This window comes from Mailhella massiliensis (assembly GCF_900155525.1).
In the GTDB taxonomy this organism is placed as follows: Bacteria; Desulfobacterota; Desulfovibrionia; order Desulfovibrionales; family Desulfovibrionaceae; genus Mailhella; species Mailhella massiliensis.
Genome location: NZ_LT706952.1, coordinates 852,048 through 908,603, shown reverse-complemented (window position 1 = coordinate 908,603; position 56,556 = coordinate 852,048). Strand labels below are relative to the sequence as shown.

Genomic DNA, 56,556 nt, shown 5'->3' with positions numbered 1-56,556 from the left:
TTGGAGAATATCCGCATTTCGGAAAGATGGTGACGACGTGCCTGCGCGATTGGGCCTGAGTTGACAGCATACGCGCATATCCGTATCTCCATGAATGCGCCCGCAGCACGATCTGGACGTTCGTTGCCGGGCGCTTTTTTCATGGAGGGAGGCAGAAGATGGAGGAAGAGAAGGGCATTCTTGCAGGCGGAACCCTGAAGGCCATATTCAACCGTAATTTCAATGTGGTGGCCGTCATCAATCTGCTTGTCATGACGGCCTATTACATGATTTTCGTCACCGGTACGCTCTATGTGCGCGAATCCTACGGCGCAAGCCTGAGCGTAGCGGGCTTTTCCAGCGGAATCATGGTCATAGGCTGCCTTTCCGGGCGCTTCGTCGCAGGGAGTCTGCTTTCCCTGTTCGGCTGCCGCAGCATTCTTCTTGCCGGTCTCCTGCTCTATGTCGGAAGCGTGGCCTCCTTTTTCCTTGCAGGTTCGCTCCCGCTTCTTTTTCTTCAGCGTCTTTTCACCGGTATTGCCGTAGGAGTGACGGGTACGGCCACGGGTACCATTGTGGCCTATGTCGTGCCGCGGCAGTACCACGGACTCGGCATTAGCCTTTTCACCATGAGTGCGGCGCTCGCGCTTGCGGCGGGACCTTTTCTCGGCATCACGCTCATCCGCAGCGCGGATTATGCCGCCGTGGTGTGGACGGCGCTTGTTGCCGGTGCAGGTTCCGTAGCGGCCTTCTGCGCGCTTCAGGCCATGCCCTCCATGCTGAAGAAGCACCGTTCCATGACGGATCTGTACAGCTATATCGACCCTCGCGTTGTCCGCTTTTCTCTGGTGGCTCTGGTTGCCTGCCTGGGCTATGGGTGCGTGCAGGCCTTCCTTACCGCCTTTGCGGAAGAAAAGGGGCTCACCTGGGCCGCGGGTGTGTTCTTTCTTGTGTATGCCGCCGCAGCGCTGGGTACGCGTCCCTTCAGCGGGCATATTCTCGATCATTACGGGGAAAACGTGGTCTTTTACCCCGCGCTGCTTCTCATGGCCATGGCCATGACGCTGCTTGCCACGGCGGAGACGAGTGCTGAGTTTCTTTTTGTCGCGCTTCTTCTCGGTGCGGGCTTCGGCAATTTTCAGTCCGCCGGGCAGGCTGTTTCGCTGACGCTGGTCACACGTTCGCGTTTTGCCCAGGCAACCACCACATTCTTTCTTTTTTTCGATCTCGGCATAGGGCTGGGACCGTATCTCTTCGGTTTTCTCGTGCCGATGGCAGGGTATGAAGGCATGTTCCTTGCGCTTGCCGCAACGGCCCTTGCCTCCGCATGTCTGTACTGGTTCGAGCACGGCAGGTTCCACGGACGCCGCGGAAACGGCCGCAGGCGCTGATGTGCCGCGAGTTTTTTGTTTCCGCCATTCCTTCCCCTGTTTTTTGTGAAATCACTTATGGCAGGGCTTCAGAAGCGTTTTTGAGCATGCTCCGGGAGGATGATGCGTGAGTCTCCGCGGTGTCTGGTATCGTCTGCTCCGGTGAAGGAGAAGGGGATGCGCGGGAAGCGGCGGAGCCGCAGTGCTTCCGTTTTCGTGCCCGGGGCGCTGCCGCGGCGGTTATGCCGATTTTTCAAGATCCGGTCGGAATTTTCTACGCAAAATGCCCGCGCCTTTTACAACGACGCGGGCATTTTCATGAATCGGCGGGGAGTCGGAACTCCCGTGCTGATTAATAGGAGTGTTCGTCCTTCAGGGTTTCCTTCGTCACCTTGTGGGCGAAGGTCCAGTAAACCCAGGCCTGATAGGCAAGAACCACGGGCACGGCGCAGAGGGTGACCGTGAGCATGATCTTCAGGGTAAGGGGACTGGAGGCGCCGTTGAAGATGGTGATGCTGTAGGCCGGATCAATGCTGGAAAGAATGATGCCGGGATACATGCCGAACACGCCGAAGAAGGTGAGACCCAGGATGAACAGGGCGCTGCATATCCAGGCGATGAGGGTGCTGGAGTGCAGGCAGAGGCGGCTGGCCACGAGACCGATGACGGCAAGGGCAAGGGCCGCGTAGGCGGCGGGATGCTGAGCCAGACGGTCGAAGCTTTCGGTATAGTGCCCGGTGAGCGCGAGGAACACGAGCACCATGGAAAGCAGCAGGGGCCAGAGCACTCTGGCGGCCTTGAAGGCCTTGACCTGAAGGTTGCCTTCGGACTTGAGTTCCAGCCAGAGCGCGCCGTGATAGCAGAACATGATGACGAAGAGCACGCCGCCGGCAAGGCCGTAGGGGTTCAGGAGCTTGAGGATGTTGCCGTGGTACACGCCGTTTCCGTCGATGGGAATGCCCATGAAGAGGTTGGCGAAGGCCACGCCGAGCAGCAGAGCGGGCAGGAAGCTCCCCAGAGTCATGCACACGTCCCAGCTGAAGATCCAGGTGCAGGAATCGCCCTTGCCGCGGAATTCGAAGGCCACGGCCCGGAAGATGAGGCAGAACAGCAGGATGAGCAGGGGCGCATACAGCGCGCTGAACATGACGGCGTAGGCGTTGGGGAAGGCCGCGAAGGTCACGCCGCCCGCAGTGATGAGCCACACTTCGTTGCCGTCCCAGTAGGGACCCTGAGCATTGTAGATGACGCGGCGTTCATGGTCGTTGGAGGCCAGGAAGGGCATGAGGCTGCCCATGCCGAGGTCGAAGCCGTCGAGAATGAAGTACACGGCCCAGAGGAGCGTCCAGAGGAAGAACCAGATTGTTTCCATGTTACGCCTCCTGAGCGGGCTTGGCGGGTTCGGGGCCCTTGCGGGAGTTGGTGTACAGAAGCCAGATGTCTATCAGACCGAGCAGCGTGTAGATGGCCAGGAAGGCGATGACGGAAAGCAGCACCGAGCTGGTGGGCACGGGAGACACCGCATCCGAGGTACGCATGAGGTTGTAGACGATCCAGGGCTGACGGCCCACTTCCGCCACAGTCCAGCCGAACATGATGGTGATGTAGGGCAGGGGAATCATCCAGGGCAGGATTCTGGCAAGGCGCGTGTCGGAAGCGATGTCCTTGCGGCGCCACCAGGCCCAGGCAGCCACGAAGATGAACAGACAGCCCATGGCCACCATGATGCGGAAGGAAAGGAAGGTGGGCAGAACGGGAGGAATGTCTTCCTTGGCGAAGTCGCTCAGGCCCTTGACCTCGGCGTTCACGTCGTTGAAGGCGATGAAGCTCATGAGGCCGGGAATGGGCAGGGCTTCGACAAGATTGCGGCCGTTTTCCTGATCGGGCCAGGCCAGAAGATACATGGGAGCTCTGGTCTGCGTGGTCCAGTGCGATTCCATGGCGGCCATCTTCGCGGGCTGATACCGGGCCACGTTCATACCCTGCTGATGACCGGCCACGCCCACGAGAAGGGCCATGATGAGGGTGAAGGGCGCCGCGATGCGCACGGCCTTGGTGAAGAGAGCCACTTCGTTCCTGCGGGCGAGATGCCATGCGGCGACACCGAGCACGAAGAAGCCGCCGAGCATCCAGGCAGAGGAAACGGTGTGGAAATATTCACCCCAGGCGTAGGGGTTGGAAACGACGGCGAAGAAGTCGTCGAGTTCCGCGCGGCCGTTGCGGATGACATAGCCCACGGGGTGCTGCATGAAGCCGTTGGCAAGGATGATCCACAGCGCGGAGATGTTGCCCGCAATGGCCACCATCCAGATGGCGAAGCAGTGCACCTTCTTGTTCACCTTTTCCCAGCCGAAGGTCCACACGGCCACGAAGGTGGATTCGAGGAAGAAGGCCACCGTGGCTTCAATGGCCAGAAGCGAACCGAAAATGTCGCCCACATAGGCGGAGTAGCGCGACCAGTTGGTGCCGAACTGGAATTCGAGCGTGATGCCGGTCACCACGCCGAGAACGAAGTTGATGAGGAAGAGTTTGCCCAGGAATTTGACCATTCTCTTGTAGTCCTCGTCTCCCGTGCGCACATAGAGCGTTTCCATGATGGCGAGCAGGATGGAAAGCCCCAGAGTGAGGGGAACGAAGATGAAGTGGAAGAAAACGGTCATGGCAAACTGGAGGCGGGAAAGGAGGATGAGATCCATGCTGAACTCCTTGGTGCTTTCTGGCGCATCCAGATGTGCGGCCTGTGCGTCGGCCGAAGCGGTGTTGTTTCGTGGTGCCGGGCGGAGGCGGGAAGGCTCGCCTTCCGAAGCGTTCCGCCCGAAGCGCGTACCCGCCGGCCGGGAGCCGGCGGGCGCGCGTCAGGCTTCAGGCGATCAGGCGCCGCACTTTTCCTTCAGGGCGCGGGCCACGGCGGCGCCGAGTTCACGGCACCTGGCGAGGTCTTCTTCCTGGGGATTGAAGTAGCACTTGAGCGGTTCGCCTACGAGTTCGACCTTCATTTCGGCAAGGGCGTCGGCCATCATCTTGGGGGCTTCGCCGGACCAGCCGTAGGTGCCGAAGGTGGCGCCCACGAGGTTCTGGGGACGCAGGCCCTTCACATGGGCAAGGCACGCCATCATGTTGACCATGGGCATGTTGTTGCGCGTGGCGGAACCGAGGATGAGGGCGCCGCTGTCGGCCAGTTCGGTCATCACGTCGCTGCAGTGGCTGTTCTGGAGGTTCACGAGCACATAGGGCACGTTTTCCGCTTCCAGGCCGTCGGCCACGGCTTCGGCCATCTTGGTGGTGCCGTTCCACATGCTTTCATAGGCGATGACGGCGCGAAGCTGAGGCTTCTGTTCGGCAAAGGCCCTGTAGGAGTCGATGACGAACTTCACGTCTTCGGGGGTGCGGAAAATGAGGCCGTGGTCGGGAGCGATGATGTCGAAGGCAAGGCCGAGATCGCCCACGCGCTTCAGGGTCTTGAGCACCTGGGGCGAGTAGGGCAGCACGATGTTGTAGTAGTAGCGCTTCATGGAATCATAAAGCACGGTGCGGTCGCATTCATCCGCGAAACGGAAGGAGCTTGCGATGTTCTGGCCGAAGGCGTCGTTGCTGAAGAGCACCTTGTCTTCTTCAAGATAGGATACCATGCTGTCGGGCCAGTGCAGCATACGGGTTTCCAGGAAGGTGATGTTGCGCTTGCCGATGTTCAGGCGGTCGCCGTCCTTGACGATCTCGATGGGCCACCCTTCGGTATTATAGATGTTGGTCATGGACTTGTAGCCCATGGGGGAACAGAAGATCTTTTCCGGCTTGCACAGCTTCACGATACGGGGAAGCGCGCCGGAATGGTCCTGTTCCAGGTGATTGCACACGATGTAGTCGATGCTTTCCGGATCGGTGATTTCGGAAATGTGTTTCACCAGCGTTTCGAATTCGTGGGCGTTCACGGTATCGAAGAGCACCTTCTTTTCGTCGCACACAAGGTAGGCGTTGTAGGTGCTGCCCTCGGGAGAGCGGCTGTAGTGGTGGAAGTTGCGGATGTCGAAGTCGACGGCGCCGACCCAGTAAATGTCCTTCTTCAGTTCGACAGGTCTCATCTTTTCCTCGGTTTGGCTAAAACAAAAAAGCGGGAAGCCTTCTTTCGAAGGCTGCCCGCACACGGATGTGTCGGAAATTATTCGGCCTCAAAATCGGCCTTGGAAGCGCCGCAGACGGGGCAGACCCAGTCTTCGGGGATGTCTTCAAAGGCGGTGCCGGGAGCGATGCCGGAATCGGGATCGCCGACGGCGGGGTCGTATTCATAACCGCAGACATTGCAGGTGTACTTTTTCATGGGATGTTCTCCTTGGTTGCGGCTCAGCGCCAGGTTTCCATGTTGCAGTGTTTTACTCTGTCGTGCTCTTCCGCGCGCTTGCCGTTGTTGAAGCGGTCGGTCGTGCCTACAAGGTAGCCGGTGATGCGGCGGATGCGTTCGAACTTCACGCCGGTTCCGGCAAGTTCCTCCAGCCGGGAGGTGGAGGAGGACTTGCAGTGTATCATGAACGTGTGCCCCCGCTACGCGAGCTTCTTGAACATTTTCTTGCTCGCGCCGCACACGGGGCAGTGCCAGTCGTCGGGAAGATCCTCAAAGGAGGTTCCCGCGGGAATCCTGCCCTTGCGGTCGCCCTTGTCGGGGCGGTAGATATAGCCGCAGTTGCCCACCTGGCACTGCCACATGGCCATATCGCTTTCCGCCTTTTCCGCTTCGCCTTCCTCGGCTTCGAAATCGACCTTGGAAGCGCCGCAGACGGGGCAGACCCAGTCTTCGGGGATATCTTCGAAGGCGGTGCCGGGAGCGATGCCGGAATCGGGGTCGCCCACGGCGGGATCATATTCCCAGCGGCAGAGGCTGCAGACGTACTTCTTCATGACTATCCCTCGAAGGAGGCCTTCCACAGGCCGTGCTTGTTGCAGAATTCGCGGGCGGTGACCTTGTCGGCCTTCACGCAGAATTCGGCTTCGGGAGCGTCGCCGGGGTTAAGGAAGGCGAAGTAGGAAACGCCGTCGGCGAGAAGTTCGATCCATTCGATGTAGTGGTCTTCCGCCATGGGATGGGCGGCGGAACCGACCTTCACCTTATAGCCGTTTTCCGTCTTTTCAATGACGGGGACATGCTTTTCGCTCGCGCCGTCGGTGGAACCTTCGCGCATGAGCTTCATGGGTTCGCCGCAGCAGACGAGGGGAGCGGCGCCGCCGTGAAGAACTTCAACAATGTTTCCGCAGTGTTTGCACTGATATACTTCAAATCTTGCAGGCATGGTGCGTCTCCTGGTAGAATGATGTTTGATGCAGGTGTCGGGGCTTGCCCCGTTACGGAAATAAATAATAATTATTCTTGATAAGAAGTCAAGCAAATTTTCCGAAGGGGAGAAGAGGTCCGGGAAAAGTTCCTTCAGAAAATCGGTGCGGCTTCCGGCGGAAAGGCAGGTGAGGCCGGAGCACAATACCTTAATATCCTTTGCCTATTCAGGTATGGGAAGGCAGGGGAGGAGCAGCTCCCTCCGGCGGGAGCCGGGCGGGCTTTTCGGGAAATACCCTGATTACGGGCTGGAAAAACAAAAAGATATGTGTTAAAAGATTTCCCGCCAAAAATTTCCCGCTCCTGTTCTCTTGGCTATTGCCAGGAAATACGATACACAGTCCCGGACTGCCATGAAAGTATATCGCGATTATTATTTTCTTAAGGCCAAAGAGGAACATTACCCTGCCCGTTCCGTGTACAAGCTCAAGGAAATGGACAGGGCTTTCCGCCTTTTCAGGCCCGGCATGAAGGTGCTGGATCTGGGCGCGGCTCCCGGTTCGTGGTCGCTCTATGCCGCGGAACGGGTGGGCGAAAAGGGGCTTGTGCTTTCCTGCGATCTTCAGAGCACGGATACGGCCTTCCCCCCGAACGTGACCTTCCTTCAGGAAAACGTGTTCGAGCGTACGCCGGAGTTCGAGGCTCTGCTCGAGCAGAAGGGGCCGTTCGACATGGTCATCAGCGATATGGCTCCCCGTACCACGGGGACGAAGTTCACCGATCAGGCGCGTTCTCTGGAACTGTGCCTGGAGGCCGTGGAAGTGGCCGACCGCTATTTGAAGCCCGGCGGCGGCTTCATCGCCAAGATTTTCATGGGGCCGGATTTTCAGGAGCTGGCAAAGGCGCTCCGCGCGCGCTTTACCACGGTAAAAACATTCAAACCCAAGAGTTCCCGGGCCGAAAGCAAGGAAATTTTTGAAGTCGGCATGGGGTTCAAGGGGCCTGTTCAAGGGTAAACACTTTTTTGTTCGGAGGCATACATGTCGGGACATAACAAATGGGCAAACATCAGACTTCGCAAGGGCGCTCAGGACGCCAAGCGAGGCAAGGCTTTCACCAAGGCCGCCAAGGAAATCATCATCGCCGCCAAGAGCGGTGGGGACCCTGCCGGCAATGCCCGTCTGCGTTCCGCCATCGCGGCCGCCAAGGCTGTGAACCTGCCCAAGGATAAGATTGAAGCCGCCATCCGCAAGGGTACCGGCCAGGACGCCGGCGGCGATCTCAGCGAAATCATGTACGAAGGCTACGGCTCCGGCGGCGTGGCCATCATTGTGGAAACCGCCACCGACAACAAGAACCGTACCGTGGCCGAAGTGCGTCACGTCTTCACCAAGTACGGCGGAGCCATGGGCGAAAGCGGCTCCGTGGCCTTCCAGTTCGACCGCATGGGCGTCATCACCCTGGACAAGGAAAAGTATGCCGATGAAGAGACCGTGATGAACATGGTGCTCGAAGCCGGCGCCGACGACGTGCAGGACAACGACGATACCTGGGAAGTGCGTACCTCCATGACCGACTTCAATACCGTGCGTGAAACGCTGGAAGGTCAGGGCGTGGAAATGATGGAAGCGCAGCTTGCCATGGTGCCCCGTATGCTGGTGCCCGTGGACGCGGAAGCCGCCAAGAAGCTGGTGCGCCTCACCGACGCGCTGGAAGAACTCGACGACGTGCAGAACGTGTACACCAACGCCGACTTCCCCGAAGATTTCGATCCCGAAGCGTAAGTTTCCGGGAACGGTTTTCCAGGGCCTCCTTTCCTCTGGGGAAAGGGGGCCTTTTTTCATGCCTGAATTGCGGGAAGCGGGAAAACGTGCCGTCCGTGGAGCGGAAGACGGGCATGACGGAAAACGTCTTCCGGCAGCCGCTCCGGCCGTGCGCGGGAAAAGGCGCATTCCATGGGGAAGGTGCTTCTTTCCCGGAATGCGGGGGGGGCTGGTGCTCTCCTGCGGTTGCCGTGCCCCTCACGGCTTCTTCATGGAAGGGGACTTTTCAGGGATGCCGTTTTTTGGGGGGCATTCCGGGAGAGAAGAAGTCCTGGAACGGGGACAGGTTCCGGCATGGGGCTGCTGCGTACGGTTCGGCCTCGAAGCGGTTCCGCCCCGTACGGCCAAATGCCGCGATATCCAGTCATGACGCGTTGAAATCAAGCGCGTCCGCATAGATCATTTTCTTGGTCATGCCGCCGTCGACCAGAAGGTTTGCCCCGTTGATGAAGTCGCTGGACGGTTCGCACAGAAACAGGCAGGCATACAGGATGTCTTCCGGCTTTCCGACGCGGCCGGACGGGTGCTGCTCATGGTCGATTCTGGTCAGCTGTTCGTAATCCTCCACCTGAATCCATCCGGGGCTGACGGCGTTGACCGTAATGCCGGTGTTGGACAGGGAAACGCAGAGACTGTTGGTGAGCGAGACCAGCCCGCCTTTGGAAGCGCCGTAGGCTTCCCAGCCCGCTTCGTTCTGATGGAATCGCGTGGACGCGATGTTGATGATCCGGCCGTACGCGCCGGGGCTGTGCTGTGCGATGAATTCCCTGCAGCAGAGGAAGGCCCCCCTCAGGTTCGTTCGTATCACCCAGTCGAATTCCTGCGGGGTCAGTTCGAAAACGGGCTTGTGGAATTTGCTGACGGCTCCGTTGTTGATGAGCACATGGATTTCTCCGTGCTGCTTTATGATGGACTGAAAGCACTGGTGAATCTGGGATTCGTCCTCGAGGTCCATCGGAAGAAAGCGGATATGTTCCTCCGTAAAGGTCGTGTTCTTTTTGTCCAGTGCGAAAACTTCATAGCCTGCGGCGGCAAAACCCGTTGCCAGACGGCGACCGATGCCGGAGGCTCCCCCGGTGATGACGACTCGTTTCATGGATGTTCCTCATGGATGTCCGGGCTGCGCATCGTCGCCCGTGATGATGGTTGTCGTTCCGCTTTTTGGGGGATGGCCGCTGCATGGCGGGAAGAAGCGGCGAACCTGGCGGCGCCGGAACAATTACCTGCGGAAAGGGGAACTGCCGTGTTCCCTCATGCGGCGTCGTTTGCGGAGAAAACAGCATGGAGCATGGCGGAGATGCCTGACTGCACACATCCTGTGCCGGCACTATATACGCCTTTGCTCGCTGCAACAAGCGCGCACGGCTATGCGGAAGGACAAGGACTTTTTCCGGGAAGGAGATGTGGAAATCAGGCGCGTGGGCGTGGGAAAGGCGCGCCTGAACGGACCGGAGAGAAGGGGAAACGTTTGTTCTGAACAGCCCCATCCGCCATGGAACACGGCGTTTTCGTTCCTTCATGCGGCGGATGTTGCAGATAGCGCTCCCCCTCGTCCGTCATCTCGGGGCTGGAGACCGACGGGATGCTCCTGCGTGCCGGCTGTGCGGAAGCTTCCCCTGCGTGTGGAATACGACATGACGGAGAAAGGACGTACCGGAACAGATTCTGGTGCGGATGGGCGGGGAAGAAGGGAAGGGGGCGTTTTGAGCGCCCGGTCCCCGGGGGACGGAACGGCATGTTCCGCGTCTGTTAAACAGGAAGGGCCGCGCCTTGCGGCACGGCCCCGGAATTCAGGCTTTCACCTTTTCTGTCATCTTACATGAAGAAGAGGAAGGTGACGAGGGCGAAGAGCGGGCAGAGGATACCTACGGACCAGGCCATGTAGCCGAAGAAGCTGGGCATCTTGACGCCCTGTTCTTCGGAGATGGCCTTCACCATGAAGTTCGGCGCGTTGCCGATGTAGGTGTTGGCGCCCATGAACACCGCGCCCGCGGAGATGGCGGCGAGCACTTCGCCGTCGGCCATGAGCTGGGCGGCGTCGCCGCCGGCGGTGTTGAAGAACACGAGATAGGTGGGAGCGTTGTCGAGGAAGGAGGAGAGCAGACCGGTCATCCAGAAGAACATGGAGGTCACATGATGGCCTTCGGAATCGGTGGTCAGGTTCACCACGGAGGCGAGAGCGCCGTCGGAACCGGCCTTGAGGATGGCGATGGCGGGAATCATGCTGAGGAAGATGCCGATGAACAGCTTGGCCACTTCTTCAATGGGAGCCCAGGTGAAGTTGTTGCGGGTACGGCAGCCCATGTCGGTGGTCTTCCAGGAAGCCACGGCGATCACGATGTAGAGGATGTCGCGCACCACGTTCTGCAGTTCCATGGGAACGCCGAAGATGTGGAAGGTGGGACCGGTCCACTGGCCGGAAAGCAGGGTGTTGGCCACGATGCAGGCCAGGAACACGAAGTTGATGCAGCCTTCGAAGCCGAGCTTTTCCTTGGAGTTCGCGGCGTCGGCGGGGATGGGGCTGCCTTCCTTCTTGAAGAGCACGGTATCGATTGCGAAGTAGAGGGCGAGCAGGATGACGGAGAGCAGCAGGGTCTTCGTGAACAGATGCACGGTGGTCCAGAAGAAGCTCACGCCCTTGAGGAAGCCGAGGAACAGGGGCGGATCGCCCAGAGGAGTCAGAGAGCCGCCGATGTTGGCCACGAGGAAGATGAAGAACACCACCTGATGCACACGGTACTTGCGGTGGGCGTTGGCGCGCAGCAGCGGACGGATGAGGAGCATGGCGGCTCCGGTGGTGCCCATCCAGCTGGCCAGAATGGTACCCACGGCCAGAATGGCGGTGTTCACGATGGGAGTGCCCACGAGGGTGCCCTTGAGGCGGATGCCGCCGGCCACGGTGAACAGGGCGAGCAGCAGCAGGATGAAGGGCACATATTCCAGCAGCACGCTTTCGGCGGCCAGGAAGAAGGCGTTGCCGAAGCCGAAGGTGAAGGCGCAGGGCAGCAGGAAGGCCAGGCCCCAGAACGCGGCCACCTTGCCGAAGTTATGTTCCCAGAAGTGGGGTACGGCCAGAGGGCAGATGGCTATGGAAAGCAGCATGCAGACAAAGGGCACGACCCACATGATGGAAAGATCGTTGGGAAGCTGGAAATGTCCTTCGGCGAAGCACAGGCTGGGCACGAGCAGCATCGCCAGAAGGAGAGCGGAAATGAATTTGAAACGGTGCATCCACGGACTCCTTTCGGGAAAAGATAGAATTAGGTTTTCTTCTATCCAAAAAAAGGCGTTCCATCAAGAACTTTAGGCGCGGCATGGCGCTGAAAGCTTGACGCGGCGCGGTTTTTGAGGGCATTTCAGAAGAAAAAACGCAACAAGGAGCGCCTCATGCAGCAGATGCCCAATGTCCTTACCATAGCCGGTTCCGATTCCGGCGGAGGCGCCGGCATACAGGCCGACCTGAAAACCATGACCATGATGCGCACGTTCGGCATGAGCGTGATCACGGCCCTTACCGCGCAGAACGGACTCGGCGTGACGGGGATTCATGCACCGGAGCCGGAATTCGTGGCGCTTCAGCTTACCACCGTTCTTGACGGATTTTCGGTGGATGCGGCCAAAACGGGCATGATGTTCAATGCGGGCATCATTCATGCCGTGGCCGATATTCTGGATACGCAGAGCTTTCCGCTGGTGGTGGACCCGGTGTGCGTGAGCACGAGCGGCCACAGACTCATGGAGGAAAACGGCATAGACGCCCTGAAGCAGAGGCTCATGCCCCGCGCGGCGCTCTTTACGCCCAACAGGCCGGAAGCGGAGCTGTTTTCGGGAATGAGGATAGAAAGCGATAAGGATATCATCGAGGCCGGAACGCGCCTTCTCGACATGGGGGCGCAGGCCGTGCTCATGAAGGGCGGGCATTGCGAAGGCTCTCCCGTGTTCGTTACCGACTGGCTTCTGGAAAAGGGGCGTGAACCCGTGGCGCTGCGTCAGCCGCATGTGGATACTCAGAACAGCCACGGTACGGGCTGCACCCTTTCGGCGGGCATCGCCGCGCAGCTTGCCCTCGGGATGCCGCTGCGCGTGGCCGTGACGCGGGCGCAGGAATTTCTGAATCTCGCCCTCAGGCACAGCTTTGCTCCGGGCAGGGGGCACGGCCCCTGCAACCATATGGCGGGGCTGAAATAACCGGGCAACGACGCCCCGTGAGGCGGGCTTTTTCCCGCAGGCTTTTCCGACGCCGCGCTCCGCATTTTCGGGGGCGGCGTTTTTTCATGCCTTTCTGACGCAGGCGCACGATGAAAAAGCGTTTTTTCATCCCCGGGCCGGGCTTTTTTGCGGGGAGCGCAGGATGAGCACGGACGGCCGTGTCAGGGAAAGGGCGTCGCCGGCAATTCCCGCATACGGCAGACGGGCGTGCCGCTGCCGGGGAGAAGCCCCGGGGGCTGCGCGCGGCCGCGGGAAGGTCTCCCGGGGCGGGACTCCAGTTCGCGGGCGGAGTTCCGGCAGAGGGAAAGGCCCTCAGCTCAGCCTGTTGCGGAAGAGCCAGCCCGCGAGCGGAAGCGTAACGGCGGCCACGCCGAGCATGGGCACGAAGTTTCCGGCAATGTCGGCAAGGGTTGCGCCTTCAAGATACACGCCCCGCACGCAGACGAGGGCGAAACGCAGGGGGTTGGCGTAAGTGGCGATCTGCAGCGCCTCCGGCATGGCGCTTACCGGCGTGGCGAGGCCGGAAAGCAGCACCATGGGCAGCAGCGTGACGAAGCAGTACACGAGAGCCTGCTGCATGTTCAGGGATATTGCAGAGATGCACAGGCCTATTCCGGCACAGCTCAGGGTGAACACACAGAGGGAGATGTAAAGATCGGCAAAGCTTCCTGCAAAGGGAATGTGGAACCAGTACAGGCAGATGGCCAGAATGAACGTGGCCTGGGCCAGCCCCACCACGATGGGGGGAATGGCCTTGCCGATGAGGATTTCCCACGGGGAAAGGGGCGTGACCAGCATCTGGTCGAAGGTGCCCTGTTCCCTCTCTCTTGCCACGGACAGCGCGGCGAGCACCATGATCTGGATGATGCTGAGCGAACCCAGCATACCGGGCATGATGTTCCAGCGCGTTTCGAGCTGCGGGTTGAACCAGGCGCGCATGATGAGGCTTGCCGGAGTCGCGCTGCCGAGGCGCGCGTTCCATTCCGCCACTATCTGGGCCACATAGCCCTGAGCCATGGCTGCGGTGGTGGAGTTTCTTCCGTCGAGGATGACCTGGATGTCGGCGTTTCGACCGGAGAGAATGCGGTCGGCGAAATCGGGGCCTATGTTCAGGGCGAGCAGCGCTTTTCCGTCGTAAATCCATTCTTCCGCCTCGGCGGTGCTTGAGAGCGTGGCCTGACGGACGAATTTTTCCGTGCCGTCCAGGCGGGCGGCAAGGTCGCGGGAAAGGGCGCTGCGGCTCTGATCGCAGATGACGTAGGGGATGTAGTTGAGATCGTAGGTGGCCGCATAGCCGAAAATGAAGGACTGTATGACCACCGGAATGATGAGTACCAGACGGTTGGCCGGGTCCTTGAAGATGATGAGCAGCTCCTTGATGCAGAGACTGCGCAGTCTTCGGAGAAGAAGCAGAATATGCATGGCTCAGTCCAGTTTCTTGCGTGTGAAGCGTATGGCGACGCCCATGAACAGCACGGCATAGCAGAGCAGGGCCGCCGAATCGCGCAGAAGGATGGAGGCGTTGTTTCCGGCGAGAAAGAGCGTTTTTAAAAGTTCCATGTAATAGGTGGCGGGCAGGATGTTGCCCACGATGCGGGCCACGAGGGGCACGCTCCTGAGATCGAAGAGAAATCCCGAAAGAATGACGGCGGGCAGAAAGCTTATCACGATGGCGATCTGGCAGGAAAGGAACTGGCTGCGCGTTACCGAGGATATGGCCAGCCCCATGCCCAGAGCCACCACGAGATAGAGCGAGGAACAGAGGAAGAAGAGCGTGAGGCTCCCCCGCATGGGCACGTCGAAGAGCCAGCGCGCCGCCGCAAGGCAGAGCAGAAGCCCGGCCATGCCGAGCATGAAATAGGGAATGATCTTGGAAAGCAGAATCTCCGCCCTGCCCACGGGGCTGACGAAGAGCGCCTCCAGCGTGCCGCGTTCCCATTCCCGCGCCATGATGAGCGCGGTGAGAAACGCTCCCACCAGCGTCATGATGATGACGATGAGTCCCGGCACCAGATACCAGGTGCTGTTTGCCGCTTCGTTGAACCATATGCGGCCCTGCACCACGGCGGCCCCTTTGCCCGCATTCGCGCTTTCCCTGCCTGCGCGTTCCAGCGCCGACTGCAGGCGCAGGGAAAGCATGGAACTCACATACTGATGGATGAGCGTGGCGGTGGTGGAGTCCACGCCGTGCAGGATGAGCTGTACCTTGGCATCGCCTTTTTTGAAGCGGCTGTCGAAGTCGCTGGCGGTGCGGATGATGGCGTCCACCTCTCTTTTTCTGAGCAGACTTTCGGCTTCGCGCATGGAAGAGACGTAGCGCGGAGAAAAGTAGCGGGAGCCGTTCAGACCGGAGAGCATGTCGCGGGCAAGGGGAGTGTCGTGTTCCATGACCACGGCCACGGGGGCGTTGTTCACGTCCAGCGAAAGGCCGTAGCCGAAAATGAGGATGAGGATGATGGGCAGGGCCAGCCCGATCATGATGCTGCTCGGGTCGCGGGATATCTGCCGCAGTTCCTTGACGGTGAGCGCCGTCAGGCGGCGGAGAAAAGCGGTCATGACGCAGCCTCCCCGGCGTCGGCACGCCGTCTTTTTTCGCGGGATTCCTCCACGATGCGGATGAATGCCTCCTCCATGGTGGGGGCGTTGCCGCCCCTGCGGCGCACCTCGTCGGGAGTGCCCAGGGCGAGCACCCTGCCTGCGTCCTGAATAAGCATACGGTCGCAGTATTCCGCCTCTTCCATGAAGTGGGTGGTGATGATGATGGTGGTGCCCTCCTCGGAAAGGGAGGTGATGCGCCGCCAGAACACGCGGCGTGCCAGCGGATCTATGCCGCTGGTGGGTTCGTCGAGAAAGAGGATTTCCGGCCTGTGCAGCATACCCACGGCCATGGACAGGCGCTGCTTGAAGCCGCCGGGCAGGTTGCCGCTCATGTCGTGTTCGTGCCCGGCAAGATCGAATTCGGCAAGCACCTCGCGGATGCGGCGACGCAGGGCGAAGGGCCCCAGACCGTATACGCCGCCGAAGAAGCGCAGATTTTCCAGTACGGAAAGGTTGCCGTACAGGGAGAACTTCTGGGAAACGTAGCCTATGCGCGTGCGGGCGTGAGCCGCCGCCGTGCGCAGGTTTTCCCCCGCCACGCATAGGTGGCCGCCGGAAGCGGGCAGAAGACCGCAGAGCATGCGGAAGGTGGTGGTTTTACCTGCGCCGTTGGGGCCGAGCAGGCCGAACACCTCGCCGCGCCGTACCGAGAAGGAGGTGCTCGCCACGGCGGTGAAGCTGCCGAATCGGCGCACGAGATCGCGCACCTCAATGACGGTTTCCGCATCGCTTCCGCCCGCTGGTGCGTAAGGAGAGGACTCTTGGTTCCGTTCCTCCCCGGGCGGCGCGGAGTCCTGCGCGGTGTGCCCTTCTCCGTTTCCGCCGTGCCTGAGGAGGAGCATGAAGCTGTCTTCCAGACGGGAGGGCACGGGGCGGCAGGTGATGTTCTCCATGCCGGGGGCGTCGAACAGCGTCGCGGGCGGACCGTTTTTTCCGTCTTCCGGGTTGAGCACGAAGCGCACGCCGCTGCCTTCGGGCACGGCATCCATGACGACGCTGCTTTTGTCGAGCAGAAAGGCCTGGAGCGTGCGCGCCTTCATGCCCGCAGGGAGGGAGGCGACATGGCAGAGGCCGTCGGTCAATCCTTTCAGTTCTTCCGGCGTGCCGCGGGCAGGAACGCGGCCTTCGTGCAGTACGATCACATGGGCGCAGCGCTCGGCCTCATCCATATAGGCGGTGCTGATGATGACGGAAAGATGCTCTTCCTTCACCATGGTTTCGATGATGGCCCACAGCTCCCGCCGGGAAAGCGGGTCCACCCCTACGGAAGGCTCGTCGAGCAGCAGAAGTTCCGGGGAACGCACCAGCGTGCAGGCCAGCGCCAGCTTCTGTTTCATGCCGCCGGAAAGTCTGCCTGCCGGACGGCCGGTGAATCGGGCAAGATCCGTCATGTCGAGCAGACTGCGGAAGCGTCCGGCGCGCAGGGGGCCGGGCACGCCGTGCAGATCGGCATACAGCGTCATGTTTTCCATGACGCTCAGGTCTTCATACAGGCCGAAACGCTGCGGCATGTAGCTTATGCGGTTCTGCACCTCCTGCGCCTCGCGCGGCATGTCGCGGCCGAGTACCGAGAGCGTGCCGGAACTCGGGGCCAGCAGGCCGCAGACCATGCGCAGAAAGGTGGTCTTGCCTGCGCCGTCAGGCCCTACCAGCGCCGTCATGCAGCCTGCGGGAATGTCGACATCCAGAGAAGAGAGCGCGGTCACGTTCCGGTTCTTTTCCCGAAAGTTCCGGCAGAGGGAACGGGCGCGCACCACGCAGGGGCTGTCTTTCCCTTCCCGCAGGCTGCCGGAGAAGGGGGAAGCGCCGTCGGACGAAGGCGCAGGGCGCGGAGCGTCAGTTTCCATGACCGTCGTCCTCATGCAGAAGCACGGTGACGGGCATACCGAGGCGCAGCATATCCTTCCCGTCGTCGGTGACGATGCGTACCTCATACAGCAGCGAGGTCCGCAGGTCTTCCGTCTGCACGCTCTTGGGCGTGAATTCCGCCGTGGGCGAAATGTAGCCCACGCGGCCGGGTACGGTTTCGGGGAAGGAATCGGTGCGGATATCCGCCCTCATGCCGGAACGGACGCGGCCGAGCTGCGTTTCGGTGACATAGGCGCGCACCCACTTGGGCGAGGTGAGGGAAAGCAGGAACACGGGCGTGGCGGAAGAGGCCATGTCGCCTTCCTCCATGAGGCGGGAGGTGACCTGCGCGGTGGTGGGCGCATACAGCTTTCCGAGGGAAATGCTGTGCTCCATGATGGCGAGCGACGCCCTGGCGGATGCAAGCTGCGCCGCAGCCATGGCGATGTCTTCCTCGCGGAAGCCTTCGCGAAGCAGCGCAAGGGAATGGAAGGCCTCGTCGCGCCTTCCCTGGGCCACGCGCAGGGCGGTTCTTGCGTTTTCCCGTTCCTGAAGGCTTACGGAGTTGCTCCGGCGCAGTTTGTCCATGCGGCTGTCGTCGCGCCGGGCCTGTTCCAGCGAGGCTTCCGCCGTACGCAGGGCGGCTTCGGCCTGCGCGATTTCCTCGGGGCGGTTGCCGCGCCGCATTTTGAGCAGGTTCTGTTCCTGCGCGGCAATGTCCGCGCGCAGTTTTTCGGCCTGAAGCGAGAGCGCGGTCACATCCGCTTCCGCAAGCAGGGTTCCCTTTTCCACGGTGTCGCCTTCTTCGGCGAAGAGCTTCGTGATGCGGCCGCCCTGTTCGAAGGCCAGGGAAACCTGCCGGATGTCCACGTTGCCGTACAGCACGAGTTTTTCCCGTCCTTCGTCCGTGGCGAGGCGGCTTCCGTAATACCAGCCTGCCGCGCAGAGAAGAAGGACGGCAAGAATGATGACGGTTTTTTTCATGTCGGCACCCTTTCGTAAGGCGGCATGACGCCTGAAAATTTTCCTTCTTCCGAAAGGGTAGGAACGAACGGGGGAAAAGTCAAATGCAAAGTTCAATTTTATATTTGAATTTGACATTTGATTTTTTCCTGCTATGGTCGGCTCATGAGGGAAGAAAGCTATACCTACAGCAGAAGAAGGCGCAGCGCCCCCCGCAGGGACGGCCTTTTCACCCGGAGCACGGTACTCGAGGCCGCCGGGCGCGTCTTTGCCGAAAAGGGCTATCTCAAGGCCACGCTCCGGGAAATATGCGAAAGGGCCGGAGTGAACGGCGCGGCCGTGAACTACTATTTCGGCGGCAAGGACGGGCTGTATGAGGAAGTGCTCGTGGAGGCGCACCGTCAGCTTGTGAGTCTTGAGGAACTGAGCGCCGTCATGGAATCGGGCGGCGCGCCCGCGGAGAAGCTGCGTTCCTTTCTTGAACTTGTGGTGCGCGCGGCCCTCAAGGCGCCTGAACTGTGGGGGCTTCCCGTTCTGCTGCGCGAGGTGGCTTCCCCTTCCTCCGATCTTCCCGCCCCTCTTGTGGGCACGGCTCTGCCCAAGCTGAACGTGGTGCGTTCCCTGGTCTGCGAGATCACGGGCTTTTCTCCCGATTCGGAAGGCGCGCGCGAGGCTGCGGCCATGCTGCTTCTGCCCTGCATGTTTCTGGTGCTTTTTCCCGAAAAGATTCAGGCGCTGCTTCTGCCCGGCTTCAAGGATTATCCCGAGCGCATGGTGGATGCCATGCTGCGCTATGCCATGGGCGGACTGGCTGCGCTGAAGGACGGCGCGGACGCTTCTTCCGCCGACGGGTTCTGACGGCATGAAGAGGCGCGCAGGCGGGCATGGGCGCGGCGCATACCGCGTGTGGAGCGCAGTCTTCTGCGCGCTTTTTTTTCTTTTCCCGCCCTTCGGGGAAGACGTTTTTTCCGCCCGCGCTGCAGAGCGGCCCGTTGCCGACATCCTCATCATCAATTCCTTTCACCCCGGACATTTCTGGGAAGACAGCCTTCAGAAGGGCATCTTCATGAACATGCACGGGCAGAAGGAATTTCAGATACGCACCTGGTCCGAATATCTCGACTACGAGAGAAATTCCTCCGGCAGCTTCAACGATGAGCTGGTCGGTCTTTTTCAGAAAAAATACCGCAATGTTCCTCTTTCCGTGGTCATCGCCATAGACGATGACGCCCTCGACTTCGTGCTGACCAACCGGAAAAGCCTTTTTCATCGCGTGCCGGTGGTGTTCTGCGGCGTGGCGGATCTGGAGGGCCGGATACATGAGGAGCGGGAATACTACACGGGCATCGTGGAGAATTTTTCCATCCGTCGTCTTCTCGAGGCCGTGGCCGCGGTGCATCCCCGGGCGCGGCATCTTGCGGTGATATGCGGCGACACCACATCGTCGAAAACGGCCCTCGCCCAGGCCGGGGCCGAGCTTTCCGCCTTTGCCCGGGAGAGGGGCGTGGATATCGTCATGCTGGGGGATCTGCCTCCGCGGGCCATGGAGCAGGCCCTGAAGGCGCTGCCGGAAGATGCGGTGCTGCTCAACCTCGGCTACTACAGAAGTTCGGACGGGCAGAACTTTTCCATGGACGAGAGTCTTCAGCTCCTCCGCAGCTGGACGGATCTTCCCATGTATTCTCCGTGGGAAAGTCAGATCGGCCGGGGCGTGCTGGCGGGCCAGGGGGAATTCAACGCCTTTCATGCGGATCAGGCCTCGAGAATGACGCTGGAGATTCTCCGCGGTGTTGCGCCGGAGGATATTCCCGTCATGCGCGAACCTGCGGCCGCGCTTCTGTACGACTATCCCATGCTGCGTCACTACGGACTGGATGAGGACGAGCTGCCCGCCTTTGCCGGGGTGGTCAACCGCCCGCCGTCGTTTTTTTCCCGGCACCGCGCGGTGCTCATTCCGGCCTTTGCCGTACTTGTTCTGCTTTGCGGGATTATCGTTCTTCTGGTGAGGCTGCTCCGCATACGGCAGAAGGCGGAGGCTCTGCTCCGGCAGGAAAAGGAAATGATGGCGGAACAGTACGCCTTTGAAAGGCGCAGTCAGCTCGCCCGCAGGATGGAGGCCGTCGGCCGCATGGCCGGGGGCGTCACGCATGACGTGAACAACATTCTGGGGAGTATTTCCGCCTGCGCGCAGCTTGCTCTGGAGGATATTCCCGCCTCGAATCCCGCGCATGAGGATGTGCGGCGTATTCTTGAGGCCACGGCCCGGGGCAGGGATATCATGGCGCAGATACGCATGACCGACGGCAGTCATGCAAGGGCCGGGCGGGCGGAGGAGGTTTCCGTGAAGGCGCTGCTTCTGGAATGGGAGAACCTCATGCGGCCCGGCCTTGAGGACGGGGTGCGCCTTGAGGTGGAAGACGCCACGAACGGGGCCGCCGTGCACGGTGTGCCCACCGAGCTTTATCAGATTCTTTTCAACCTCGGCGTCAACGCGGTGCAGTCCATGCCGGAAGGCGGCCGTCTTTCGGTACGGGCCCTTCCGTATGAGAAAAAGCGGGGCGATACGGAACTTGAGGAGCTTGCCGAAGGTTCCTATGTGCGCTTCGATGTACGGGATACGGGCAGGGGGATTGCGCCGGAGATACGGGAATTCATTTTCGATCCCTTCTTCACCACGAAGGAGAACTGCGGCGGCTGCGGCCTGGGGCTTGCGCAGGTGCACAGCCTCGCGCAGCGCAATCACGGCGCGGTGCGCCTGGCGGACAATACCTCCGGCGGAACGTGTTTTTCCGTGTATGTGCCCCGCTCTTCCCGCGGGGGAAAAAGCGGTGTTTCCGGCAGTGCCGCGGGGGGAACGGACGGTATAAGGGGGGCTGTCGCCCCGGAAGAAAGAGAGTGCTCATGGCCGGAATACTCATCATAGACGACGATGAAACCTTTTCCTATGTGCTGCGGCGGGCCTGTTCCCGTCACGGCTGCGAGGCGACGGCGGTTTCCACCCTTGCCGGGGCGGAACGCGCGGCGAAGGAGCGCCGCTTCGACGTGGCCTTTCTGGACATTTCCCTGCCGGACGGCAACGGGCTTTCCCTGCTGCCCGTACTTCTGGAAGGGGAGGCTCACCCCGAGGTCATCGTGGTGACCGGCTGCGACGAGCACGAGCTTGTGGAGCGCGCGCTTCATGCGGGAGCATGGGATTTCATTCAGAAGGGCGACTCGCTGGACACCATTCTGGAAGCGCTGGAACAGGCGCTTTTATATCACCGGAATCACGGCGCGGCGCCGCTTCCCTCCGACCGGACACGGGTTTTCTGCCGGGAAGGCATTGTGGGCGAAAGTCCCGCGCTTTCCCGCTGCATTGCCCTGCTTGCCGACTGTGCGGACAGCGACGTCAGCGTGCTCCTGACCGGGGAAACGGGAACGGGCAAGGAAGTGTTCGCCCATGCCGTGCACAGAAACAGCGGGCGGCGCAACGGGCCCTTCGTGGTGGTGGACTGCGCCTCCCTGCCCGAAGATATTGCGGAAAGCATACTTTTCGGGCACATGCGCGGAGCCTTCACCGGAGCCGTCACCAGAGAGACGGGGCTTGTGGCCGATGCGGACGGCGGTACGCTGTTTCTGGACGAGATAGGGGAACTGCCCCTTGCCCTTCAGAAGGTGTTTCTCCGCGTATTGCAGGAAAAAAAGGTGCGTCCGCTCGGCTCCCGCAGGGAATATCCCTGCGATTTCAGGCTCATTGCGGCCACCAACAGAAATCTGGAAGCCATGGTGGCGGAAGGTTCCTTCCGGCAGGATCTTTTTTACCGCATCCAGTCCGTGCATGTGGCCCTGCCGCCCCTCAGGGAAAGACCGGAAGACGTCATGCCCCTTGCGGAACACTTCCGGGACATGTTTTCCCGCCGATACGCGTTGCCCGGCAAAACCTTTTCCGCCGGAGCCGAGGCCGCGCTCAGGGCCTACGCCTGGCCGGGAAACGTGCGGGAGATGTGCGCCGTCATGGAGAGGGCCGTTCTTTCCTCCGGCGGGGAACGGATCATTTTTCCCCAGCATCTTTCCACCTGCATCCGCATCCATGCCGCAAGTTCGAGGATGAAGGCCCCGGCGTCCCGGAACATGCCCCCGGATGAGGGCCCCCTGCCTACCTATGCGGAGTTCCGCGAAAAGCTGCGGCGCAGGGAGGAGAAGCGTTACCTTGCCGCGGTTCTTGAGCGCGCGGAGGGCGACATGGGCAGGGCCTGCACGCTTGCCGCGCTTTCCCGCTCCCGGCTTTATGCGCTGCTCAAGGAGCACGATCTCACGCGCTGAGTCCTGAAAAGCGGGATTTTTCCGCACGTTTTGTCCTGTCCGGCAGGATGGAAGGGCGCTCGGAAAAAGAGTGAAGATGTCATCTTCCTGAAATGACGGGTTATTTTTTTTGGCACCGTTTTTGCATTTCATGAGGGAAAAACGGGCGAGAGGCCCTGAAGGAGGAAGATATGACGTTTTCCAGAAAAGTGCTGGGAATGACTGCGGCGGCTCTGTTTTTCGGTCTTGCGGCTGCAGGCGCGGCGGAGGCGAAGGAGTACAAGGTCGGCGGCATGTACACGCTCGATTATCATGACGGCCGCCATGCCGACTGGGGCGAATATGAGCTGGAAGGCGCCTACATGGCGCTGGAGGATATCAACTCCTCCGGTATGCTGGGCAAGGATACCCTCAGCATGCCGCCGGAACTTGTGGTCAACTATCTCTGCTGGCCGGAAGGCGCGGCGGAAAAGGCCAGAGGTCTGCTGGAAAAGGACATCGTGGCTCTTACGGGCGTCGACTGCAGCGGCCCGGCCGTGCTCATCGCCAGGGAAGCGGAAAAGTACAAGACGCCCGTGGTTTCCGTGGGTGCCAATGCGGCGAGCCTGAGCTCCCCTTCGGAATTTCCGTACTACTACCGCAACGTGACGCCGAGCACCCGTTATGAAGGCTACCTGCTGGAAGTGGCCCGGCATTACGACATCAAGGAAATCGCTCTCTTCCATACCACGGACGCCTGGGGTTCCGGCGCCGCCGCCGTCATTCTGAACGAGGCGGACAAGCTCGGCATCAACGTCAGGCTTTCCTTCGGCTATTCCCGCAACGCCACGGTGGAGGAAGTGCAGGAGAAAATGGAGATGGTCAGGAAGCTCGGCATAAAGAGCATCTTCATCACCATGCCCACCCCCGATACCGTGACGGCCTTCAAAACCCTCACCAACCTCGATATGAACAAGCCCGGCTACAGCATCTTCGCTGCGGAAATGACCTCCGCCGACGAAAAGCCCGATGCCATCAACGGCGCGTTCGGCTATCTTGCCCCCATGACCAAGCTGCCGGCAAGCAAGGAACTCGACGCCTTTGCCGAGCGTTTTTCCAAGAGGATAGGCAAACCCGTGGACATGAATTCCAAGGCCTTTTTCTACGGCGTTCTGTCCTATGACCACATGATGGCCCTCGGTCTTGCCATGAAGGACGTGCTCTCGGACAAGAAGGAAGTGACGGGCGACAACCTCATGGCCGCGCTGCGCGCGCTTTCCTTCGAGGGGCTTTCGGGCCGTCAGAATCTCGCCCCCGGTACCAACGACCGCGAGATCATGGCCGTGGAAATCATGAACTGCCAGGGCTACAAGGAAGACGGCAAGACCGTGAACTTCGTTCCCGTGGGTTTTGTGGATTCCGTGACCGGCAGGCTTACCCTCGATGAGAAGAAGATTCTCTGGCCCGGTCGCACCTCCACTCCGCCCAACCGGGCGAAGTAAGGACCGCGTCTGAAGCGCACAAGTGAAAAAGGGCCTCCGCAGGGAGGCCCTTTTTCGTGAGGAGGAGTATATGCTTCGCGTTGTTCCGTCCGCCGCTGCAGGGGGAGAAGGCGGACGAAAGGCGCTTGGTTTACGGAAAGCGCTCAGGAGCTGAAGCGCTTCCCGAAAGTTCAGATTCTGCAGTTGTCGTGATACCGGTGGCCGTAACCGTCGTGATGGCGGGGACCGTAGCCGTCGTGATGGCGGGGACCGTAGCCGTCGTGGCGGCCGAATTCGGCGCAGGGCAGGCCCTGCTTCTGCATTTTGGCGCGGAAGTCGTCGTTCACGGTACGCATCTTTGCGCGCAGCCTGGAAATATCCGCCGTAAGGGCGCGCAGTTCATCCGGGGAGGTGTTGGGGTTGCGGGAAAGGGCGTTCAGGGTCATGCGCTTTTCCGCAATCTGTTCACGCAGGGGGGCCACGGCGGCGCGGTGTTCCTCGTGGAGCTTGACCATCTGTGCGCGCTGTTCTTCCGTCAGCCTGGGCATGGATTCGCAGGGGGCGGCGCGGCGGCAGTCGCGGGCATATCGGCCGTGGAAATCGGGGTTGGCCATGGCGGCGACGGGGACGGCGGCGGCGAAGGTGGCGGCAAGGAGGGCGATGATGACGGGCTTTCTGGTCATGGCGTATATCCTTTGAGAAAGAGGTTTTCTTGTCATGTGGACCACACGGCCAGTATATAGAAAAGCGCGGCGTCATTGTCACGTTTCAAAGTATTTCCCGTTTTTTTTTCGGAAAGATGCGCTGCCGCCATTGTTGCGGAATGCAAGATGCGTAATATTTTCCCGTCTGCGGGGCGCGCTTCTTGCATTTTCTTCCTCATTTCTCTCCCCAGAGGACATTTTTTGCCCGTATATTCCTTGTTGAGGGGTGTTTTTTCTGGCAAGAGCCGGAATTTTTTAAACGAAAAGAGCACAGGTTCCCTGTGCGCTTTCCAAAGGGACGTTTCGCCTTTGTTTTTGGGAAGGGCGGCGTATGCGTTCAGCTCTGGCCTTTGCGTCTGCCCGGCTCCGCACGGACGCTGCGTCTGCCGCCGAAGCGTTCCTGTATCATGGGGCCGGCCAGCACGAGAAGCACCGCTGCGCAGATGACGGCCACGCCGGAGAACACGGCCGCATTGGCCGGTTCGTGAAAGACGAGTATGCCTACGGCCACGGCGGTGAGCGGTTCCATCACGCCCAGAATGGAAGCCAGGGTGGAACCTATGCGCCGTATGGCCAGTACCAGCGCAAGGTTGGAGACGGCGGCGGTGATGACGGCAAGCAGCACGGCAAGGCCCGCCTCATTCCAGGAATGGAGTCCCACGAAGGAACCGGTGAGCACGGCGTTCAGAAACGAGACGATCATGCCGAAGAAGAGCACCCAGAAGGTGATGCTCAGGCCGGAAATGCTGCGGATGCGGGCGACGTGCAGGCCGCAGATGTACACGGCGTTGCACAGGGCGGAAACAAGCAGCAGCAGAATGCCTTTCAGACTGACGCTTCCGCCTTCTCCCCCGCCGAGCAGAAAGACTCCCAGAATGGCCAGCGTCACGGATGAGGCGGTGAGCAGGGAAAAGCGTTCATGAAAGAAGAATATCATGATGAGCATGACCATGAGCGGGTAGAGAAACTGCAGCGTGGCGGCCACGCCGCTCGGCAGATAGTGGAAGCCGTGGAACATGAGCAGGGCCGCCAGAGCGTACATGATGCTGAAAAGTCCGAGGGCCGCCAGTTCGCGCAGGGGAGCGGCCAGCCTTTCGCGGCGCAGAACCACGATGAGTCCGAGAGCCAGGGACCCGAAGAGAAAGCGGTAGAACAGCACGCACCCCGCGCTCATGCCGCCCTGCATGAGCGGCAGGCTGAACAGGGGAATGAGCCCGAAGGCGGCCGAAGAAAGAAGAGCAAGGAAAAAGCCCATGACGTGCTCCATAGCTGAAGGAGGGCGCAACAGCAGGGGCGGATGCGCCTTTGCGCTATCCCTTTTCAGAACTCGGGCCGCCCGTCAACAGGGAAAATCCCGGGGAGGCACGCAAGGCAGATGCATCCGTGTGCTGTATGAAAAGGGGCGTCCTGGGGCGGCCGCCGGTCGCGTACGGCATGGGCGGTCCGGTTTTTTCTGCCTGAGCTGGCCGCTTCCGTCCGGAACCGTCTTCCGGCGGGCTAGAGCTTCTGCAGCGCGTCGCGCAGCGCTTCCGCCTTTTTTCTGCCTATGCCCGGCAGTTCCATGAGCTGCGCAGTCGTTGCGGCCTTCATCTGCGCCACGGAGTCGAATTCTTCCCAGAGCAGGCGCGCGGTGTGCGGCCCTATGCCGGGAAGCTGCCGGAGTTCTCCGCTGAAGGCCTGCCTTGCGCGGGCCTGACGATGCCTGCCGATGGAAAAATCGTGGGCCGCGTCGCGCACCACCTGCAGAAAGAGCAGTTCCGGGCATCCTTCGCGCAGGGGCAGGGGATTGCTGCGTCCGGGCACGAAGATGCGGTCGGCCACATTGCCCGCCCGGCGGTCGGCATGACCCTTTTCGTCGCGCGCCTTGGCTATGCCCGCAAGCAGGAAGGGCAGTCTGCCTTCGGTGGCGAGTTCCTCGCTCAGAACTTTGCAGACGGCGGCAAGCTGTCCGCGACCGCCGTCGATGAGCAGAAGGTCGGGCCAGGGCTCGCCGTGTTCCAGGCGGCGTTTCGCCCAGAGGGAGAGGGCGGCGTAGTCGTCCCCTTCCGCGCCTTCGATGTTCCATACCCGGTAGTCTTCCCTGCGGGGGCGGCCGTCTTCGTACACCACGGCGCCCACCTTGGTGGATTCGCCCCCGGTGTGGGAAACGTCCGCGCATTCCACACGGGCCACGGGCCTGTCGTAGTGAAACACGGCGGCAAGCCTGTCCGCCAGCGAGGCTTCCCGGCGGTTTCTGGCCGATTCGCGTGCATTGCTGCGCGCCATGTCCATAAGGCGGCGCTCCTCCTCGTTGCGCGGCACGGCAATGCGTACGGGGCCTCCGCGCAGCTCGGCAAGCGCCTCTTCCAGCGTTTCCCGTCCGCCTTCGTCGCCTTCCGCAGGGGCGGAGCATTCCTGCGCATTGAGGAGGGCGAGCGCCTCCTCCATGAGCGAGGGGGCTTTTGCCGGGCCGTTTCCGGGCGCGGGAGCTTTTTCTTCAGGGACGGGCGAGCTTCCTGTTTTGCGGGCGGAGGCGGCAAGCGTGTCTTCTCCGCAGAAGCAGGGGGTGTAGGCTCCGCCCTCCATGAAGGGGGAATCCATGCTGGCTGAGGATTGCGGCGTGACGAGCGCGCTTTGCGAATCCACGGCGAAGGCAGACCCGGAGCTGCCCGTCTCCCAGGGCAGGTAGGGCAGAATGATGCGTGCGGGAATGGAACCTTCCGCGTGGTAGAACTGGCCGAGGAAGCTGATGAGAAGTTCCGAGGCGTCCTCCAGTCCGAGACCGGGCCAGAAGAAGGCGCTTCTGTCCTGCACAAGGCCGTGCCGCACGAAGACCACGCCGAGGGCCAGCCCGTCGGGCAGGCTCACCAGACCGAGAACGTCCATATCCGCGCCGTTCTGCAGCACGATGCCCTGCTTCTCCACGGTTTTTTCTATGGCGCGTATCTGGTCGCGCAAGGTGGCGGCCTTTTCGAATTCCAGCTCTTCCGCGGCCTTTTCCATGGCTTTCTGCAGAAGGTCGACGAGTTCGCGGGACTTGCCGGAAAGCAGCAGCGTGACGCGGCGCGTCATGTCCGCATAGGCTTCGGGCGTGATCTCGCCCGTACAGGGGGCGGAGCACAGGTGTATGTGGTGGTAGAGACAGGGCGTTTCTCGGTTTTTCATGGCCCTGTCGGAACAGCGGCGCAGGGGAAAGATGCGGTGTATGGTCTTCCACGTCTCCCTTGCGGCCAGCCCGGCGGTAAAGGGGCCGAAGTAGCGCGCTCCGTCGCGCTTCTTCATGCGGCGCACGATTTCCAGCCGGGGAAAGGGCTCCTTTTCCGAAAGGCGGAACATGACGTACTGCTTGTCGTCGCGCAGGCAGATGTTGTAGTGCGGGCGGTGCTTCTTGATGAGGCTGGCTTCAAGCAGCAGCGCTTCCTTCTCCGAGGTGGTGTTGAGAAACTCTATGTCCGCCGCGCGGCTTATCATGGCCGCAGTCTTGGCCGTGAGCTGATCCGCCGGGCGGAAATAGGAGAGCACTCTCCGGCGCAGGTTTCCGGCCTTGCCCACATAGATGATGCGGCCCGAGGCGTCCTTGTACAGGTACACGCCCGGTGTGGCGGGAATGCTGGAAGGAAGCGGTCGTTCCATACCTTTCTCCTCAGCCGGAAAAACGCACGTCGCCTCTGCGGCGGTATTCCAGCGACATCTTGTCCCTTACTTCGGGCAGGGGCGTGGGGTATTCGCCGCTGAAGCAGGCCGTGCAGTATCTGTCCGGCTGGGAAACGGAGGCGAGAAGGCCTTCCTTCGTAAGATAATGCAGCGAATCGAGGCCGAGCATGGCGCAGATCTGCTCCGGGGAATACTTTGTGGCGATGAGATCGTTCGGGGAGGGGAAGTCGATGCCGTAGAAGCAGGGATACTTGATGGGCGGGCTGCTCACGCGAAAATGCACGGCCCTTGCCCCGAGTTCGCGCAGCTTGGCCACGCGCGTGCGGATGGTGGTGCCGCGCACGATGGAATCGTCCACCACATAGAGGCTTTTCTTCTCTATCATGGAGCGCACGGGATTGATTTTCACCCGCACGCTGAACTGGCGCATACTCTGGGAAGGCTGGATGAAGGTACGGCCCACATAGTGGTTGCGGATGAGCGCGTGTTCATAGGGCACGCCCGCTTCCTGCGCCACGCCGAGAGCGGCGTAGATGCCCGAATCCGGGAAGGGCACCACGCATTCCGCATCGGCCATGGATTCGCGGATGAGATTGCGCCCCATGCACTTGCGGCACTGGTACACGTCTTCACCGAAAATGCGCGAATCGGGCCGGGCAAAGTAGACGAGCTCGAAAATGCACTGACGTACCGGCTTTTCCCCGCGGCAGAAGCGCACGCTCCGGCAGGTGGGATAGCCCTGTTCGGCCACGACCATTTCCCCGGGTTCCACCTCGCGCACATAATCGGCTTCCAGAAGATCGAAGGCGCAGCTTTCCGAGGCGAAGACCCAGGAATCGCCCATTCTCGCCATGCTCAGGGGGTGGAAACCGTGCGGGTCGCGCAAAGCGTAGATGACGCCTTCGCTCAGAATGAGCAGACTGTAGGCTCCCTCCACCTTGCTGCAGGCCTCGATGACGGCTTCTTCCAGCGTGCGCGTGGAAAGGGCGCGGGCGATGAGATGCACGAAGATTTCGCTGTCGATGGTGGTCTGGAAAATGCAGCCGTCGTTTTCCAGCTCCCGGCGCAGCTCGGCGGCATTGGTGAGGTTGCCGTTGTGGGCAAGAGCAAGCTGCACGCCGTTTCTCACCCGCACGAGCAGCGGCTGCGCGTTGCGCGGCTGCGGCTTGCCCGTGGTGGAATAGCGCACATGGCCTATGGCCGTTTCACCGTCGAGGTGCTTCAGGTCTTCCTCATGGAAGACGTCGGGCACGAGCCCCATGCCCGAATGCAGATGGCAGGAACCTTCCCTGCCGTTCCACGAGACTATGCCCGCGCTTTCCTGCCCGCGGTGCTGAAGCGCATACAGCCCGAAGTAGGTGAGTCTCGCCGCGTCCTCATGACCGACGATGCCGAAAATGCCGCACATGCCGTCCTCCTTTCCCGGAAGTTGAAACAAAAAAGGCCTGCCCGAACGGGCAGGCCTGGCAGCTTATTCTTCTTCCGTATGTTCTTCCTGAACGGGGCAGGGATTGTATTCCTTGGGGTCGTCGAAAATGTGGATGCCGTGCGGGTAGTTGGCGTGCTGCGGCCGGGGCAGCTTGTTGCACACATAGTCCACATGTTCGCGCAGATCTTCCGCCGCGCGCGTCCACAGAGGATCGAGCACCACCTTGATGCCTTCTTCGCGGGCCAGCTTCACGGCGGGAACATAGTCCGCGTCGTTGGCCACGATGACGAGCCTGTCCGTCTGCTTCTTGTAGGCGATGGCCGCGATGTCCAGACCGAGGAGCATGTCCACGCCCTTCTGGCGGATGTCGGGGTAGATGTCGCCCGCCTCGATGTCGTTCACGCTGATTTCCCCGGCCATGAGTTCGCCGAGGCGGTTGGCGTCAAGCTGCCACTGTCCGGCCTGCCAGGCGGAACGGCCGAGACGCAGGGTGATTTCGGGCGTCACGCGCAGCGACTGCAGGAACTGCTGCTTGCGCGCGATGAGCGGCGTCTGGGAAAAGTCCATGGGACCGCTCAGGGGATGTTCGCCTTTGCCGGTGAAGGGCAGGGCGTCGTAAAAGAGAATGCGGCCCACGGTTTCCCCGGGGGCGAGGTGGGAAAGGCAGTGGCGGCGTATGCCCTGCCCGTCGAAATAGAAAGCCTTGAGCGAAATGATGCGCTTGCGCATGAATTCGCCGTCAACGACAAATGTTACACGAGCCATTGTACAACCTTGTTTTTACGGGAAGTCCCGATTGTGGATATAGGTTCAACCAAGACGTTTTACCGGCACTTTCGTGCCCTAACCAGAGAAACGGAGAAGAAAGGACGATAGTGTCACTACGGCATTCTGTCAAGAAAATGACGGGGTAAAGTCCAAATGAGATTTTTTCCGGCACGTTGCGAAAGGGGCTGAAGCGCTGTGACGGAACACTTGCGGGGACGTTTTTTCTCCTCGCCGGAAGCGGCGGGAGGAAGGTTTTTCCGGTTCTTTTCCGCCGGGGGGCGGGCCGGGCGCTTGCCCACGGAACGCGTTCGGGCTATTCTTTCTTCCCTCCGGCGCACATGCCCCGCCGACGGTTCGGGGCGAAGGTGCCGTTATTTTTTTCCGACGAGGTTTTCATGGCCACTGTTCATGTTCGTTATCTGCGCGACGCCGCGACCCTTTACGGCGACGGCCTTTCCTACGCCACGTCCGGTTCCGCGGGCATGGATCTGCGCGCCTGCTTCGAGCAGGAGGAACTCGTCGTGGAGCCGGGGGCCCGCGCGGCCGTGCCTTCCGGCATCTGCGTGGAGCCTCAGGTCCCCGGCGTGGCGGGCTTCATCTATTCCCGCAGCGGTCTCGGGGCCGTCAAAGGCCTTGCCGTGGCCCAGGGCGTGGGCGTGGTAGATGCCGACTACCGGGGCGAAGTCGTGGTCTGGCTGCTCAATACCTCCGGCGAGGCCGTGTCCGTTCGGCGCGGGGAGCGTGTGGCGCAGCTCGTATTCCAGCCCGTATGCAGGCTGGAACCGCTGGCCGTGGAAACGCTTTCCGAAACCGGGCGCGGGGCCGGGGGCTTCGGCCATACCGGCAGGGTCTGATTTTTTTTCCGAGGTTGCCCATGTTGCCTTCTCTTGAATTTCCGGCCGACCCTTCCTGGGCCGTGCCCGACGAGCGGCAGTGCGCCCAGCTGTGGGACAAGTACGAAGTGCCGCCGCATATCCGCGATCATTGCCGCGCCGTCGCCGGCGTGGCCGTGGAAATAACGGCCCGCGCCGTGGAGCGGGGCGTCATTCCGGCGGGCCGTCCGCTTTCCGTGCCTCTTGCCCGTGCCGCGGGCCTTCTGCACGATATCGCCAAGAACTACACCATCCTGCACGGAGGAAGCCACGCCCAGCTCGGCGCGGCCTGGGTGCGGGAGGAAACGGGAAATCCCCTTATTGCGCAGGCGGTGCTCTTCCATGTGGAATGGCCCTGGAGCGGCGGCGACATGGACGATGTGCGCGACCCCATGCGCCTGCCCGTCATCGTGGCCTATGCCGACAAGCGCGTGCGTCACTCCGAGGTGGTTTCCATCAGGGAAAGGTTCGATGATCTTCTGGTCCGCTACGGCATCAGCGCGGACAGGCAGGAGACCATTGCCGAAAACTATGCTCATGTACAGGCCGTGGAGCAGGCCATATTCGACAGGGTAGGAATTCTTTAATGGATACGATGCGTATTCTTCTTGTTGCCGGCGGCTGGTCCACGGAGCGCGAGATTTCTCTGAAGGGGGCGGCTTCCATTGCCGGGGCGCTCCGCGCCCGCGGCCATGAGGTGACGCTCTTTGATCTTTCCGACGGTTTTGAGGCGCTGCTCCGCGAGGCGGGCAGGCACGATGCGGCTTTTCTGAACCTGCACGGACAGCCCGGAGAAGACGGCCTGGTACAGGCCCTGCTCGACGAGGCGGGATGCCCCTATCAGGGCAGCGGCCCCGCGGGTTCCTTCCTTGCGCTCAACAAGGCGGCGGGCAAGGCGCTCATGCGCCGCGCGGGCATTCCCACGCCCGATTATGAATTTCTTCCCTTCCGTCCCGCCGAAGGCTGGAAGTGCTCCCTGGCGTATCCCTTGTTCGTCAAGTCCAACACCGGCGGTTCCAGCATCGACCTTTTCCGCGTGAACGACGAGGCGGAACTCGACAGGGCGCTGGATACGCTCTTTTCCCATCATCAGGAAGTGCTCATCGAAACGCTCATTCCCGGCCGCGAGGTCACCTGCGGCGTGGTGGGCCGTCCGGGAGAGGAAAAGGCCCTGCCCCCGGTGCTCATCGTTCCCCGGCGGGAATTTTTCGATTTTCACGACAAGTATGCGCCCGACGGGGCGGAGGAGCTGTGCCCCGCGCCTCTGGAACCGGAGCTTACGGCAAAGGTGCAGGCCATGGCTCTTGCCGCCCACCGCTGCCTCGGTCTTTCCGGTTACAGCCGTACCGATTTCCGCCTGCGGGACGACGGGGAACTTTTCGTGCTTGAAGTGAACACCCTGCCCGGCATGACCGGCGCAAGCCTTGTGCCCAAGGAGGCGGCAGCCGAGGGTATCGCCTTCGGCGAGCTTCTGGAAAATCTTCTGAGCTACGCCGTGGATCGCGCGCGCTGAACCGTTTTTCCCTTGGCTGCGACGCCCTTTTCTCCCTGGAGAAAAGGGCGTTTTTTCATGCCCGGAACTTTTGGGGGAAGAGTGATCTCTCTCCCGCCGCAACGGACGCTTCTTCCGCGGCGGCATTTTGCCGCCCCTTCCCGGAACGGCCTCTCCCGCCGCTCCGGGCTTCGGCCTTTCGGACGCTGCCGTCGTTTCTTCGCCTCGCGCCGCCTTTTGAGTCCGTCCGGGCGTACGGAGAGAAAAAAGAGTACAAAAATGTTATTTTGTAACATGTTGAAAAACATGATAAAAAAATAAATTCATATTCACATAAATGTAAATATGAATTATTTCAATAAATAATATCAATGAAAAAAATTTCGTTTTTGTCACGAAAGGAGTTGATTCTCGGGGAAAATAGGGATACTCGATAGTCGTCAACGCCATGAAACGCCTGTTTTTAACAAAAATGTATTTACAGGCGGGCGTGCGTCAAAGCGTATCCGGGGTTGAACCCCTGTCCATTTTTCAAGGAGCAGTGAGTCATGGGCAACAATTATGTGCGGAATGTAGTGGAGAGCGTGCGCGCCAAGTATCCTCATCAGCCGGAATTCCTCCAGGCCGTGGAAGAAGTGCTTCTTTCCATGGAACCTCTGTTTGAAAAGGAATCCAAGTACGAGGAAAACGCCATTCTTGAGCGCATCGTGGTGCCCGAACGCCTCATCGAATTCCGTGTCGCCTGGACGGACGACAAGGGCCGCATTCAGGTGAACAACGGCTACCGCGTGCAGTTCAACTCCGCCATCGGACCGTACAAGGGCGGGCTCCGCTTCCATCCCAGCGTGAACCAGAGCATTCTGAAGTTCCTGGGCTTTGAACAGATCTTCAAGAACAGTCTCACCGGTCTCGCCATCGGCGGCGGCAAGGGCGGTTCCGACTTCGATCCCAAGGGCAAGTCCGACGCCGAAGTCATGCGTTTCTGCCAGGCCTTCATGACGGAACTCGTCCGCTATGTGGGCGCCTTCAGCGACGTGCCCGCCGGCGACATCGGCGTGGGCGGCCGCGAAATCGGCTATCTGTTCGGTCAGTACAAGCGCCTGACCAGCCGCTTTGAAGGCGTGCTCACCGGCAAGGGCCTCAAGTGGGGCGGTTCTCTGGCCCGCACCGAAGCCACCGGCTTCGGCAACGTGTATTTTGCCGACAACATGCTCAAGGCCGTGGGCAAGGAAATCGAAGGCAAGACGGCCGCCGTCTCCGGTTCCGGCAACGTGGCCATCTACACGGTGAAGAAGCTCTATCAGCTCGGCGCCACCCCCGTCACCGTGTCCGATTCCAGAGGCTGCATCTACCAGCCTTCCGGCATCAATCTGGAAGTGCTTCAGCAGGTCAAGGAACGCGAACGCGCTTCCCTTACCCGCTATGCGGAACTGTGCAAGGATGCCACCTACATTCCCGTGGCCGACTACCCCGCCGGCGAACATCCCGTGTGGAACGTGGGCGCGGATCTCGCCTTCCCCAGCGCCACGCAGAACGAAGTCACCCTTGCCGACGCGAAGAATCTCCTTTCCAAGGGCTGCATCCTGGTGAGCGAAGGCGCGAACATGCCTTCCACCCTGGAAGCCACGGCCGAATTCCAGAAGGCCGGCATCTGCTTCGGCCCCGCCAAGTGCGCCAACGCCGGCGGCGTGGCCACCAGCCAGCTTGAAATGGAACAGAACGCGGGCATGACTTCCTGGACCTTCGACGAAGTGGACGGCAAGCTCAAGGGCATCATGGCCGGCATCTTCCGGGCAGCGCACGATACCGCCGAAGAATTCGGCCAGCCCGGCAACTACGTCATGGGCGGCAACATCGCCGGCTTCCGCAAGGTGGCCGACAGCATGATTGAGCAGGGCGTCATGTAAGAGCCGCATTCTCCGCCGCAAACAGAAAAGAAAACACGGCCCTTCCTTCGGGAAGGACCGTGTTTTTTCATGCGGGAGATGTGCCTGCGTTGCTGCGCCTGCCGGGCCCGGCCCGGCGTTTCCGCCGTATGCCGCTTTTGTTTTTTCCTGCCGGGAAGCTTTCCATACGTTTTCCGGCAGCGCGGCGAAAAGGAGGTTTTTGCAGGGGAACTTCGCGCAGAGGCGTTTTTTATTGTTCCATGGGGCCAAGGTCGAAGGGCTTCTGCATACCGAACCAGAAGGCAAAGGCCTTTTCCCATTCCGCAAAGGCGGGGATGCTCTCGTCTCTCGGCGCTCCGGGGGGCAGAGCGTTGCCCTTGAGGTCGATTTCGTTGTTGGCGAGCGCCTGAACCCAGCCGTGGAAGCAGTCCAGACGGCGGCGGAAGTCGGCGTCTCCGGCAAGGGCGCTCATGTTCTTTTCAAACTCGGCGCTGCCCGGCCGCACTCCCGTTTTTTCTCCCAGCCAGCGGAATATCACGTCTCTGGAAAGCTCCATGGAAACGGGCTTTCCCTGAATGGCGTCGAGAATTCCGGCAAGTCCGGGTTCTTCCTTGCGGGAACGGGCCGCCACGTCGGCGGGAACGACAAGTCTTGCGTCCATGTCTTCCACGGCCAGTTCCCGTTCCGGGGAAGCCTGCATGGGGCCGCCTTCCGGCTCCTCCATATCTTCCAGAAAATAGAAACGGAGCCAGTGTTCGTAGTGCATGGCTCTCAGAAAAAGATCGGCAAAAGATTCCGTCATGACTGTTCTCCTCGGCGTGAAGGGCCGTATGTCGCAGTGTTTTTTTCTATCCGAGGGGCGGCATTGTCAAGGGAAAAGCTGAGGTGCGGGGCTTTCTTTTCCGCCGTGCGCGTGCGGCGGAAGGCGCTGCACCGGGGCATTTTTCCGTTCGATGCCGTCAGGAAAAAGGCGTGTCGTTTTTTTGCTCCAAGGCCGAGGCGGAAGAGAAGCGGCGCGCCGCTGCCCGGGGTACTTCCGCCGCTTTGTGATTTGCGGAAAAGCCTCCTGCAGGGAGGCGCTTTTTCCGTAGGAGAGGGCCGCCCTGAGTTGGGAAGACTTCCTGGCATGCATTCTTTCCTTCCGCAGGCGAAATGCACGTTTTTCAGATCGGCAAATCATGGAGAAAAAAGGAAAAACTCCTGCTAATCCGGTATGTTCCCGGGATATATCCTCCTGCGGCGCTTGCCATTTGACCGCTCCTTTGGCAGTATGAAATCATATCATCAAGGGGGTTACGATGGACTTTCTTCCCATCAGGCGCGCTCTTCTGAGCGTGACGCATAAGGACGGACTTGCGGAATTCGCCGCTTTTCTTCACAAAAAGGGCGTCGAGCTGGTTTCCACCGGCGGCACCATGAAGTTTCTGAAGGATCAGGGCCTTCCCGTGACGGCGGTGAGCGACGTCACCGGTTTTCCCGAAATTCTCAACGGCCGCGTGAAGACTCTCAATCCGCGCATCCACGGCGGCATCCTCGCCAACAAGGACGTGCCGGAACACATGAAGACGCTTGAGGAATTCGACATCAAGCCCTTCGATCTGGTGGTCGTGAACCTGTACGACTTCAAGTCCGCGCTGGAAAAGCATCTTGATCCTCTCGCCATGGTCGAGGAAATTGACATCGGCGGTCCCTGCCTGCTGCGCGCTTCTTCCAAGAACTTCAACAGCATTCTCGTGCTGTCCGACCCGAGCTACTATGCCGAGGCCATGGAAGAAATCGAAAAGGGCGGCGTGAGCATCGAATTCCGCCGCCGCATGGCCGCCGCCACCTTCCGCACCACCTCCAACTACGACGACATGATCGCCACCTGGATGGCCGGAGGCGTACAATAGCCGCCCGGGTGGAAGGCAATACCGCCGGTCTCAAGCCCAGTGAGCTTAAGGCTCTCAACAGGCTGGGGCAGCGCCGCTACTCGCCTCAGGGCGGTTACAGCCCTGAACAGGCGCGGGAACTTGCGGCGCTCTCCCGCCTTTTGTCGCGTCAGATAGGCCTTGCGCTGGACCGGCAGGGCAGGGTGAGCATGGTCATCGTGGGAGATGCCTCCTCCATTCTCATTCCCGAACTTCCCCATGTCCGTACGGGCGCGGGCCGTCTGCGCGGCCTGCGCCTTCTGCATACGCATCTTGTTCCAGACGGTCTTTCCCACGAAGACCTCATGGATCTTCTTTTCCTGCGTCTTGATTCCGTGAGCGTGCTCACCGTGGACGAGTGGGGCCAGCCCCGCATGTTCCAGAACGCCCATCTCATGCCGCCCGCGCCGGGGCAGGAGGATTCGGGCTACGCCGTGGGCGACATGACGGCGTGGGACAGGGTGGATATCGACTTCACCCGTCAGGCGGAAACGCTGGAAGAGGAGTTCGGCCGAGTTCTCGACGATGCGGTGAGCACCGGCGAGGAAGAGGGCGGCGAGAGGGCCGTGCTGGTTTCCGTTTCGCTGGAACCGCGCGCCGTGCAGGAGAGGCATCTTGCCGAACTTGCGGAACTGGCCCGCACTGCGGGCGTGAAGGTGACGGGCAGCATGATACAGCGCGTCGCCGCCATTCATCCCCGCCATATTCTGGGCCGCAGCAAGCTGGCCGAGCTGGAAGTGCTGGCCCTTCAGGGGCAGGCTTCTCTGGTCATATTCGACGGGGAACTCAGTCCCGCGCAGCTCAACAGCCTTTCGGAGCTGACGGAACGCCGCGTCATGGACAGGACGCAGCTCATTCTCGATATTTTTGCCGGGCACGCCGTTACGAAGGCGGGCAAGCTGCAGGTGGAAATGGCCCAGCTTCAGTATTCCCTGCCGCGCCTTGCCGGCAAGCACCGCTCCATGGACCGCCTGGCAGGCGGCATTTTCGGCAACAAGGGGCGGGGCGAAACCAAGCTGGAACTGGAGCGTCGCCGCATCCGCGAGCGCATCACCCGCATCCGCAGGGATCTGGAGGAACTGCGTCGCCAGCGATTCCACACAAGGGCCCGCCGGGCAAGGCAGGGGCTGCCTCTGGCCGCGCTGGTGGGTTATACCAACGCCGGAAAGTCCACCCTGCTCAACGCCCTGACCAAAGCCGACGTTCTGGCGGAAAACAAGCTTTTCGCCACGCTCGACCCCACCACCCGCCGCCTGCGCTTCCCCAAAGAGCGGGAACTTGTGCTGGCCGATACCGTGGGATTCATCCGCTCCCTTCCCCGGGAACTCATGGAGGCCTTCCGCGCCACGCTGGAGGAGCTGGAAGCGGCCGAGCTGCTCATCCATGTGGTGGATGCCTCGCATCCTGAGCGCGACCAGCAGATGGAGTCGGTGGAGCGCATTCTGGCCGACATGGGGCTCCAGAGCGTTCCCCGCGTCACGCTTCTGAACAAGTGGGACGCCGTGCCCGTGAACGACCGGGTTCCGCTGCTTCTGGACAGGCCGGACGCCATTGCCGTTTCCGCCCTTGAAGGCACGGGACTGCAGAAGGCGGCTGCCGCCATCGAACGGAAAATGTTCGACGAAGGCGCGTGGCAGCGCCGGGACCCGCAGACCTGGGAAGAATTTGAAAAGAAGGGCAGGGCGAGAAAAAAACGCACGGATGAAGAAAAAATGCTTGACGATACCGAGCCGTTTCGGTAATTAACACCAACGCAGCACGTCCCCATCGTCTAGCCGGCCCAGGACAGCGGCCTTTCACGCCGTCAACGGCGGTTCAAATCCGCCTGGGGACGCCAAAAAGAAATCAACGCCCTGTGAGAAATCACAGGGCGTTTTTTTAAGGCCTTTAGGCAGTTGAGGGAGCGGAAGCGACCGAAACAGAAAACCACCCGCTTAGCGGGTGGACCACAAAATGGTTATACCTAAAAAAACACCTTTTCGATAAGACGGAGTTGTTCAGGCTCCCGTCCACATCGAAAAGGTGTTTTTTTATGGCGAAAGAACAAAATCTGGCACATACGAAATGGTTGTGTAGGTACCATATTGTCTTCACTCCGAAGTATAGGAGAAAAGTGATTTACGGGCAATACCGTGAAGAAATAGGAAAAATAATACGACAGCTTTGTAATTACAAGGGAATCGAAATTATTGAGGGACATATGATGATAGACCATGTGCATATGCTTGTCATGATACCGCCAAAGTATGCGATATCGTCGGTTATGGGGTATATAAAGGGTAAAAGTTCACTGATGATTTTTGATAAATTTTCCCAGCTGAAATACCGGTATGGCAATCGGAGATTCTGGAGCGTGGGATATTACGTCAGCACAGTAGGTTTGAACGAAGCAACGATCAGGAAATATATACGGGATCAGGATAGAGAAGATATCATGCTTGATAAGAGGACGTGCAGGGAATATACGGATCCGTTCAGTCCAAAGCAGGGAAAGCTCCTTTAGGAGCAGGCTACGAGTCAAAGTACATGGGGGCTTGAACTGTTGAAAAAAAGGCAGGGCGCCGACCAGAGAAGTTCAAGCCGGCGCCCTTAAGGCGCGAGTAAGTAACAAGCCCTTACAGGGCTGGTCAAGCCACCCGTTTTACGGGTGGTCCTGACTGGTTAAACGCACCTCTACCGGATGAGGTGTTTAATCGGCCACACCGCGCCGTGAAGGACGGACCGGCTTTTCACCTGTCGGTCATGCAGGACTCGAAGCTCAACGCCGATGACGTCCATGCCCGCCAGAATCTGCAATTTTTGCTCCCCGTCTGTTTGAGAGCCGGGACTTTGCCAGAGAACGCGGCGTGGGGCAGAGCCCGGTTTGCCCGGGGACCTGCACTTCGCGAGTTCAAGAGCAGAAGAAGCAATCGGCACGGCAGGAGCGGGAAACGTCGTTCGGATGCGGGATTCTTGCGTTCTCCAGGATGTTCTGAATGACGAGAAGGGCATGGAAGAGAGCATCGAGGCATATGCAGGCAAGATCGGGGATGAGGACGCCCTTCATGAGCAGCTTTTCCAAGAGAAAAAGTGGGGCGTTCCTTCTTTGCTCGGAACGAAGGGGAAAGCATACGCAGGCGTAAGTCCTCGCCGCCGCTGATAAGAAAGGCATACGATTCGGATGATCTCCGGTCCTCTTCCGGCGAAACTCCAGACGAGCTCTCGACACTGGCCTGAGGGAAAATAACGCTTCAGATGCCGCAAAGAAATGTAGGATGGCAACATTTTTATCCGGGGCAGAGCCATGAGGGAACAGAAATCCCGATGAAAACAGGGGCTGTTCCGGCACATTTCTTACAGCAGGGGGAGCCTCATGGCTGGCGGCGCGGCCTGTTTTCGTTTTTTTCTTCAGTAATATTCAGTAAAAACGCATAGTTTTATACATGAGGAAGAGAGATACTGCTTTATGAAAATAATTTCTGCTGGAATGATGGATGGTTTTGTGATAACCGATACGGTATGGTTACGTTGCAGCCTGAAGAGTGAAAAAAATCACTTTTTTCATTAATATTAAGGCTGCTCTCGCGCTGTATGATGGTTTACCTGGTGAAAACAAACACATTAAGAGGTTTGGAGGGCGTTATGCTGACAAAGGGAGCTATAGGAAATCTGGTTAACAGGTATCGGGCTGTTCTGAAAAAATGTCACCTTATCAATGTGTTCGGCTCGCTGGCTGTGGCGGGTATGATGGTGATGGGCGGGGCAGGCGCAGCTGGTGCAGCAGCTGTTTCTTCTGATACCGACCTTGTCATGACCACACCGCTGATGACGGAGAATAATGGAACCTACGATGATGTTAATGTCAAAGGCAACATTATCGTCGACGCTCAGTCCGGTAAATTCGGCGTTATCGGTCAGAACAGCAGCGGTAGTGATGTATACTCGGCTCTTGATATTAAAGCTGGTAATGTCACCGCTGACGGCTACATCAAAGCAGGCGAGATTACCACTTTCGGTAATTTAACCGCCGATCATATAGAGACCTTCAGAAATGCTGACAATACCTTGGACAACAACCAGGGTTCTGTGAAAATCTGGGGAGCTGTCAACCTTCCCGGCGACAGTGTCACCCAGAGAAGATTTGACCTTGAAAATACTGTCGGCTCTCATAACGTACTTGGCAACGTAACTACCGGTGCATGTATGGGGCTCATAGGCAATGGAACGGAAAAGAGCACGCTGACCGGTGGCGTCATGACTATTCAAGGCGGCACTTTCGCCGTTGCCAGAGGTATGCAGGCGACTCTCAAGGAAGTCAGCTTCAATATTCCTGCCAGAAGAGCCCGGGTGCATGGTGAGAATCCTAACGCTGCCACCATCCTGGATTTGGATAAGCTTATCGTTTATGATGGTGTCCTTATCACCGAATCCCGTTGGGATTCTCAATATGCGCTGGCTGCCGTTAGAGAGCTTTCCCCCGATGACAGCAAAGAAGGTGTTTTGATCGGCGACGGTCATATTGCTGTCGGTACCAATGCGGTCATAGGGCTGGGCGAAGGAGCAACTCTCGATAATATCTATGGATTGATGAAGACGTTTACGGGTTATGAGACACCCACACAGGATGGTGTGCGTTCTGCTCTGATACTCGACCAGCCTTTGGAACTCCAGGATGGCATAGACTCCTCCTACAACCCGACTCCCGGCGACAGCTTCAACGTCTATATAAGTGCCGACAAGTACACCAGCGTACAGCCTTCTCCGTACACGACCGTGAATGGAGAAGTCTCGGAACTTGCTGATGCCATGTTTGCGGCAGGCTCCTTCACTCAGGAAGCCGACACCCTGCTTGTCGTCAACGGTGCCAATGATTATGTGCATTACACCACTGTCGCCAAGGCCGCTGTTCCGGGCGCGATTTCCTATGCAGGTGGTTCAGCCGATGCCCTGGTTGAAGACGGCGCCAAGCTCGCCATCACCGGCGCACAGGCCGGCGAAACCTATGTTATCCTTGGCAACGGCTTTGATGCCAACAGCATCACCTTTGGCGAAACCGCCTGGACGGGAGACAACCTGCTCACCGACAACCCGCTGGTATCCCTGAGCCGAGGCGACGACGGCACGGTGGCCGGTGAGGCAGTAGCAGCCGCACAGGCTCTCCCCGGTCTTGACGGATCGGTGGCGGCAGCCATGGACAGCGCCAACCTGGCCCATCAGATAGGCACGGGCGGGGCATACTACGACGGTGGCGAACAAGGCACGCAGTTCCTGTCGAGAGCCTTGAGAACGGCCAACGGTATTTCCGGCTACGGAGACGTTTCCACGGCCGTGGATGCCATCAATGAAGTTTCCCGCGCGTCCGTGACGGCAGGCGTGCAGAACACCTCCCTGCGCCTGGCCGACGCCGCATCAGATACGGTTCTGCATCATCTCTCGCTGGGCAACTTTGATTCCGGCAACAGCATTCATCAGGACGGACTGGATATCTGGGCCACTCCCATGTACGGCAACACCTATACGCACGGCATGGGCGCTTCCGGCGCTTCCGTACGCGGCAATTACGGCGGCATCGCCCTCGGCGTCGACACGCAGGTGGGTGAACTTGCGGGCGGCAGCGTACGCATGGGCGCCGCCCTCAACGGAGGCGGCGGCAAGTCCGAAACCAGGGGTACCGCCACTTCCACCGAGAACGAATACAACTTCGGCGGCGTGAATCTGTATGCGGGCTGGAACCTGGACAGTCTGAACATTCTGGCTTCGGTCGGCTACCACATGGGCAGTCATGACGTAACGATGAGTCTGCCCGCATCGTTCGGCATGAGACATGCCGATGCCGATGTGGATACCGGCGCCTTCACCGCCGATCTGCGCGCCGAATATCAGATCAGGACAAGCTGGCTGGATATTCTGCCTCATGCGGGCGTGCGTTACACCGGTCTGCACACGGACAGCTATAATTTGAAGGTGAACGGTTCCACGCTCAACAACGTGAAGTCCGATACGCAGAACATCGTGCAGTTCCCCATCGGCGTAACCGTGACCAAGAACATCGAGGTGGCTGGCTGGAACGTGAAGCCTCAGGCCGATGTGTCCGTCATTCCCGCTGCCGGCGACAAGAATGCCAACACCAGGGTGAAGTTCTCCGGCATCGATGCTTGGAGCGACATGAACACCCGCATCATGGATTCCACGAGCTGGGCCGGTATGGTGGGCGTTCAGGCGGAAAAGGGCAATCTTGCGTTCGGTCTGAACTACGGTGTTCAGGCTTCCCGTCATGAAACCGACCAGCGCGTCAACGTGGGCATCAGCTGGAAGTTCTAAGAACTGATCCATAAACTCTGACCGGAAGGCGGGCACGGCGTATCAAACCGTGTCCGCTTTCTTTTAAGGCCGAAAACTCCCCGCCATGCAGGGAGTTCCCAAAAGGCAAAGCCTTTAACTACGTAAAACAAGGGGCCTTTTTCTCAACGGACTTGCCAGAACGTTGCCGGAGCTTATTTTTTAGTCGTGATTCCTTCCGACCCGGCGTTGAGCTTTTCAGCCCTTTCTGTCTGAAAGTAATGAAAATAATCTTGGGTGATCTTATGCTATCCCAAAAGAAGTATGTACTCCTGAATGCATATCATATCATGAACGACGGCTTTTTCGATGCCGTACCCGTGCTTCTGACGTTCGTAGCTCTGGCGTATGGCCTGGGGGAAAAGGAAATCGGTATGGTTGTTTCCTGTGGGACTGCCCTGGGAACCGTTGCGGGCTTGGCAACCATGTTTCTTTCCCGGTATTTAAGTCCCCTGAAAACCATTTCCCTGCTGATCGGCGTGGGCGGAGCCGGTTTCGTGGCTGCTGCGTTTTCTCCGGGTTTTCTTTTTGCAGGAATAAGTTTTACGATTGTCATGTTTGGATATAGCTTATTTCATAATATATGCTTTTCCTACCTGACAGTACATACGGAAAGGAAAAAGCTGGGAAGAATACTGAGCGACTTTGCCGCCATAGGGGATATAGGAAGAATACCTTTCATAGCGATTGCCGGGTATCTTTCTGCTTTTACCTTTTTTAATGTTTCAGGATGGAAACTTGTCAGTTTTTTCTTTGGAATAGTCGGACTTGTTTCTGCCGTTTTATTATTTTTGTTTTCAAAAGAAGATGCCGTCGAAGAAAGATTTGTACATGCCGGATCATCCATACCATCCTTCAACATATTACAGGACAGGTCCGTCATTCTTTCCATGGCGGCAAGTATTCTCAATACATTCGGTAATGAAAAAATATTTACGTTTTTACCGATGCTCATACTTTTCAAAGGTTTTGACCCCGGGATAGTGGGAACTTTCGCCGTCGGGTTCACGGTCGGTTCTTTTCTGGGAAAGATGGCCTGCGGAAGACTGTTGGACAGGTATGGCCCGAAGATCGTATTTATCGTTGCAGAGAGCGTGTTATCCCTGTTTTTGTTTTTGATCATCTATTCCACGTCGTTACCCGTCATCATGTTTTTTGCCTTCTTTATAGGTCTTTTAACAAAAGGAACCGTTCCAGTTATTCAGGCCATCATTACCGTTCCTTTTCAGGATATAGGAGACTATGACAAAATTTTTTCCATAAATTCGTTTGTAAGAGGAATCATAAATATTTTCACTCCGTTGCTTTTCGGGGTTATCGCATCGATATGGAATATCAATGTGGTCTATGTCATCATGGCGGCGGCGTCTTTTCTTGCGGTTGTTCCGATGCTGTATTTTAACATGGCTGCCAGAATAACCACAGGTCATGACAGAAAATAATGTGAGGCCCCTGGGGCGGCAGGGAAATATGACAGAACATGTGGTAAGGGGCATGATTCGGAGCGAGGCGCTCGTTGAAATACGGATACGGAAACAACACCGTTTTTGTGAGCCGGGAATCTTGCCCGGAAAAGAGAAAGGCCGTGATTTCCTCAGGCGGGAATCACGGCCTTTGAGATTAAACGAAAATCTCCGGCCCTGCGGGAGCCGGAAAGCGTATGACCATGAGCATGTTGTACAATCTTAATGCTTTGTGAAAAAGGCGCATGGAGCTCCGCCGTCTGCATGTTCCTGGCCGTATGCGGCAAGGTTCATGACGGAAGAAACGGCATGTCTTCACCGGAAAAGGCCGCTTTCTTTTTCCTGCCGTCGGGGCAGGCCCGTGGTATCTGTTGCTCTTTCTCTTCCGGGAAGCTATTTTTTCCATAATGACGTTCACGGCTTTCTGAAGATAGGAGTTGTCTTCCGGGGGATGCCGCGGACCGTGTTGCCGGATGCGGTCAGGCTTTACGACCGGGGGCATACGAGTCCGTGGAGCCGATACGGAAAGCGTATCGTCACATTGGCATGAAACTTGCTAGTCTTTCGGTGTACGCTTCACATGCCAATATTGTTGTCAATCACCGGCTTGCAGAGAGTACCCTGCGGGCATCCGTGCGGAGCGCTCCCTGATTTTCACATATACAGGCAGGACAAGGAGGACACCGTGATAAGCTACGAAACCGCCGATACGCTTCTCAAAGAATTTTCTCTTCAGGAAGAGCTGGAACCCCTGCAGCTTGATGAAGACAATTACTGTATGCTTGTTTCCGCGGATGAGCATGTGGTGCATATCCGTTTTGACGAAGCGCAGGGAACCTTCATCGCCTTCGGCAGCATAGGCACCCTTTCCAGGGATGAGGAAGTCTCCCGGCGCGAGCTGCGCGCCCTGCTTACGGCAAACCTCATGTGGCAGGATACCATGGGAGCGACCATCACCCTTGCCCCGGAGAGCGACACGGTTCTTCTTCAGCAGATGTGGCTGCCGGAACAGGCTACGGTGGAAAAACTCGGCGCCTTCCTGCAGTCCTTTGTTCTTTTGGTCTCTTTCTGGGAAAAGCGGTTCTCAGGCCTCGGCGATGAGCTTATGGAGAGCGAACAGCCGTTTTACATCAAGGTATAGGAGGAGAATATGCCGGTTATCGATTCCATGGCGCATCTCCGGTCCTTGAGCCAGACTCAGGGAAGCTTTATCCGCCTTGACCGGAGCAATGCACAGCTTACGACATCCACGACCAGAGCCCGTTTCTGGCAGTTGTCCCGGCGACTTGCTGAGAAGCAGGAAAGCCGGGCTGCGGCCGAACGTGTCCGCGACAGTGTATGCGCCTACTGCGGCAAGGCTGTGGGCACTACTCTCTTCAATCGATACATCGGTGAAAAGAGCCTGCGGGGAGCACGCTTCACCGGTACGAAACTGGCAAAGCTTCTGGATGCGGCCACCCGGTACAATGTTTCCTACCTGGGACACAGGCTGAGGGACTTTGCAGGCTCCAGAACGCTCATGCCGGAAATACGGCAGGAGCTGGCGCGCTTCGGCGCAGGGGAAGAGGATTTTATGAGCCTCGTGCAGCAGGCCGTCAGAGTGCTGGAGGGAGATTTTTTCAGCGATGAGGAAGTCGCGAAGGGCTCGGCCGTTCTGATCGAAGTCCAGCAGAAGCTCGTTCAGCTCCAGGGAGCGCTGTCGGCATTTCAGGGCGGACTGCCGCCGGGAGCGCCGGGAGTCCCCCGGCTGCAGTCCTGCGTGACCGGTCTCATCGGAGAATTGCGCGGCAAGGCCGACATGCTTATTGCACAGAAAGAGCAGAATCCTTTTTCCGGCAAGAATGTCCGCACGGCCTTTCAGCAGATTTATGAGTCGTATGAAATGGTCATCAACCGGGAGATTGCCCGGCTCAATCAGGAGCTTGCCGGTGCTTCTCCGGGACAGGCGGCGACTTTGAACAGGCAGCTTGCCGACCTCAACGGCCTGCTCGGCAGAGTGCAGGCCTTCCGGGTCAGCCCGCCGGCCATGCAGAATGTGCCCGACAGCGCCAGAGTTTCCCAGAGTGTTCTGGATGCCTTCAGGAAGCTTCCCCAGACGCTCGGCAGGGAGCTGCACGATATTCTTCCGAACCTGTCTGCCGGAAAACTGGCCAGAGATATCAAGGCGGCGCATGTTCAGGTGCTCAACTCCCAGCCGTGGAACGTCATTCAGCGTGATGTGCAGTACTTCGGCCAGGCTGGCGGCAGCGTGACGGCTCAGTCCACCATCACGCCCGCCCGGCATATCGGCATCATCGGTCAGAACATGGCGCAGGATAACCTTCAGGGCGTTTCCTGCGGCGACAGAGGGCAGGCAAGACATGCGGTGAATCTTGCCAGTACGGAAATAAGCGTTGGCGGCACCACCCTGTTCAGGGGAATCCGTCACGGCGTCAACAGCGCGTACACACTGACGAATCCGGCAGATCGAGTGCAGGCCAACAACACCCGGGCTCAGGAGATTTTTGCCGCAGCCCTGCAGAGTTCTCCCGAACTTCTGCAGCGGGCGCAGGCCTCTCAACCGGGGGATATCATCGACCTGCCTCTGCTTTCCACCAGTCTGCTCACTCCCGACGTGTGGCGTCGTTCGGGAGGCTGGGCGGAAAGAAACCACCTCCGGGAACAGTGCAATGCGTGGCAGGATGCCTGTCAGGGGGGCCTGTGCCGGATTACCGTACCCATCGCAGGCGGAACAAAGACGGTAACGGTGCGCCCCAGTGTGATTACCTTCAATTTCGGGGTGAATGCGGGAGCGCAGAGTACGGGGAAGGGCCTTTTCGGCGGCTGGAGTACCTCGATGCTCTATAACGAACAGGCCATGGCCCGGCTCTTCGGCACGAAGCCCGACTGGCAGGGCGGCATGGTGGCGCAGTATCTTAACCGGCCCAATGTTTCCGACAGAAACAAGAATATGGTCGCCGCTCTGCGCAGCCAGATCATAGACCTGTGGGAGAACGAGGGCTTCAAAAAGACCGGCGAGGACCCCTACCGTCTGCCCGCCCGTCTGGCCATGCTGGGGCATCTTATGGGCATGATGCCGCTGTTCAACTGCAAGAGCGGCAAGGACCGTACCGGTCAGATGGACGTGGCCTGCAAGACTCTGGCCCTGCAGATGTATGAACGGGGCGGCCGTCTTCCTCCGCTTGATAAGCCGCGCACCAGTATGGACGAACATATATTCCAGCAGGTGGCCATCAACGGCGGCAATCTTGAAATGCAGCGCATGAACACAGGGCTGGCCGGGTTCAAGACGTCAGGCGTGGAGGGGCTCGACAGGCTTTTTTCCGAAAGCGCCAGAGAAGTGCACCGCGGGCTCAGCCATTATGTCGAAGTGTGAGCCTTGCCGAGGCGCGGCATCTGCACGGCGCCGCGCTTCGGCATGTGTCCGCTGCCCCGGAAGCTCTGGACAGCGCAGCGTACGGCCATGCTGTTGCAGGGCAGCTTCAGTTCTGTATGGTGTCGCAGAAGGGCGGTGTACCGACATGCGGGAGCGGACCGCCTTTCCGCTGCATGGGGAAGGGCGTATGTTTCGGCGCGACAGGGGCGTGCGCGGAAGGCAGACAGGAAGGAGGTGATATGCTGAGGCTGGAAACGGAGAGACTCGTACTCAGGCCTTTTGAAGACAGGGATGCTCCGGCGCTTCTGGCGTTGTTCGGAAGGCCTGATGTGAGCTGCTTTTTTGATGAACGTCTGGAAAGCCTCGGGGAGGCTCTTCTTGAGGCCCGCCGGAGAAGAAACGAGAGGGAAGGGACGCAGCTGGCCGTATGCCGGAAGGAAAGCGGCGGCATGCTCGGCAACGTGTTTTCCCGGCAGGAGGGACCGGATACCTGGTCGGTAGGCTGGATATTCGACAGGCGTTTTCAGGGCCGGGGCTATGCCGGAGAGGCCGCCCGCGTCTATGTGGACTTTCTGTTTTCCCGCAGGGGGGCCAGACGCGTTTTCGCCTATGTGGAGGAGGGGAACCTTCCTTCCCGCAGGCTGTGTGAACGGCTCGGTATGCGTCTGGAAGGGCGCTTTGTGGAGTTTGTTTCCTTCTCGCGTGATGAGAACGGTACTCCCGTGTATGAAAATACCCTTGTTTATGCCGTGCTGAAAAGGGAATGGGAGCATTCCGCCGTGTGAGAGCAAGCTGCTTTTCCGTGTAGATGAGCGGCGCAGGGGCTGACCCTTTCCTCATTGTCCCCCGGATTCGAGAGGGCGGGATTTGCCCCGGCAGGAAGATTTCCCCGTATTTCTTCCTGATACAGAGCCGGTACGCCTTCCCGGACGCAGGAAAAACAGAAGCGTTTTTTGATGAAAAGAGGAGCCGCGTGCCTTCAGTAAAGGTGCGCGGCTTTCTGGCAGGCAGGCCCGCGTTGTGCAGAAGTGGGCTGTGTTACGCCCTGTGAGGCGGCAGATAAGGGGCTCGCGTTTTATCCCCCTCTTCTGTCGCAGAGGTATTTTGCGGAATCGGACCGACGGCGCGGAGGAACAGGCCGGGGGGTACCTCGCGGCAGGTTTCGTATGGAGGGAAGAGGCAGGGTATGAAAAAGGCGGGAGAGGTTTCCCTCTCCCGCTAAGGAGGCTCATATCAGGAGCGGACTAGGTCCACGCCGGATTAGAACTTGTACTGGAAGAGCAAAGCGAGCTTCCAAGCGTCGCTGTAGGACGCGAGGCGGTTGTTCGCAGCGCCGGTTTCGAAATCTTCGAACACATAGGCGGCTTCGAGGTAGGCAGTCAGGTTCTTGTAGATTTCGTAGGTGGTACCGAAGTCGAGTTCGACGATGGAGTCGTCGGTAGTCATGTATCTGGAGGGATTCAGACCAAAGCGAGTATTGGCGGAATCGTTGGTACCCTGAGCATAGATGACAGCGAAGTCATGAGAAAGGCCTTCGATGAAGGAGAGCCCCTTCCAACCGAGGCGGACGCCCCAAGCGCCGTTGCCATTGTGGTTGTTTTCGATTTCGTTATCAAGCAGGCCGGAACCGTTGAAGAAAGCATAAGAACCCTTGAAGCGGCCACCGAGGGAAGGAATGCTTTCCTGGTAAGCGTACTGTACGTCCTTGTCGTCACCGGAGCCGTAGAAGGCGAGCAGTTCAGGAGTACCGTAAGCGGTCTTGTAGGCCACGCTGCCTTCCATGAAGTAACCATGCTGGCTGGGCTGACCGACGAGAGCAGCAGTTTCGTCACTGGTGAAGTCACGATTGCCGTACACGAAGCTGGCCTTCACGGTGAAGGGATCGAAGTAGGTCATGGTACCGGTGATACCGGCCCAGTAGATACTGCTCTTGCCTGCGGCACCGATGTTGGGGAGATCGGCGTTATGGGCGTTGTTGTTGGTCCAAGCGGAAGGATCCATGCCGTCGCCAACAGCAGCGTAGGCCACGAAGGGAGACACTTTGAAGCCGTCGAAGGTCATATCGGCAGAAAGACCGAAGGCATCGATGGAGTCGGAGTAGTTGGTCCACTGCGTCGCTTCAGCGTTGCGGGCATAGCGGCCCCAGAAAGCGTTCACGTCCATCCAGTCGAACACGGGAGCGGTAACAGCGATACCGTCGACGGGATCCTTAGACCAGATGGCAATGTTCTTACCATCGGCAAGAGCAGGCAGACCGAGGTTCTGACGGCCCATGCGAACCTTCACTTCGGTGCTGGGAATGACCCAGTCGATGTAGGCCTGACGCATGAAGACGTTGTTGTTTCTGTTGCCAGCGAAGCCGTAACCCAGATCTCCGGTCGCACCGTACTGGTTCTGGCCCCAGTCCCAATAGGAACGAACCTGGAAGTAACCGGACAGATCTTCAGAGACGGAGAAGGTCATGCCGAGGTTCACCTGCTGATGAACACGGTCAAACTTGTCATTGGTGCCTTTGTCAGCGCGAGTACCCTGATCCCAGAAGCGGTGGCCCTGAGTAAACTGGAGGTTATAGTCACCATCAACCTTCACATCCACGGCGGAAGCCGGAGCGGACGCGGCAAACACCATGCCAGCGGCCAGAAGAAGCGTAGTAAGCTTTTTCATTGTCTCATTCCTTTGAAAAGTTTTGTCAAATGAAACCGTTATGGAAAATCCCTCTTTTTCCATGAGCGGAGCTTAGAATTAAGTTGTGAATTAATCAATAAAAAAATGTGAATAAAATGTTAATAAAATAAAAAAGGTTCAAAAATTTTTATTTCTTTTTTTATCATTTCAAGCCGTTAGCCGAGAAAAAAATATTTTTTTCAAGGGAAAAACGCCTCTTCCGGGAGGTGTTTTTTATAATAACTATTGAATATTATTAAATAATATAATATATGGCCGTGTTTTGTTTCCGGTGGGGCACGGTATGGAAAAGGAAAGTGGAACCCCCGGAAGGGAAGGAAGAAAGGAACGGAAACGGCGGAAAAGAGCGCTTTTCCGGGGAAAAAATGTTGAACTTTTTGGCGGCCGCTTTCTGAGCGACGGGGACAGCTGCTTCTTATAAGAAGCAAAGCGATGCGGACGGGACGTGCGGCGTGCCGTTCCGTCCGCGGGAACATGCAGAGGAGAGAACTTTTCCTTCCTGGGATTTTGCGGTAGCACAGGACAACGAAGCGGAAAGGCCGTCTGCTTCCGGTGCTGTGCGCAGGAACGTGCGGGCCTTTCCGACGGCTTTCCTTGGGGAAGAGCTTCGTTCCGCAGCGTACCCTTTAACTATTAAGGAATGATTCATGAGCAAGGAATATGATCCCGGAATGCACACGGCGGAACATGCCCTGAGCGGCGTGCTCATCCGCCGCTACGGCTGCCCGCGCTGTTTTTCCACGCACATCAATGCCAACAAGTCCAAGGTGGATTTTCACTTCCCGCATGATCTTTCCGCTGAGGAAGTGGAGAGCATCACCGCCGAGGTGAACGAGGTTCTCGCCCGCGATCTGCCCGTCGTGGCCAGAGACATGACCCGCGAGGAAGCCGCGAAGCGTTTCAACCTCTCCCGCCTGCCGGAAAGTGCGGGCGATACGCTGCGCATCGTGTTCATAGGCGACCCCGATGCCCCCGGCGGCGCGCTGGATGCCTGCCCCTGCATAGGCGAACATGTCGCGCATACGGCGGAATGCGGCACCTTTGTCTGGGTATCCCATGAGTGGAAGCCGGATGACGGCGGTGTGCTCCGCATACGTTTCAAGCTCGGCAGATAATGCCGGGGCGGCCCCTTGAGGGCCGTTTTTTTTTTGCCCGCGGCAGACGGAAAAGCGCCGCGTTCCGTTCGGGATCATCGACCCCGTCTGTGCGGTACTAGCCGATACGGGTGGTCGGGCGTTGTTCTGTCGGGGCATGGTTGTCTGTCGTGCCGGTTCAGAAGAGACGTGGGAGGGAAAGGGCAAACGGAGAAGGCATGGGGCACGGTTTCTCCTCCGGTCTGCGCGGAGCATGGAAGCATTTTTGCCGCCCGCTTTTGGGGCTGGGAAAGGGCTGTGTTCCTGCCGCCGGAGGGCCGGGCTGCGGGCGGAGAGGGCCGAAGGGGCGGAGCAGATACGGCCTCCTGGCGGAAAGCGGAATGGAAAACCAAATAATATAAATAATTTCAATAGTTATAACAAAAATGGAAAAATTTTTCCGGAAAGGAGATATTTTTTGAGATTTAAGTTGACATTGAAATTCGTTTTCATTAGTGTTCTTTTCAACGGGGGATGCAGAAGCCGGAAGGCGAAGGCATCCCGCGGGAAGGCTTCTTTCCGGCAGCATCGGAAGAAGCGGAAGGGCGGCGCTTCCGCCTGCGCGAAACGCGCGTTGATCTTTGACAAGGGAACAGGGTTCGCAACGGCTGATTCAGGACAGGGGTATTGACCTCCCCCCCCCAAGCCGTCTGACGATGGCTTGACCCGGCGTTTTGCCGGAGGCGTCAGACGGCAAAATTTCCGCGGAACCGCACGGTTTCGCACGATATTGGAATGCGACCGGGTCGTATTCCGTGCTGAGGTGCCAGCCTCAGTCTCCTGGTGCGGCGAGGGCCGTTCCCCATGGTGGGGAACGGCCCGAAAAAAGCACCGTATTCATGCCCATAACAGCGTGAAGCGATCCGAGCGCTTCATGCCTCCATACAGGGGCGTTGTGTATTGCAATGCCCGGGCCGGAGCATGTGTCTGGATGCTCCGGCAGAATTTCTCCGCCCTGCGGCAGGAGCATGGACATGCTGGTCCATCTTCATATTCGCCATAGCCTTGCGGAAAAAACAGGTGTTTCCGCAAGGTTTTCTCCTCCGCATTGCCGGTATGCCCGCCATTGGCATTCCGGCAAAAATTTGCTCTGGAACCTTGAAGGTTTCAGTCTCCTCCCCCCCCCTGCCGGGCTTCTGACTCACAGCAGAGGTCCGGCCGATTTTCTGTCCTGCATCCACCCCGCATGGGCGGGGTGAGTACTCCTGGTCGTGCACGGCGGAGACAGACGGCATATCTCCGCCGTGCAAAAAAAACATGCGGACCCGTTCTATGCCCCCGGAAGGGGAGGCCGTTCCGCACGGCATGGGGCCGTTGCGGACATCTGCCCTATGGCCTTTTTCTCCGGGGGCTTTTTATGGAGAAAAACTATGAAGGTTCTCATCGTGTATGGTTCTACCACCGGCAATACCGCGGGTATTGCGGAAGCTCTCGGCGAACAGATCGGCGCGGCCGGTCATGAAGTAGTGGTGAAGAACGCCGCCGATGTCACGGCCGAAGGCCTGTGCGACGGCTATGATGCCGTTCTTTTCGGCTGCTCCGCCTGGGGAACCGATGAAGTGGAACTGCAGGATGACTTCAACACCCTTTTTGAAGAATTCGATTCCATCGGTGCGAAGGGAAAGAAGTTCGCCTGCTTTGCCAGCGGCGACAGCAGCTTTGAACATTTCTGCGGCGCGGTGGACGTGATGGAGGACAGGCTTTCCTCTCTCGGCGCCGTGATGATGGAAGAAGGTCTCAAGGTGGAAGGCGACTGCTCAGGCAGCAGGGACGACGTGGAAGCCTGGGGCAGCCGTATCATCGCCGATTTGCAGGGGTAACCCGGATACCGCCCGCAGAGAGACTCACCGCACAGGAAAGGCGGCCCTCCCGTGGACGGGCTTTCATCTCGCCTTAAAAAATTGAAAAAGGCTCTTCGTGTCAGCACATGAAGAGCCTTTTCTTTTTGGTATCCGCAGGAAAAGCCGCCGTGCTGCAGCGCTGGGAAAGGCCTGTCCGGCGGCGAAAGCCGGTCGGTCTGTTTTTTCGGGAAGGCAGGGCCTTGCCCGGAAAAGCTTCCGTAATTTCTGCCGGAACGTCAGGCCGAGGCCTTCAGCACGGGAATCAGGCGCTTCATGACCGCGGCCTTCATGAGCGGAGCATCCAGAGACAGGGAGGAGAAGTGCTCCAGCGCCAGTATGGCCTGATGGATGAGCATGCCGAGTCCGTTCATCGCAGCATGGCCGCGTTTTTCCGCTTCTTCCAGAAGACGGGTTTTCAGAGGCCGGTAGATAAGGTCGCATACGGGGGCGGAGGGGGGCAGCATGTCGAGGAAGGAAAAGTCTTCAAACTGCGCCTGCACGCCCTGCATCCCCAGAGGCGTGCAGTTGATGAAGAGTTCCCCTTCGGCCAGCGCCGCTTCGCAGGCCTTTTCCGTCATGCGGCACAGTCGTATGCGCGGGGAGGCTGCGGCAAGTTCCGCGGCTTTCTGCGGCGTGCGGCAGCACACGGTCACGCTTTCCGCTCCTTCCGCAGCGAGTTTGAGCACCACGGAGCGGGCCGCTCCACCTGCGCCGTAGACCACCACGCGCATGTCCCGGACGTGAATGTCTTCCTCAAGAAGCGAGCGCAGAAAACCTTCGCCGTCGGTATTGTAACCGTGGAAGCGCCCTTCGCGTATGACCACGGTATTGACGGAACGGTACATGCGCGCATCGTCGGAAAGGGTATCCATGAGCGGTACGAGGTCGGTCTTGTGCGGCATGGTGGCGTTGAACCCCGCAAGGTTCAGGTCGGGCGCGACGGGAAGCCAGGCCGAGACGCTTCCGGCGCTGACGAGGATGCGTTCATAGGTGCAGGCTATGCCCAGAGCATCGAGCATGGCCTGCTGAATGACGGGGGAGAGACTGTGTTCTATGGGGTCGCCGATGACGGCGAGTTTTTTTCCTGTCAGAATGCTGTTCATGGCGGCTCCGCATGTCATGAAGTAAGGCGCAGGGAAAACGTTCCCGGCGGAAGGGCAGGTCAGGACAGTTCTGTCTTTGTTTCGTGCCGGAAGCGGCGCAGTATCTGAAGAATGCGCCGTTTGAGGGTTCTCGGGCCGCCGTGGTTGGGAACGGTGATGTGGGCATAACGGCGGTACAGGGCGATGCGTTCCGCGTAGAGGCGGAAAAGCCGGTCTCTGTCGTTCTGCACGAGGGGCCGGTCGCCCAGAGTGGTGGAGCGCAGGATATGCGAGGGGTGGCGGTCGATGAACACGACAAGCCCGTTGCGGGAAAGTTCTTCCATGTTTTTTTCGCGCAGTATCATGCCTCCGCCTGTGGAGATGATGACGCCTTCCATGGCTGCGGCTTCCCTGGCGCAGGCCGATTCCATGTCGCGGAAGGCGGCTTCGCCGTCTTCTGCAAAGATATCGGCGATGATGCGGCCGGTCTTTTTCTCGATCATGACGTCGGTATCGAAGAGCGGCATGTGCAGTCTGCGGGAAAGCCTTCTGCCGAAGGTGCTTTTGCCGCAGCCGGAAAGGCCGATGAGCACGAGATTCTTCATGCCTTTTCTCCCATGACTTCCGAAAGGGCCAGCGCGCAGGCCGCCTCGATGACGGGCACGGCCCGGGGGAGTATGCACGGATCGTGTCTGCCGGTTATGACGAGCCTGGCCGCCTCGCCGGTGCTCATGTTCACGGTGTCCTGTTCCTTTCCGATGGAGGGCGTGGGTTTGATGATCACGCTGAAGACCACGGGCATGCCGTTGGAAATGCCGCCGTTGATGCCGCCGTTATGGTTGGTGCGCGTATGTATGCCCTCTCCGGGCAGGAAGGCGTCGTTGGCTTCGCTGCCGCGCATGGAGGCAAAGCCGAAGCCGGAGCCGAAGGCCAGTCCCTTGACGGCAGGCACGGCGAAGACGTGGCGCGCTATGGCGGTTTCGATATTGTCGTCGAAATCGGGCCCGCCCCGTCCTGCAGGCAGGTTCAGGGCAAAGCATTCGATGACGCCGCCTACGGAATCGCCCTCGGCTCGCGCTTCGAGAATGGCCTTCTGCATGGCTTCGCCGCGCGTATCGTCCACAACGGCAAAGGCTTTCCGGCCAGCCGCACGAAGGGCCTCCACATCGGGCCGTGCAAGGTCGAGGGGAATATCCGCCACTCCCGCCGTTTCTTTTATGCGGGCGAGAACTTCCACGCCCTTCTGCCTGAGCAGCAGCTTGGCCACGGCCCCGGCAAAGACGAGCGGAGCCGTGAGGCGGCCGGAAAAGTGCCCCCCGCCCCGGTAATCCTCGAAACCCTGATAGCGCAGATGGGCGGTGAAGTCCGCATGACCGGGCCTTGCCAGATACCGCGTGGCGGCGTAGTCGCGCGAGCGGGTATCGGTATTTTCAATGATGCCGCACAGGGGGGTGCCGCAGGTTCTGCCCTCGAACACGCCGCTTATGATGCGTACGGCGTCCTTTTCGCTGCGGGCCGTGGCGAGGGGCGATTTTCCCGGAGCGCGGCGCGCCATTTCCGCGCCGATGAAGTCCATGTCGAGCTCAAGCCCGGAGGGAACGCCCTGCAGAACAATGCCTATGGCCGGGCCGTGGGATTCGCCGAACAGACTGTATCGCATCACTTCTTTCCTTTTTTCAGCCCTGCCCGGGCCGACTGGAGGGCCACCTTGCGGGCTTCCTCGTGTATTTTTCTTTTTTCCTCTCCTTCCTTCCACCACCACTGGGCCTTGTGCAGGATGAGATCCACGTCGCCCGCGGCGGCAAGGGAAAGCAGGTTGCGGTACTGGCGCACCATGGCCTGACTGTGCGGGTTGGCCTCAAAAAGCCAGGTGAAAAGCGCGCCGTCTTCCATGAGCTGCTTTTCCGTGGAATTCATGCGGCGCAGAAAGGAGGGGGTAATATACGGAAGAAGCGCGGGGTCTTCCGCCGTCATGGCGAAGTACACCGCGCTTGTAATGAAATTCATGCCCTGTATCCTGGCTTCCGCCATGTCGTGCTCTTCCGCCGTGGCACGGAAGGTGACGCAGGAAAAGCTGCGGAACACCTGTTCCATGAAGGCGACGTCCTCTTCCGAGGAGTTCCTGCCCGGCACTATGGTCACGCGCAGTTCCAGATCCGGCGCGGGCACGGGG

The 56,556-nt window shown here is 59.3% G+C and carries 49 protein-coding genes, 1 tRNA gene and 1 pseudogene (1 of these 51 cut by a window edge); 24 read left to right on the top strand and 27 right to left on the bottom strand.

Features of this window, described 5'->3' with window-relative positions:
* Positions 1-158 precede the first annotated feature (158 nt).
* A complete protein-coding gene (locus CZ345_RS14405) occupies positions 159-1,370 on the top strand; it encodes an MFS transporter (RefSeq protein ID WP_077073778.1) in 1,212 nt (403 codons plus the stop codon).
* 331 nt (positions 1,371-1,701) lie between these two features.
* Here CZ345_RS14405 and cydB read toward each other — a convergent pair whose 3' ends face one another.
* From cydB to CZ345_RS14370, 8 genes and pseudogenes are all read right to left on the bottom strand, one after another.
* Positions 1,702-2,721: a cytochrome d ubiquinol oxidase subunit II gene (gene cydB, locus CZ345_RS14400; RefSeq protein WP_077073777.1), complete on the bottom strand. Its 1,020-nt coding sequence runs from the start codon at positions 2,719-2,721 to the stop codon at positions 1,702-1,704.
* Position 2,722: 1 nt separating this feature from the next.
* Complete coding sequence (locus CZ345_RS14395) at positions 2,723-4,045, bottom strand: cytochrome ubiquinol oxidase subunit I (RefSeq protein WP_077073776.1); 1,323 nt, start codon at positions 4,043-4,045, stop codon at positions 2,723-2,725.
* 174 nt (positions 4,046-4,219) lie between these two features.
* Positions 4,220-5,428, bottom strand: a complete 1,209-nt coding sequence (locus tag CZ345_RS14390; protein ID WP_077073775.1) for an FprA family A-type flavoprotein — start codon at positions 5,426-5,428, stop codon at positions 4,220-4,222.
* Between the two features lie 77 nt (positions 5,429-5,505).
* On the bottom strand, positions 5,506-5,664 hold the full coding sequence (gene rd / locus CZ345_RS14385) for a rubredoxin (RefSeq protein ID WP_077073774.1): 159 nt from the start codon (positions 5,662-5,664) through the stop codon (positions 5,506-5,508).
* Positions 5,665-5,687: 23 nt separating this feature from the next.
* Positions 5,688-5,870 carry an anaerobic ribonucleoside-triphosphate reductase gene (nrdD, locus tag CZ345_RS14380; RefSeq protein WP_077073773.1) on the bottom strand — a complete coding sequence of 61 codons (183 nt, stop codon included), beginning with the start codon at positions 5,868-5,870 and terminating at the stop codon, positions 5,688-5,690.
* Positions 5,871-5,885: 15 nt separating this feature from the next.
* Positions 5,886-6,047, bottom strand: coding sequence for a rubredoxin (locus CZ345_RS17235; RefSeq protein ID WP_239446729.1), 162 nt, complete (start codon positions 6,045-6,047; stop codon positions 5,886-5,888).
* 42 nt (positions 6,048-6,089) lie between these two features.
* Positions 6,090-6,239, bottom strand: a pseudogene (rd, locus tag CZ345_RS17230) (rubredoxin); the annotation flags it as partial.
* Between the two features lie 2 nt (positions 6,240-6,241).
* Complete coding sequence (locus tag CZ345_RS14370) at positions 6,242-6,628, bottom strand: desulfoferrodoxin (protein WP_077074127.1); 387 nt, start codon at positions 6,626-6,628, stop codon at positions 6,242-6,244.
* A 394-nt stretch (positions 6,629-7,022) separates the two neighbouring features.
* Here CZ345_RS14370 and CZ345_RS14365 point away from each other — a divergent pair, with 394 nt between their 5' ends.
* Positions 7,023-7,625, top strand: a complete 603-nt coding sequence (locus tag CZ345_RS14365) for an RlmE family RNA methyltransferase (RefSeq protein WP_077073771.1) — start codon at positions 7,023-7,025, stop codon at positions 7,623-7,625.
* Between the two features lie 24 nt (positions 7,626-7,649).
* Entirely contained in the window at positions 7,650-8,393 is a 744-nt protein-coding gene (locus CZ345_RS14360; RefSeq protein ID WP_077073770.1) for a YebC/PmpR family DNA-binding transcriptional regulator, read from the top strand.
* 403 nt (positions 8,394-8,796) lie between these two features.
* Here the strand turns inward: CZ345_RS14360 and CZ345_RS14355 are convergent, their stop codons facing one another.
* Together CZ345_RS14355 and CZ345_RS14350 are read right to left on the bottom strand one after the other, a co-directional pair.
* Complete coding sequence (locus CZ345_RS14355) at positions 8,797-9,528, bottom strand: SDR family NAD(P)-dependent oxidoreductase (RefSeq protein ID WP_077073769.1); 732 nt, start codon at positions 9,526-9,528, stop codon at positions 8,797-8,799.
* A 719-nt stretch (positions 9,529-10,247) separates the two neighbouring features.
* Entirely contained in the window at positions 10,248-11,663 is a 1,416-nt protein-coding gene (locus tag CZ345_RS14350) for a sodium:proton antiporter (protein ID WP_077073768.1), read from the bottom strand.
* A gap of 156 nt (positions 11,664-11,819) precedes the next feature.
* On the opposite strand from CZ345_RS14350, the gene thiD reads away from it, so the two are divergent.
* Positions 11,820-12,620, top strand: a complete 801-nt coding sequence (thiD, locus tag CZ345_RS14345; RefSeq protein WP_077073767.1) for a bifunctional hydroxymethylpyrimidine kinase/phosphomethylpyrimidine kinase — start codon at positions 11,820-11,822, stop codon at positions 12,618-12,620.
* Positions 12,621-12,953: 333 nt separating this feature from the next.
* Here thiD and CZ345_RS14340 read toward each other — a convergent pair whose 3' ends face one another.
* From CZ345_RS14340 to CZ345_RS14325, 4 genes are read right to left on the bottom strand one after another with little or no spacing between them, the layout of a single operon-like run.
* On the bottom strand, positions 12,954-14,063 hold the full coding sequence (locus tag CZ345_RS14340) for an ABC transporter permease (RefSeq protein WP_144277375.1): 1,110 nt from the start codon (positions 14,061-14,063) through the stop codon (positions 12,954-12,956).
* A gap of 3 nt (positions 14,064-14,066) precedes the next feature.
* Complete coding sequence (locus CZ345_RS14335; protein ID WP_077073766.1) at positions 14,067-15,197, bottom strand: ABC transporter permease; 1,131 nt, start codon at positions 15,195-15,197, stop codon at positions 14,067-14,069.
* Positions 15,194-17,086: an ATP-binding cassette domain-containing protein gene (locus CZ345_RS14330; protein ID WP_083717493.1), complete on the bottom strand. Its 1,893-nt coding sequence runs from the start codon at positions 17,084-17,086 to the stop codon at positions 15,194-15,196. The genes CZ345_RS14335 and CZ345_RS14330 overlap by 4 nt, the downstream gene beginning before the upstream one ends.
* Complete coding sequence (locus CZ345_RS14325; protein ID WP_077074124.1) at positions 17,076-18,071, bottom strand: HlyD family secretion protein; 996 nt, start codon at positions 18,069-18,071, stop codon at positions 17,076-17,078. Before CZ345_RS14325 ends, CZ345_RS14330 begins: the two co-directional genes overlap by 11 nt.
* 144 nt (positions 18,072-18,215) lie before the next feature.
* Here CZ345_RS14325 and CZ345_RS14320 point away from each other — a divergent pair, with 144 nt between their 5' ends.
* The 4 genes from CZ345_RS14320 to CZ345_RS14305 all read left to right on the top strand — a co-directional run bounded on the left by CZ345_RS14320 (position 18,216) and on the right by CZ345_RS14305 (position 23,812).
* Positions 18,216-18,908 carry a TetR/AcrR family transcriptional regulator gene (locus CZ345_RS14320; RefSeq protein ID WP_077073765.1) on the top strand — a complete coding sequence of 231 codons (693 nt, stop codon included), beginning with the start codon at positions 18,216-18,218 and terminating at the stop codon, positions 18,906-18,908.
* A 46-nt stretch (positions 18,909-18,954) separates the two neighbouring features.
* Entirely contained in the window at positions 18,955-20,973 is a 2,019-nt protein-coding gene (locus CZ345_RS14315) for a sensor histidine kinase (protein WP_204224310.1), read from the top strand.
* Entirely contained in the window at positions 20,952-22,352 is a 1,401-nt protein-coding gene (locus CZ345_RS14310) for a sigma-54-dependent transcriptional regulator (RefSeq protein ID WP_077073763.1), read from the top strand. Before CZ345_RS14315 ends, CZ345_RS14310 begins: the two co-directional genes overlap by 22 nt.
* Positions 22,353-22,522: 170 nt before the next feature.
* Positions 22,523-23,812 carry an ABC transporter substrate-binding protein gene (locus tag CZ345_RS14305; protein WP_077073762.1) on the top strand — a complete coding sequence of 430 codons (1,290 nt, stop codon included), beginning with the start codon at positions 22,523-22,525 and terminating at the stop codon, positions 23,810-23,812.
* 170 nt (positions 23,813-23,982) lie between these two features.
* Here the strand turns inward: CZ345_RS14305 and CZ345_RS14300 are convergent, their stop codons facing one another.
* The 6 genes from CZ345_RS14300 to CZ345_RS14280 all read right to left on the bottom strand — a co-directional run bounded on the left by CZ345_RS14300 (position 23,983) and on the right by CZ345_RS14280 (position 30,322).
* Entirely contained in the window at positions 23,983-24,474 is a 492-nt protein-coding gene (locus CZ345_RS14300) for a periplasmic heavy metal sensor (protein ID WP_077073761.1), read from the bottom strand.
* 32 nt (positions 24,475-24,506) lie between these two features.
* Entirely contained in the window at positions 24,507-24,767 is a 261-nt protein-coding gene (locus tag CZ345_RS17125) for a hypothetical protein (RefSeq protein WP_162274984.1), read from the bottom strand.
* A gap of 65 nt (positions 24,768-24,832) precedes the next feature.
* Complete coding sequence (locus tag CZ345_RS14295; RefSeq protein WP_077073760.1) at positions 24,833-25,750, bottom strand: EamA family transporter; 918 nt, start codon at positions 25,748-25,750, stop codon at positions 24,833-24,835.
* 242 nt (positions 25,751-25,992) lie between these two features.
* Positions 25,993-28,107, bottom strand: a complete 2,115-nt coding sequence (gene uvrC / locus CZ345_RS14290; RefSeq protein ID WP_077073759.1) for an excinuclease ABC subunit UvrC — start codon at positions 28,105-28,107, stop codon at positions 25,993-25,995.
* A gap of 10 nt (positions 28,108-28,117) precedes the next feature.
* Entirely contained in the window at positions 28,118-29,536 is a 1,419-nt protein-coding gene (purF, locus tag CZ345_RS14285; protein ID WP_077073758.1) for an amidophosphoribosyltransferase, read from the bottom strand.
* Positions 29,537-29,599: 63 nt separating this feature from the next.
* The gene (locus tag CZ345_RS14280; RefSeq protein ID WP_083717489.1) at positions 29,600-30,322 is read right to left on the bottom strand and encodes an NYN domain-containing protein; all 723 of its coding nucleotides are present in this window, start codon (positions 30,320-30,322) and stop codon (positions 29,600-29,602) included.
* A 398-nt stretch (positions 30,323-30,720) separates the two neighbouring features.
* Here CZ345_RS14280 and dut point away from each other — a divergent pair, with 398 nt between their 5' ends.
* From dut to gdhA, 4 genes are all read left to right on the top strand, one after another.
* Positions 30,721-31,179, top strand: a complete 459-nt coding sequence (gene dut, locus CZ345_RS14270; RefSeq protein WP_077073755.1) for a dUTP diphosphatase — start codon at positions 30,721-30,723, stop codon at positions 31,177-31,179.
* 20 nt (positions 31,180-31,199) lie between these two features.
* Entirely contained in the window at positions 31,200-31,784 is a 585-nt protein-coding gene (locus CZ345_RS14265; protein ID WP_077073754.1) for an HD domain-containing protein, read from the top strand.
* An 8-nt stretch (positions 31,785-31,792) separates the two neighbouring features.
* Positions 31,793-32,710: a D-alanine--D-alanine ligase family protein gene (locus CZ345_RS14260; RefSeq protein ID WP_077074123.1), complete on the top strand. Its 918-nt coding sequence runs from the start codon at positions 31,793-31,795 to the stop codon at positions 32,708-32,710.
* Between the two features lie 527 nt (positions 32,711-33,237).
* Entirely contained in the window at positions 33,238-34,596 is a 1,359-nt protein-coding gene (gdhA, locus tag CZ345_RS14255) for an NADP-specific glutamate dehydrogenase (RefSeq protein ID WP_077073753.1), read from the top strand.
* A gap of 229 nt (positions 34,597-34,825) precedes the next feature.
* Here gdhA and CZ345_RS14250 read toward each other — a convergent pair whose 3' ends face one another.
* Positions 34,826-35,377 (bottom strand): hypothetical protein, encoded by a 552-nt coding sequence (locus CZ345_RS14250; protein WP_077073752.1) that lies wholly within the window; start codon positions 35,375-35,377, stop codon positions 34,826-34,828.
* Positions 35,378-35,873: 496 nt separating this feature from the next.
* On the opposite strand from CZ345_RS14250, the gene CZ345_RS14240 reads away from it, so the two are divergent.
* From CZ345_RS14240 to CZ345_RS16925, 5 genes are all read left to right on the top strand, one after another.
* Positions 35,874-36,467 carry an IMP cyclohydrolase gene (locus tag CZ345_RS14240; RefSeq protein WP_077073750.1) on the top strand — a complete coding sequence of 198 codons (594 nt, stop codon included), beginning with the start codon at positions 35,874-35,876 and terminating at the stop codon, positions 36,465-36,467.
* Between the two features lie 8 nt (positions 36,468-36,475).
* Positions 36,476-38,227, top strand: coding sequence for a GTPase HflX (hflX, locus tag CZ345_RS14235; RefSeq protein WP_476738456.1), 1,752 nt, complete (start codon positions 36,476-36,478; stop codon positions 38,225-38,227).
* Between the two features lie 18 nt (positions 38,228-38,245).
* Positions 38,246-38,322: transfer RNA gene (locus CZ345_RS14230), tRNA-Glu, on the top strand.
* 195 nt (positions 38,323-38,517) lie between these two features.
* Positions 38,518-38,988 (top strand): IS200/IS605 family transposase, encoded by a 471-nt coding sequence (gene tnpA, locus CZ345_RS14225; protein WP_077072450.1) that lies wholly within the window; start codon positions 38,518-38,520, stop codon positions 38,986-38,988.
* A gap of 486 nt (positions 38,989-39,474) precedes the next feature.
* Complete coding sequence (locus tag CZ345_RS16925; protein WP_154674817.1) at positions 39,475-39,624, top strand: hypothetical protein; 150 nt, start codon at positions 39,475-39,477, stop codon at positions 39,622-39,624.
* Between the two features lie 860 nt (positions 39,625-40,484).
* On the opposite strand, the gene CZ345_RS17120 is transcribed toward CZ345_RS16925, so the two are convergent.
* Positions 40,485-40,982, bottom strand: coding sequence for a hypothetical protein (locus CZ345_RS17120; RefSeq protein ID WP_077073749.1), 498 nt, complete (start codon positions 40,980-40,982; stop codon positions 40,485-40,487).
* Between CZ345_RS17120 and CZ345_RS16350 the strand changes: the two genes are divergently transcribed.
* The 5 genes from CZ345_RS16350 (at position 40,965) to CZ345_RS14195 (ending at position 48,427) form a co-directional block, all read left to right on the top strand.
* A complete protein-coding gene (locus tag CZ345_RS16350; RefSeq protein ID WP_162274983.1) occupies positions 40,965-42,785 on the top strand; it encodes an autotransporter outer membrane beta-barrel domain-containing protein in 1,821 nt (606 codons plus the stop codon). The two genes, CZ345_RS17120 and CZ345_RS16350, sit on opposite strands and share 18 nt — an antisense overlap.
* A gap of 308 nt (positions 42,786-43,093) precedes the next feature.
* Positions 43,094-44,245: an MFS transporter gene (locus CZ345_RS14210; protein WP_239446702.1), complete on the top strand. Its 1,152-nt coding sequence runs from the start codon at positions 43,094-43,096 to the stop codon at positions 44,243-44,245.
* 706 nt (positions 44,246-44,951) lie between these two features.
* On the top strand, positions 44,952-45,407 hold the full coding sequence (locus tag CZ345_RS14205) for a type III secretion system chaperone (protein ID WP_077073747.1): 456 nt from the start codon (positions 44,952-44,954) through the stop codon (positions 45,405-45,407).
* A 9-nt stretch (positions 45,408-45,416) separates the two neighbouring features.
* Positions 45,417-47,642: an inositol phosphate phosphatase SopB gene (locus CZ345_RS14200; RefSeq protein WP_077073746.1), complete on the top strand. Its 2,226-nt coding sequence runs from the start codon at positions 45,417-45,419 to the stop codon at positions 47,640-47,642.
* Positions 47,643-47,881: 239 nt separating this feature from the next.
* Positions 47,882-48,427: a GNAT family N-acetyltransferase gene (locus CZ345_RS14195; protein ID WP_077073745.1), complete on the top strand. Its 546-nt coding sequence runs from the start codon at positions 47,882-47,884 to the stop codon at positions 48,425-48,427.
* Positions 48,428-48,902: 475 nt separating this feature from the next.
* Here the strand turns inward: CZ345_RS14195 and CZ345_RS14190 are convergent, their stop codons facing one another.
* Complete coding sequence (locus tag CZ345_RS14190; protein WP_239446727.1) at positions 48,903-50,270, bottom strand: outer membrane homotrimeric porin; 1,368 nt, start codon at positions 50,268-50,270, stop codon at positions 48,903-48,905.
* A gap of 704 nt (positions 50,271-50,974) precedes the next feature.
* Here CZ345_RS14190 and CZ345_RS14185 point away from each other — a divergent pair.
* Both CZ345_RS14185 and CZ345_RS14180 read left to right on the top strand, forming a co-directional pair.
* Positions 50,975-51,442: an alanyl-tRNA editing protein gene (locus tag CZ345_RS14185; RefSeq protein ID WP_077073743.1), complete on the top strand. Its 468-nt coding sequence runs from the start codon at positions 50,975-50,977 to the stop codon at positions 51,440-51,442.
* 1,388 nt (positions 51,443-52,830) lie between these two features.
* On the top strand, positions 52,831-53,280 hold the full coding sequence (locus CZ345_RS14180) for a flavodoxin (RefSeq protein WP_077073742.1): 450 nt from the start codon (positions 52,831-52,833) through the stop codon (positions 53,278-53,280).
* 257 nt (positions 53,281-53,537) lie between these two features.
* Here the strand turns inward: CZ345_RS14180 and aroE are convergent, their stop codons facing one another.
* The 4 genes in view from aroE to CZ345_RS14160 are tightly spaced (at most 59 nt apart) and all read right to left on the bottom strand, a layout consistent with a single transcriptional unit that may run on beyond the window.
* Positions 53,538-54,404 carry a shikimate dehydrogenase gene (aroE, locus tag CZ345_RS14175; protein ID WP_077073741.1) on the bottom strand — a complete coding sequence of 289 codons (867 nt, stop codon included), beginning with the start codon at positions 54,402-54,404 and terminating at the stop codon, positions 53,538-53,540.
* A 59-nt stretch (positions 54,405-54,463) separates the two neighbouring features.
* Positions 54,464-54,988: a shikimate kinase gene (locus tag CZ345_RS14170; protein ID WP_077073740.1), complete on the bottom strand. Its 525-nt coding sequence runs from the start codon at positions 54,986-54,988 to the stop codon at positions 54,464-54,466.
* Positions 54,985-56,043 carry a chorismate synthase gene (aroC, locus tag CZ345_RS14165; RefSeq protein WP_077073739.1) on the bottom strand — a complete coding sequence of 353 codons (1,059 nt, stop codon included), beginning with the start codon at positions 56,041-56,043 and terminating at the stop codon, positions 54,985-54,987. The genes CZ345_RS14170 and aroC overlap by 4 nt, the downstream gene beginning before the upstream one ends.
* Positions 56,043-56,556, bottom strand: partial view of a prephenate dehydrogenase/arogenate dehydrogenase family protein gene (locus CZ345_RS14160; protein ID WP_077073738.1) — the 3' portion only. The gene runs 323 nt beyond the window's last position; 514 of the gene's 837 nt are visible here — the last part of the coding sequence; its start codon lies beyond the right edge, outside the window; its stop codon occupies positions 56,043-56,045. The genes aroC and CZ345_RS14160 overlap by 1 nt, the downstream gene beginning before the upstream one ends.

Bases quoted from the DNA above. Each gene is read 5' to 3' on its own strand.
- CZ345_RS14365 (WP_077073771.1), top strand. From the start codon at position 7,023: ATGAAAGTATATCGCGATTATTATTTTCTTAAGGCCAAAGAGGAACAT.
- CZ345_RS14335 (WP_077073766.1), bottom strand. From the start codon at position 15,197: ATGACCGCTTTTCTCCGCCGCCTGACGGCGCTCACCGTCAAGGAACTG.
- cydB (WP_077073777.1), bottom strand. From the start codon at position 2,721: ATGGAAACAATCTGGTTCTTCCTCTGGACGCTCCTCTGGGCCGTGTAC.
- CZ345_RS14330 (WP_083717493.1), bottom strand. From the start codon at position 17,086: ATGGAAACTGACGCTCCGCGCCCTGCGCCTTCGTCCGACGGCGCTTCC.
- CZ345_RS14340 (WP_144277375.1), bottom strand. From the start codon at position 14,063: ATGCATATTCTGCTTCTTCTCCGAAGACTGCGCAGTCTCTGCATCAAG.
- thiD (WP_077073767.1), top strand. From the start codon at position 11,820: ATGCAGCAGATGCCCAATGTCCTTACCATAGCCGGTTCCGATTCCGGC.
- dut (WP_077073755.1), top strand. From the start codon at position 30,721: ATGGCCACTGTTCATGTTCGTTATCTGCGCGACGCCGCGACCCTTTAC.
- CZ345_RS14265 (WP_077073754.1), top strand. From the start codon at position 31,200: ATGTTGCCTTCTCTTGAATTTCCGGCCGACCCTTCCTGGGCCGTGCCC.
- CZ345_RS14350 (WP_077073768.1), bottom strand. From the start codon at position 11,663: ATGCACCGTTTCAAATTCATTTCCGCTCTCCTTCTGGCGATGCTGCTC.
- purF (WP_077073758.1), bottom strand. From the start codon at position 29,536: ATGTGCGGCATTTTCGGCATCGTCGGTCATGAGGACGCGGCGAGACTC.
- CZ345_RS14240 (WP_077073750.1), top strand. From the start codon at position 35,874: ATGGACTTTCTTCCCATCAGGCGCGCTCTTCTGAGCGTGACGCATAAG.
- CZ345_RS14250 (WP_077073752.1), bottom strand. From the start codon at position 35,377: ATGACGGAATCTTTTGCCGATCTTTTTCTGAGAGCCATGCACTACGAA.
- CZ345_RS14405 (WP_077073778.1), top strand. From the start codon at position 159: ATGGAGGAAGAGAAGGGCATTCTTGCAGGCGGAACCCTGAAGGCCATA.
- CZ345_RS14370 (WP_077074127.1), bottom strand. From the start codon at position 6,628: ATGCCTGCAAGATTTGAAGTATATCAGTGCAAACACTGCGGAAACATT.
- CZ345_RS14320 (WP_077073765.1), top strand. From the start codon at position 18,216: ATGAGGGAAGAAAGCTATACCTACAGCAGAAGAAGGCGCAGCGCCCCC.
- CZ345_RS14170 (WP_077073740.1), bottom strand. From the start codon at position 54,988: ATGAAGAATCTCGTGCTCATCGGCCTTTCCGGCTGCGGCAAAAGCACC.
- CZ345_RS14280 (WP_083717489.1), bottom strand. From the start codon at position 30,322: ATGGCTCGTGTAACATTTGTCGTTGACGGCGAATTCATGCGCAAGCGC.
- CZ345_RS14180 (WP_077073742.1), top strand. From the start codon at position 52,831: ATGAAGGTTCTCATCGTGTATGGTTCTACCACCGGCAATACCGCGGGT.
- CZ345_RS14390 (WP_077073775.1), bottom strand. From the start codon at position 5,428: ATGAGACCTGTCGAACTGAAGAAGGACATTTACTGGGTCGGCGCCGTC.
- aroE (WP_077073741.1), bottom strand. From the start codon at position 54,404: ATGAACAGCATTCTGACAGGAAAAAAACTCGCCGTCATCGGCGACCCC.
- CZ345_RS14325 (WP_077074124.1), bottom strand. From the start codon at position 18,071: ATGAAAAAAACCGTCATCATTCTTGCCGTCCTTCTTCTCTGCGCGGCA.
- CZ345_RS14195 (WP_077073745.1), top strand. From the start codon at position 47,882: ATGCTGAGGCTGGAAACGGAGAGACTCGTACTCAGGCCTTTTGAAGAC.
- CZ345_RS14200 (WP_077073746.1), top strand. From the start codon at position 45,417: ATGCCGGTTATCGATTCCATGGCGCATCTCCGGTCCTTGAGCCAGACT.
- rd (WP_077073774.1), bottom strand. From the start codon at position 5,664: ATGAAAAAGTACACCTGCAATGTCTGCGGTTATGAATACGACCCCGCC.
- CZ345_RS14300 (WP_077073761.1), bottom strand. From the start codon at position 24,474: ATGACCAGAAAGCCCGTCATCATCGCCCTCCTTGCCGCCACCTTCGCC.
- CZ345_RS17235 (WP_239446729.1), bottom strand. From the start codon at position 6,047: ATGTGGCAGTGCCAGGTGGGCAACTGCGGCTATATCTACCGCCCCGAC.
- CZ345_RS14185 (WP_077073743.1), top strand. From the start codon at position 50,975: ATGAGCAAGGAATATGATCCCGGAATGCACACGGCGGAACATGCCCTG.
- CZ345_RS14190 (WP_239446727.1), bottom strand. From the start codon at position 50,270: ATGGTGTTTGCCGCGTCCGCTCCGGCTTCCGCCGTGGATGTGAAGGTT.
- gdhA (WP_077073753.1), top strand. From the start codon at position 33,238: ATGGGCAACAATTATGTGCGGAATGTAGTGGAGAGCGTGCGCGCCAAG.
- CZ345_RS14310 (WP_077073763.1), top strand. From the start codon at position 20,952: ATGGCCGGAATACTCATCATAGACGACGATGAAACCTTTTCCTATGTG.
- CZ345_RS17120 (WP_077073749.1), bottom strand. From the start codon at position 40,982: ATGACCGTCGCCGATCAAAACACCTTCTTTGCTGTCATCGGGGGAAAG.
- tnpA (WP_077072450.1), top strand. From the start codon at position 38,518: ATGGCGAAAGAACAAAATCTGGCACATACGAAATGGTTGTGTAGGTAC.
- CZ345_RS14210 (WP_239446702.1), top strand. From the start codon at position 43,094: ATGAACGACGGCTTTTTCGATGCCGTACCCGTGCTTCTGACGTTCGTA.
- CZ345_RS14260 (WP_077074123.1), top strand. From the start codon at position 31,793: ATGCGTATTCTTCTTGTTGCCGGCGGCTGGTCCACGGAGCGCGAGATT.
- aroC (WP_077073739.1), bottom strand. From the start codon at position 56,043: ATGCGATACAGTCTGTTCGGCGAATCCCACGGCCCGGCCATAGGCATT.
- nrdD (WP_077073773.1), bottom strand. From the start codon at position 5,870: ATGATACACTGCAAGTCCTCCTCCACCTCCCGGCTGGAGGAACTTGCC.
- uvrC (WP_077073759.1), bottom strand. From the start codon at position 28,107: ATGGAACGACCGCTTCCTTCCAGCATTCCCGCCACACCGGGCGTGTAC.
- CZ345_RS14305 (WP_077073762.1), top strand. From the start codon at position 22,523: ATGACGTTTTCCAGAAAAGTGCTGGGAATGACTGCGGCGGCTCTGTTT.
- CZ345_RS14395 (WP_077073776.1), bottom strand. From the start codon at position 4,045: ATGGATCTCATCCTCCTTTCCCGCCTCCAGTTTGCCATGACCGTTTTC.
- CZ345_RS14295 (WP_077073760.1), bottom strand. From the start codon at position 25,750: ATGGGCTTTTTCCTTGCTCTTCTTTCTTCGGCCGCCTTCGGGCTCATT.
- CZ345_RS14355 (WP_077073769.1), bottom strand. From the start codon at position 9,528: ATGAAACGAGTCGTCATCACCGGGGGAGCCTCCGGCATCGGTCGCCGT.
- CZ345_RS14360 (WP_077073770.1), top strand. From the start codon at position 7,650: ATGTCGGGACATAACAAATGGGCAAACATCAGACTTCGCAAGGGCGCT.
- CZ345_RS16925 (WP_154674817.1), top strand. From the start codon at position 39,475: ATGGAAGAGAGCATCGAGGCATATGCAGGCAAGATCGGGGATGAGGAC.